The organism is Sulfurihydrogenibium sp. YO3AOP1, assembly GCF_000020325.1.
Classification (GTDB): Bacteria; Aquificota; Aquificia; order Aquificales; family Hydrogenothermaceae; genus Sulfurihydrogenibium.
In genome coordinates this window covers 763,701-821,371 of the sequence record NC_010730.1, presented here as the reverse complement: position 1 = coordinate 821,371, position 57,671 = coordinate 763,701, and the positions used below count along the sequence as shown (strand labels likewise).

Here is a 57,671-nt window from a genome sequence, read left to right as displayed (position 1 = left end):
GATTTTTATCTCTCCATTAACGTAATTTTTTAAAACTTTAAAAACGCTGTAATTAAATAGTAGGCTAAAATGAGATAAATAGTTTACTTCTATGCCCGGTTTTAAAACTATTGTAAAGTACAATCCTAAGCCTTTATGGCTAACCCATTTTCTATTTTTTCTACCTTTTCCGGCTGTTTGTGATTCTGCAAAAATCACCGTTCCATCTTCGTAGTTTTCTCTTTTTGCTTGCAAGTTTGTAGAGTCAATTTCTTCAAAATAAAGATAGTTTTTTCCTATGAATTTTGTTTTTAAGGTTGGAATTATTTCTTGTTGTAAGAGTTTATCAGAAGGCTGAATTATTCTGTATCCATGCTTATCTGATTCTATTTTGTATCCTAAGTCTTTGAGTTTTTTAATCTTTTTCCATACTGCAACACGTGAAACTTTAAAGATTTGTGCTAACTGCTCGCCTGACATCTTTTTTTCTTTTAAAAGTTGTATCAGTTTTGCCTCGTCAATCATTTAATACCTTTAATCTTTCATAAGATTTAAAGCATATTCTAAATCTTTCGTTGGTAAATTACAACTAAAATTTTTACAAACATAGATATCACATTCATCGGATAAAATCATGTTGCTTGTGTACGGAATTAACTCTTTTAGCTGTTTTTCGTTTTCTCTGTTTAAAAAGATAATCGCTTTATTAGGAATGAATTCGGTATTTATTTTATCTAAAACCTTTTCACAGTTTCCGGCTAACACTACTTCAGAAGTTGGATAGAAAACAAGCATTAAAACAATATTAAACATTGAGTGGTAAGATGGAAGTCTTTTAATCTCACCGCCAAATGCTTTTAGTGTTTCTATAGCAAAGTTATAATATTTTTCATTTCCTGAAATTAAATACAATCTATAGAGATTGTAAGCAGAGACCGAGTTTCCGGATGGAATAGCTCCATCAAAAGCTTCTTTTGGTCTAACTATCACATCTTTTGAATTTTTAGGGCTTAGGAAAAATCCGCCATTTTCAAAATCATAAAATTTTTCTATCATTAAATCTGTCAATTTTAACGCTGATTTTAGATATTTAATATCTCCTGTAGCCTCATAAAGCTCGATCAATCCCCAGCTAAAAAATGCATAATCATCTAAAAGCCCTTCAACTTTTACCTCTCCATCTTTGTATAGGTGGTATAGAGTGTCATTTTTAAACATCGTGTTTAAAATAAAATCTGCTGCAGTCTTTGCTTTTTCTATTAAATCTCTATCCTCAAACCCTTTTCCTGCTTTTGCCAATGCAGATATCATAAGTCCGTTCCAGTCTGTTAAAACTTTATCATCTTTTTGTGGGTGGACCCTTTTTTCTCTTGCATCAAAAAGTTTTTTTCTTATCTCTTCCAATTTAGTTTCTAATTGGTCTTGGTTCATGTTTAAATCATTTGCCAGTTCTCTTATAGGTTTCTTTAAATATAAAATATTCCTCCCTGTCAAATGTCCTGTAGCTTCCTCTAAATAGTTTCCTTCCTCTTTAACATTAAAAACTTTGATTACAAGACTCAACTCTTCATCATTTAAAACTTCTTTAAGTTCATCGATAGTCCAAGTATAAAATTTACCCTCTTCACCTTCACTGTCTGCATCCTCAGAAGAGTAGAAAACGCCTTCCTTAGATGTCATATCTCTTAAAACATAAGCTATAGTCTCTTGTGCGGTTTTTTTATAGAAATTGTTTTTTGTAAGTTGATAGGCTTCTGTGTATGCCATTGTTAACATTGCTTGGTCGTATAGCATCTTTTCAAAATGAGGCAGTAACCACTCTCTATCTGTTGAGTATCTATGAAATCCAAACCCTACATGGTCATACATACCACCAAGTCTCATATTAATGAGCGTTTTTTCAGCCATCTTCAAAGCTTCCATTTCTTTTGTATGATAGTAGTATCTAAGTAAAAACAGAATGTTGTGTGGGGTTGGGAATTTTGGCTTGATAGAAAATCCGCCATATTCTTTATCAAATCTTGATTTTAAATCTAAATAACAAGCATCTATAATATCTTTTGAAATCTCGTCAGATTTTCCTTTAAAATCGTTTTTAAGATATTCGATAACTTTTTCTGCTCTTTGGATTAAGTCTTCTTTATTGTTTTTCCAGTATTCAGCTACGCTTGTTAGCAAATCCACAAGTCCTATTCTGCCGGGTCTTGAATATTTTGGGAAATAAGTTCCTGCAAAAAATGGCTTTTTATCCGGAGTCATAATAATGGTCAAAGGCCAGCCACCACTTCCATTAAACATAAGACAAACATTCATATAAATAGAATCTATATCAGGTCTTTCTTCTCTGTCTACTTTTATAGAGACAAAGTTTTCATTTAGAATTTTTGCAACTTCTTCATCTTCAAAAGATTCTTTTTCCATCACATGACACCAATGGCAGGATGAGTATCCAATAGACAAAAAGATTGGTTTGTCTTCTTTTTTTGCTTTTTCAAACGCTTCATCACACCAAGGATACCAATCCACCGGATTATAAGCATGCTGAAGTAAATATGGACTCTTTTCATTTATAAGTCTGTTTGGCTTTTTATTCATGATAACCTCTGTACTTTTATTTTGTTTAAAATCTTAGATAACTGCAAGAAGTTTAACAATAGGATTTATCATAATTAATTTGGGCTTAGAAGATCGTGTCAATAATAAAGCTAAATGATAGCAAAGCAGAAAAGTTGAAAATAGAAACCGTTTTTATGTCTTAATTATTATCATGTACCTCCTCCCAATATTGCTTATTCACTTTCTCGTTTTTCTTCAGATTTGTTAATTTTAGAATTTTTAAATATTTCAAATAATTCCATAGGTAGTGGTAAAACTATAGTATTGGAGTTGTATTGACCAACTGTTGATAATGTTTCTAAATATCTTAACTGCAATGCTATTGGCTGTTTAGCAAGCATTTCTGCAGCTTCTGTAAGCTTTTGCGCTGCTTGATATTCTGCCTCCGCTTGAATGACTTTTGCCCTTCTTTCTCTTTCTGCCTCTGCTTGTCTTGCAATTGCTCTTTTTAGTTCCTCTGGAATGTCTATTCTTTTTAATTCAACAGTTATAACTTTAATTCCCCATTGGTCTGTTTCTTGGTCTATTATTTCCTGAAGTTTTGAATTAATTTTTTCTCTTTGAGATAAAAGCTCATCAAACTCAGCTTGACCGCATATACTTCTTAATGTAGTTTGAGATATTTTAGATACTGCATAAAAATAATTTTCTACATTTATAACGGCTTTGATAGGGTCTACAACTTTAAAATAGACAACTGCGTCCACTTGTACAGATATGTTATCTTTTGTTATTACATCCTGTGGTGGAACATCCATAGTAACAACCCTTAAATCCACTTTAACCATCTTATCAATGAAAGGAATTAAAATAAACATTCCCGGACCTTTTGGTCTTCCTAAAACTCTACCAAGTCTAAAAACAACAGCCCTTTCATACTCATTAATTATTCTGACTGAAGTTGCCAAAAAGATAATGGCTAATACAACTAAAACAGGTATAAATCCAGCCATAGCAAAAACACCTCCCAAACTTTGTATTATTAATACAACTTTATTAATTCCAACGATCGATAGAAACATTACAACAGCAAAAATAATAAAAATAATTAAATCTTTCAAGCTACAGTCTCCTCAATCCATTTTAAATAATCTTCAAAGCCATCAATAATTGGCAGTGCTATAATCTCCGGAACAGTATAACTATGCATCTTTCTTACTTCTTCTATTAGTTTTTTAAATACGCCTTTTTTTGTCTTTATAATCATCAAAGACTCTTCTGCTTTTTCTATGTTTCCTTGCCAAAAGAATACGGAATTTACTTTTTCAACTATATTTACACATGCCACAATATGATTCTCTACTAAATAGTTTGCTATTTTTTCTGCTTCTTCCTTAGATGGAGTGGTTATTAGTATAACTATATACTCCATGCCTTCCTCCTTTAGTCAATAAATCTTTTTGTAATATCTTGATAGCTGTCTATTCTTCTATCTCTAAAAAATGGCCAAGTAGTTCTAACTGAATCTATGATTGATAAATCTACTTCACAAATGATGTTTTCTTCTTTATCTACAGAGCCTTTAACAAGAAGTTCTCCGTAAGGATTTGATACAAAGCTTTGACCCCAAAACTCTATTCCTTCATTTCCGTCAGGGCTTTCTTCATAACCGACTCTATTAATCGCCACTGCATAACAGCCGTTGGCTACTGCATGAGACCTTTGGATTGTTTCCCATGCGTTATACTGAGAATTTCCAAACTCTTCTTTTTCCGATGGAAGCCATCCTATAGCAGTTGGGTAAAATAGAATTTTAGCACCTGATAATGCGGTTAACCTTGCAGCTTCTGGATACCATTGGTCCCAGCAGATCAAAATGCCAATATCCGCATACTTTGTTTTAAAAGTTTTGTATCCAAGGTCTCCGGGAGTAAAATAAAACTTTTCATAAAAATGTGGGTCATCCGGGATATGCATTTTTCTGTATTTTCCAAGATAACTTCCGTCAGCATCAATTACTACCGCTGTATTGTGATAAATTCCTTCTGTTCTTTTCTCAAACAAAGATGCTATTATCACAACTTTTAAATCTTTTGCCATTGTTTGTAAGGTTTTTATAGTCTTAGAATTTTCATTTATTTCTTCTGCAAGCTTAAAATAAGACCAATCTTCAACTTGACAGAAATATTTAGACTTAAAAAGCTCTTGAGTACAGATAATGTTAGCTCCATTTCTTGCAAGGTCTTTAATTTTTTCTAAGGTTTTTTCAAAATTTTCTTCTACATCATCGCTACATTTCATTTGAATCAAGCCTACATTTACTTTATCCATTTCAACCTCTCAATATTTTGATATACACTTTTCTATTTCTTGGTCCGTCAAACTCTGCAAAAAATACACCTTGCCATGTTCCAAGCAGCAGTCTTCCATTTTCTATAATAATATTTATACTGTTGCCTGTGAGAATAGATTTTATGTGTGCAGCAGCGTTGCCTTCAATATGTTTGTAATTATTCATCCATGGAACAAGTTTTTCAAGATGATTTTTTACATCATAAACAACATCAGGGTCAGCATTTTCATTTATAAAAACACCAGCCGTTGTATGTGGCACATATACAGTGCAAATGCCAGAGTCTACTTTACTCTCCGAGATAGCCTGACTTATTAAGTCTGTAATATCAATAAAATCTGTATGACTTTTAGTTCTTAAGTTAATGGTTATTAACATTGCTTTTCAACCTTCATACGAAAATTTGGATATAAAATATATTACACTGATTAATCTCATTTTAAAATATTAGATAGAATTATAATAATAGTAATCATTTTTAATAAAGGAGATATATCATGAAAAAAGTTTTTATTGGGTTAATGCTTGTAGTGGCATCAGCTTTTGCGGCAAATCCAGAAGATTTGATTGGCAAAAAGTTTATTGATGTGTATGGAAAAGATGAAAAGGGTAAAATTGTAAAGCTTTCTGATGTGGCAGGAAAAGGTAAGTCAGTTGTGGTTGTATACTGGGCTATTGGCGATGTAGATACTTATAAGGTATTACCAGAAATAAATAAAATTGGTAAAAAATATAAGGATAAAATCATTCTTATTGCACCGCTACTCAGTGTATCTGATGATAAAGAAGTAAAGGAGGCTAAAAAGTTGCTTCATTTTGATTTTCCAGTATGGCTGGCCGGAAGTGATTCAATTAAAGCATATTCTATAGAAAAAGTAGATGTTCCTTACATTGTATTTATTGATAAAGACGGAACGATAAAAAACATAATGGTAACTGCAAGAGACTTAAAGAAAATAGAGGAAAACATTAAAAACCTAATAAAATGAATCTTTATTTTTATGCATTCTTAGGAAGTTTGTTTGCAGGACTGGCTACTGTTATAGGTGCCTTTCCTGTTTTGATTGGTAGAAAAATAAGTCCAAAAGTTCAAGATGTTCTCCTTGGGTTTAGTGCTGGAATAATGTTAGCAGCTTCAGTTTTCTCTTTGATAATTCCAGCTTTAAGCATCTCAGAAAATGCCTTTCACAAACCCTTTAACGTATTTTTTATTTCTTTTGGAATTTTATGCGGAACTTTTTTATTTTTAATCTTGGACAAATTGATACCGGAAGATTATTTTTTGAAGATTTATGAAAATTCTGATGCAAAAGCTTTAAAGAAAATGTGGCTTTTTGTTTTGGCAATCACAATTCACAACTTTCCTGAAGGTATGTCTTCAGCCTTAGGGTTTTTTAAGGGTGATATATACGGCGGAATATCCTTAGCTTTTGGTATAGGTGTTCAAAATATTCCGGAGGGTATGGCGGTTGCCTTAGCACTTCACTTAAAGGGCTTTTCTATTAAAAAGTCTATTTTTGTATCACTTTTGACAGGATTGGTTGAACCAATAGGCGGACTGGTTGCGATCGCTATATTTACAATTTCAAACTATATACTACCCTTTGGTCTTGCCTTTGCAGGTGGAGCAATGCTCTTTATTGTAAGCAAAGAGATGATACCGGAAACTCATAAAAAAGGCTATGAGACGGAGGCGACCCTTGGTCTAATAGCCCGGGTTTATTTTTATGATGATTTTAGACACAGTTTTATCATAGAAAACAAATATTAACAAAGTAAATTTATATTACAAAAAGGTTAAGGAGAGGAAAATGGATATTTTTAGTTATCTATTTGGAATAGTGTTATTTTTAATAGCTTCTTATTTTTTGTATAAGAAATTTAAAAAAGATATTCAAAAAGGCAAGTGTGCAGCCTGCAACCTTTCAGAAGGCTGTGAAAGCATAAAAAAGATTGAGATAAAATGAGAAAAGCTTTTCTTTTATTGTCCATTTTTTTATATGCAATATTTCTATTAGAAAGCATTACTGGATACTGGATAGAAAAACCAAGAGAGATTTCGGCATTATTTTTTAACCTTTTAGAAAGAGGTGATGTTTACTGGCTTCATGTAAATATACTTCCGATTTTATTATATATTCTGATTTTATTCCATACCACATTTACATTAAAAAGATATTTTGACTATAAACTTGTTCTGACTCTCAATATTCTAATTTTTATCTTTCTTATATTTTTGCATTTTAAATAGGAGATAGCTATGAGCAGAAGAGACTTATTGAAATTAATTGGTCTTGGTTTACTTCCTTTTGAATCCTTTGCAGGAATTTTAGATGCTTTTAAAAAGACTAAGCCGGTGGATTTGATTAAGTATACACCGCAAGATAAGCTTTACATTGTTGATATTAAAGGTATTCCAGATTCTGTTAAAAATTTAGATTTAAAAAATTATAGATTAAAAGTATTTGGTAATGTTCAGCAGAGCTTTGAATATACCTATCAAGATATTTTAAGCATGGATTTTGTAGAAAAAGATATGATCCTTGAATGTGTCTCTAATGCCAAAGGTGATAAAATAGGGAAGATAAAAGTTAAAGGAATTTTGTTATCTAAAATATTAGAAAAATCAAAGCCATCGAAAAACAGTAAAGAAGTTGTTTTTAGGTCTTTTGACGGATATCATACAAGCATAGAAATTGATTATATCAATCAATACAATCCAGTCTTAGTATATCAGATAAACGCAGATGAAGACGGAAGATTATTTAAGCCTTTAAATTTAGACCATGGATATCCATTAAGGGTTGTGTGTCCTGAAAAGTGGGGTTATAAATCTGCTAAATGGATTAAAGAGATAGAAGTCGTTAGTTATGATTATAAAGGATATTGGGAAAAACAAGGTTGGAGCGATAGGGCTATCAGAGGAAAGGACTATTTTGATATAAAATGATTTAATCCGGGAGCTTTAAGCTCCCGGGCAAGGATTGTTATATTTGAGGCTTTGGTGTCTTAGGTGAAGAAGGTGGTAGAACTGGTAATTTTAAAGCATCTTCTGGTATTTTTCCGGTTAAAGAATCTAAGAATGCAACAATTTTATCAACCTCTTCTTCTGTTAGATTAATTCCAAGTTGTGTTTCTCCCATTATTTTAACAGCTTCTCTTATATCCCAAACTTTTCCATCATGGAAGTAAGGATATGTTCTTGTTATGTTTCTTAAAGATGGAACTTTATAAACATATTTGTCTGCTTCATTTTTTGTAACATTGTATCTACCTAAGTCCTTAGGGTCTTGGTATGGATATGGTTTAACAATTCCAAATTTTTGGAACATACCACCACCAACTGCAACACCATTATGACAAGATGCACAACCTTTTTCTATAAATAATTTCAATCCTTCTTTTTCCTTTTCTGTTAATGCCTTTGTATTACCTTTTAGAAATTCATCAAATCTTGATGGTGTAACTAAGGTTCTTTCAAAAGCAGCAATTGCTTTTGCTACGTTGTCATAAGTAACAGGGTCTTTATCTTGTGGGAATGCTTTTTTAAACTCTGCAACATATGCATCAATAGATTTTAATCTTGCTATTACAATTTCTGGGTTTGGCATGGACATTTCAACAGGATTTAAGATTGGTCCTTTTGCTTGTTCTTCTAAATTCTTAGCTCTTCCATCCCAAAATTGTGCAATGTGAAATCCTGCGTTTAATACAGTTGGTGCATTTTTTCCACCTGTTTGGAACTTGTGTCCAAGGGATGTTTCAACACCATCTACTCCATAAGTTGCCAAGTTGTGGCAAGTATTACAGCTAATAACACCACTTAAAGATAATCTTGGGTCATAATAAAGTTTCTTTCCAAGTTCTATTTTTTCTTTTGTTGTTGGATTATCTGATGGTGCTGGTATTTGTTTTGGTAATGGTTGGAAGTAGTTTCTTGCTTGGTTTAATAAATCCTTATCATTAATTTTTTGTCCTGCAATAGAAAAAGAAGCAACACCAACGATAGCAGTAGAAACCAATCCAGCTATGGCTAATTTTTTCATCTAACTCCTCCTTAATAGTAATTATTATTAATAATTATAAATCTTTAACGGAAGAAAGTCAAATTTTTGTAAGACTGTTATAAAAATTTTTGTAAGTTGTAGAATGATATGTAAATATAGCTCTACTTTTACTTGTCATCATGAAGACTTAAGTCCGAAGGATCTCCTCTTTTAAAAGTTAGAAAGGAAGGAGATTCTTCGCTTCGCCCAGAATGACAACTTTGATTTTTGGAACAGTCTCGCTGCAGAATGATAATCAAAAGGTTGATTAATTTTTAGACTTAGTCAAAATTTTAACAGTACTCTCAATTTTTGCCAAAACTATAACGAGAAATCTCATCCTTTTAACTCAAAGCCTCTTTCGCCATGTACTGCCTCATCAAGACCCATAACTTCCGTCTCTTCATCAACTCTTGCACCACGAGATAAAGTTGATGTAATAAAGTATAAAATAGCTGTCATTATTCCAGTAAACAAGATTACAGCCACTAAACCTAAAATTTGTATAAAAAACTGCTTTATATTTCCATACAACAAACCAGCTCCAGCTGGATTAACCTGTGGATTTGCAAAAATACCAGTTGCCAATGTTCCCCATATTCCGTTTAATCCATGAACTCCAAATACATCTAAGGAATCATCATATCTAAATCTATGTTTTAACCAAAAAACGCCTATAAATCCTATAATTCCGGCAACAAAACCTATTATGATACTTCCACCTAAACCTACAAATCCGGCTGCCGGTGTAATTGCTACAAGTCCCGACACTGCTCCAGATGCTGCACCAAGCATTGTTGCCTTTTTTGTAATTATCCACTCTACTAACATCCAAGATAAAGTTCCAAGCGCTCCGGCTGTATTAGTTATCAAAAGTGCAGATGCCGCTATTTCATCTGCTTTAAGCTCGCTGCCTGCATTAAAACCAAGCCAGCTAAACCATAACAAACCTGCTCCGGCAACCGTTAAAACTACAGAAGATGGTAAGATTGCTTTTCTACCAAAATCATTTCTTTTGCCCAATAATAGTGCAAGTACAAGACCTGATATTCCAGAAGCAGTTTCTACAACCGTTCCACCTGCAAAGTCTAATAATCCAAGCTTTGATAAAAATCCACCACCCCATACCCAGTGAGCAACAGGTGAATATACAAGAGTTATCCAAAGAATTACAAATACTAACCAAGCCTCAAATTTCATTCTTTCAATAACTGCACCACTGACTAATGCTACTGTAATTGCAGCAAACGTTAATTGAAATGCTACAAATAATAAAGTTGGAATATTTCCCACTGACCATATATCATTTACAGAAATGCCATTTAAAAGTACATTTTCCAAGCTGCCTATTATTCCTCCAATATCCGTTCCGAAAGCCAGTGAGTATCCCCATAGCACCCACACTACAGAAGTAATACAATAAGCTAAAAAGCTCATTCCGATCGTGTTAAGGATATTTTTTGTTCTTGTCATTCCACCGTAAAATAAAGCAAGACCTGCCGGTGTCATCAGCATGACTAATGCAGTTGCAACAAGAACCCACGCTGTGTTACCAACATCTAACTTTTTAGCTTCTTCTGCATAAGATAACAAAGGTATTAAGCTTGTTGTTAAAATCAATATTTTTTTCATCTTTAACCACCTCTTGAAAATTCTCAAATCATTAGAATATGCAACTTTGATGCCAAATTAAAAATATAAGTTTTTCAGTATCTTAAATAATTATCAAATTTTTTAATTGAACAAAAATTCAGCAATTTTATAAACCTTTTGCACGTTTTTTGTGCAAATTACACTCTACTTCTCACCTCTCATATTTTTATTGCAATAAAGTTAAATAAATACACTGGGCGAGAAATCAGTAATTTTTATAAAATTTAAAAAGGAGATCTTTCGGACTTACGTCCTCAAAATGACAAGGAAAGTATGGGTAATTCATGAATTGCCATTACAGAAGAGGATTGAGAATTTAGAAGCAAAGTATCGCTATTTTGTGAAGCCGGCGAGAAATCTATTGCTTTTACTGAATTTCTTGCCCGACGTATTGTATAATCATATTGTTAAATAAATAACAAAGGAGAGAAAAATAATAAAATGAATATAAAAATGGGCGTTGCTAAAGCTGGAATAAAACCTTCCGGCGATTATGATATTTTAGTTTTAATATTTCCACCATCGGTATATTCGGCAGTTTTTACTAAAAATTCCTTAGCAGCTGCACCTGTGATATATGATAAGTTAGTTTGCTCATTGCAAGATAAAATTTCTGCTATAGTTGTCAACAGTGGAAATGCAAACGCCTGCACAGGACAGCAAGGTTACGAAAATGCAGAAAAGATGGCACAGATAACAGCTGAAAGTCTTGGTATTGATAAAGAAGAAGTGTTAGTATTTTCTACAGGTGTTATAGGCGTTCAGCTTCCTATGGATAAAGTAAAAAATGGTATAGAGACTGCTTCTTCATCATTACAGGAGCTTGATTTAGAATTAGCAGCAAGGGCTATATCAACAACCGATGCATTTTATAAATATTACGAAACAAACGGACTGATAGAGGATAAAGTTTTTACCGTAAAAGGCATTGCAAAAGGTGCTGGAATGATACATCCAAACATGGCTACAATGTTAGCTTACATTTTTACCGATGTAAAAATAGATAAACCTACCCTTGACAAAATTACAAAATTAGTTGTAGACAGAACCTTTAACTCTATCTCTGTTGATGGATGTGAAAGTACAAATGACAGCTTTGTAATAGTAGCAACAGGAGAAAGTGATGTTGAAATAAACGATTCTAACAAACTTTATTTTGCAAAAAAAGTTTATGAAGTTGCTTTAGAGCTTGCAAAAATGATAGTAAAAGATGGAGAAGGTGCTACAAAACTTATAGAAATAAATGTTCATCAAGCATTTTCAAAAGATGAAGCAAGAAAAATTGCAGAAAGTATAGCATTATCTAACTTGTTTAAAACAGCAATGTTTGGAAACGACCCAAATTGGGGAAGAATTTTAGCGGCAGTAGGTCAAACTCATATCGGAATTGATTTTTCTAAAGTAAAACTTTATTTAGGAGATTTCTTATTATACAGCGGACAGCCATTAGAATTTGACAAAAAACAGGCAAGTGAATATCTAAAGAATAACAAGGAGATAAGAATTGATTTATACTTAGGTCGCGGAGAAGAAGAATGGACTTATTACACATGCGACCTTGGATATAAATACGTTGAGATAAATGCAGAGTATACGACTTGACACTAAAGTTTAATCTATATGCATTAGATAAAAGATTAGAAGAATATGGAGGATGTTCCAAAATTTCCTTATGACTAAAAAGTAAACTTTGCTATTCATCCTGGGGCTGTAAAGCAAAGGATCACATTTTTATTAAATCTGTCATTTTTTTTATTATAATGTATGATAAAATTATGCCAAGATAAGATGTATAAACTGAGGCTTTATGTGTATGAATTTTAAAAAGATTTTATTAAGCTTGTTTATATTTAGCTTGTTATTTAATATATTCCATGATTATGTTATTCAAAACATAGAAAAACATGATGTGCAAGTTTTAGTTTTAGAGGAAAAACAAAGTAATCAAAAAGACCAAGTCTCAGACCTTATAAACAAAATTCATCAAGCATTACACATGCCCTACATTCAAATTGAGAATACTCATAATTATAACTATGAAATAACATCTAAATTTTCAGCAGATTTAAAATCTGATTTATTCAAATATCAACTAATCTCAGAAATCTTTAAACCACCCATATTAATTTAACCCTCCTTTTAACCATCTACAAAATCCTAAAATAATAAGCGATTTATAAACTTTCGGAGGCAAACTATGAAAAGAATATTATTAGCATTGTTTACATCTTTTAATTTAGTAAATGCAGAAACTTTTGAAGAGATATTAGAAAAAAGCATTAACAATGACCTTATAAAAAGTAAGTATTACGAAGTAATGTCCTATGAAGGAGATATAATCAAAGCAAAAGCACTCCCAAATCCGGAAGGATACATAAGCTTTGAAAGACTGACAGGAAATAATACATCAGGAAATCTAACAGAATTTCATATACTTCAACCGCTAAGGTTGTATGGACAAAGAAAGTATCAAACAAACCAAGCAGAAAAGGAGTTTCAGCATCAAAAACTAAACTTTGAAGCGTTCAAAAATACATATACAGGGAATCTATACACGTTATTCTACGAAGCATTGTACAACAAATATTTATATGAAATAGCTCAGGAAGAGATGAAAACATCAAAACAAATTTTAGATTTTATAAAAAAGACCTATCAACTTGGAGAGACTACAAAGCTTGACTTACTTAGAGGAGAAAAAGATTATAAATTTACGGAAGTAAAACTTAATTTATCAAAAACTAAGTATGAAGAGTCGGTAAAAAGGTTATCAGGGTTTGTAGGATTTGATATAAAAGACGTTGAAGGGGATATAAATCAGATAAGACAGATAAAAGATAAAGATTTAACGACATTGCCACAAATTACAGCCATAAATAGTAAGATAGAATCCTTAGAAAATTCATACAAATTTCAAAAAGCTTTAGCAAAACCACAAATTAGCGTAGGTTTTATCACAACAGAGCAAGCAACCGGCAAATACTCTGCAGGTTTGATGCTAACTTTTAGCATACCTGTATTTTACAAAAACTTAGGAGAGATTGTTAACATACAAAACCAAAAGGCAAGCTTTGAAAAATTACAAAATTATCAGCTTGAAAATATAAAGCAAACCACAGCAGCCATAAAAGAAAGCTACAACATTTTAAAATCTCAGCTTGAAGAGATAGATAACAAAGTCTTACCGGATATGAAGGCTCAACTAAGTCTTGCAGAAAAAAGCTATAAGTTAAGAGAGTTAACACTTTTTGAGTATCTTACAATAAAATCTCAGTATTATGAATTACTTAGATACAGGGCTGAATTGTTAATGCAAATTCATAAGCTTTATGGTGAATACATTGCAATAGTAGGTGAGTAAGTGGTTGATAGGTTAAAAATCTACTTTTCACGTTTAATTTAAAAAGGAGGTAAACATATGTTAGTTAGAAAAGCTTCAATAATGATTTTACTTTTATCACTATTTACTCTATCAAACGCTCAGGAGATTATACTTAAACCAGAGATTGGAAAAAAGATAAATCTAAAATCCGAAAAAGTGAAAAAAGGTGAGGTGGCAGAGTATCAAACATTTCCAGCAGTGGTAAATGAAGACCCAACATTAAGCTTTGCCGTTTCATCTCCTGTGGAAGGAATAGCTGAAAGGGTTTATGTTAAGCTTGGAGACCATGTAAAAAAAGGTCAGATATTGCTAACTGTTTATTCTCCAACGATTGCAAACTTGCAAGCAAATATCGAAATGGCAAAGGTTAAATTCCAAACAGCCAAGCAGGTATTAGAAAGAGAAGAAAATCTTTATAAAGAAGAAGTTATACCGTTTGCAAGATATCAAACAGCAAAAATTGAATATGAAAAAAGTCTTGGAGAGTATCAAGCATTGAAAAAAGCTCTAAGCTCTTATGGAGAAGTCAAAGGAAATTCTATTCTTTTAAGAAGTAAAGTTAACGGATTTGTTGCTGATATTAAAGTAATAAATGGTAACCCTGTAAATGTTGGTGAAGAACTTATGAGAATCCATTCTCATGAGAGACTTTGGGTAATTGCTCAGGTGCCTTTTGAAATTACAAAAGATTTAAAAATTGGTCAAAAAGTTATTGTAATATCCCCGCTAAATAAAGAAATCATCGGAACGTTAAGTCTTATAAGTCATGAGATTGACCCAAAAACAAGAAGAAATGATATAAGAATAGTTGTCAATAATGTAGAAGATTTTCTTAAACCTAATCTTTTTGTAAATGTAAAATTACCGCTTAAATCAACCAACGGTGTTTTAGTTCCTTTAAAAGCTGTTTTTGAAGAAAAAAGCATATACTACTGCTTTGTAAAATCAGGCAATAAAGCCATTTTAAGAGAGGTTAAGATAGCTGAAAAGGTAGGAGATTTTTATAAAGTTATTTCAGGACTAAAAGAAGGTGAAGAGGTTATCACCGATGGTCTAATCTTTCTTAAAACTCAGGTTTTTGGGGGTGCCGGAGAATGATTGACTTTATCTTAAGATATAAATTTATAGTTATTTTCATTCTGTTCTTGATTGTTGGTATTGGTATTTACTCATTTAAAAGCTTACCAATAGATACTTTTCCAGACCCAACACCAGTTCAAGTAAACATTTACACAGAAGCTCCCGGCTTGTCGGCTGAGGAGGTAGAAAGTCTTATTACAAAAAAAGTAGAAACATCCATGTCTGGAATTAAAGATGTTACAACCGTTAGAAGCGTATCTTTACCCGGTTTATCTTATGTATCGATATTTTTTAAAGACGGAACGGATATATACTTTGCAAGAAGGCTTGTAATGGAGAAATTAACAGCAGTAAAAGGAATGCTGCCATCCCAGTATAATCCGGTGATGGGACCAAACAGCTCAGGGCTTGGAAATGTTCTTTTTTATGTTTTAACATCTAAAACAACTCTTTTAACAGATTTAAGAACTATCCAAGAATGGAAGATTAGACCTTTGATAATGTCGGTTGATGGAGTAGAAGAGATAAGCCAGTGGGGACCAGAAAAAGCTTTTTTAGTAAAGCCAGACCCGGAGAAATTACTTGCCCTTGGATTATCTCTTGATGACATAGCTAATGCAGTAGAAAAAGGCGCTGGAATTGCAGGCGGTGGATTTTCTAAAACTCCGGAAGGAGATTTAATCGTTAGGTCAGTTGGATACTACACAAGCATTGAAGATATCGGAAATATATCGATCCAATCCTTAAATGGAACTATCATAAAACTAAAAGACATAGCCAAGATAGAAGAAGGGGAAGTACCAAACAGAAGAGGAGCTTTTACATTAAACGGTGAAGAAGTGCAAGGAAACATCATCTTAAAAAGAGTAAATACAAGCACCCAAGAATTGGTAGCTAAATTAAAAGAAAGAATTGAAGAAGTTAAAAAAATACTGCCTAAGGATGTGGATTTAAAAGTAATCTATGACCAGTCTTATCTCACCCAAAAGGCGATCTTTACAATAGAAAAAGCTTTATTGGAAGGAATAATTTTAATCTCTATTGCTATGCTTTTCTATCTTGGCAATATCAGAGCTGCTTTTTTAGTTGTTCTATCTATTCCGCTTACTCTTTTAATGGCTTTCATATTCATGAAAAACTTTGATATAAGCGGTAATTTAATGTCTTTAGCAGGTCTTGCTATTGGAATAGGGCTTTTTGCAGATGCGACGGTTGTGGTTGTAGAAAATATTTACAGACATTTACATGAAACCGGTCTATCTCAAATAGGAGAATCTAAAAACAGCATAGTTTCAAAGTCAGTAAAAGAAGTTTTTAAACCGGTTTTATTTGCAATTTTAATAATAACCATCGTCTTTTTGCCTATCTTTAGTTTTGAATCTGTTGAAGGTAAGTATTATAAGCCGTTAGCTTTGACAATAATTTTTGCTTTAATCTCATCTCTTTTAGTTGCATTTGTGTTTATGCCTGTAATGTCTTATTTCATTTTAAAGCCATCTAAAGAAGAAGAGACAAAAATCATGAGATATATAAACGATGTATATCACAAGATTTTATACAAACTATTAAGATATCCAAAGGCGGTTATTTCTATCGTTTTAACGGCATTTATTTTTTCCTTGTTTTTACTTTCAAGAATAGGAACAGAGTTTGCACCTACTCTTGATGAAGGAGCTGTTTTAGTAAAAAGCTTTTTAAATCCAAACGTCTCTTTACAAGAATCAAAAATGGTTGCAAGCTTTGTGGAAGAAATGGCAAAATCCTTTCCAGAAGTTGAAAATGCTTTTTCGAACATAGGAAGAGCAGAAAGAGGTGAGCCAGAAGATGTTAGCTACATAGAGACGTTCATCACTTTAAAGCCATACGACCAATGGAAAAATTTTAAAACTAGACAAGAGTTTGAAAATGCACTTCGGGAAAAACTTAAAGATTTCCCCGGGGTATCATTTAGCTTTACACAACCTATCCAAATGAGAATCGATGAACTTTTATCCGGCGTAAAATCTACCGTGGCTATAAAAGTGTTTGGAGACGATTTAAACAAAGTAAATGAAATAGCTTTCAAAATTAAAGAGATAGTCGAAAATACAAAAGGTGCTGTCGATGTAGAAACAGAAAGCCAATCAGGAAAACTTCAACTTAAGATAACTCCAAAGATAGACCAGCTAAATAGATACAATCTAAAAACAGAAGATATTTTAGCTCTTGTTGGAAAATACTTTGCAGGATACGAAGCAAATCAAGTAAAAGAAGGGCTGATAACATTCCCTGTAATCGTCAGACTTCCGGAGGATTATATAAACGATATAGAAAAGATAAAAAACATTCCTATCCAAACGAAAGATGGCTACTTGCTTACATTGTCACAGGTTGCAGATTTAGAGATAACGCCCGGATTTTTCAAGATAAGACATGAAAATGGAATTAGGTATGCCTTGGTTCTATCTAATCTTGAAGGAAGAGATTTAGGTGGATTTGTCCAAGAGCTAAAAAATAAGATAAGCACACAGATAAAACTTCCGGAAGGTTATTTTATACAATTCTCAGGACAGTTTGAAAACCAAGAAAGAGCAATGAAAAGACTGTCTATCATTGTTCCAATAGCAATTTTCTTAATCTTTGTCTTGCTGTATATAAATTACAACTCAGTAAAAGATGCTTTGATAGTTATGTTAAACGTTCCTTTTGCTACCATTGGCGGAATAGTATCGCTCTACATATCAGGCTATAACCTATCAGTTCCGGCTGCAATTGGATTTATTGCTGTATTTGGCATTGCTACATTAAACGGAGTTGTGCTAATATCTTATATAAGACAGCTTTTACAGGAAGGATTAGATATAGATAAAGCTATAGAAAAAGCAACCCGCTTAAGACTAAGACCAATATTAATTACAGCTACCGCAGCATCCTTAGGACTTATACCAATATTACTAACCTCAGATATTGGTTCAGAAACTCAAAAACCTATTGCTACTGTCGTCATAGGTGGAATATTCACATCTACCATGCTAACACTGTTAATTTTACCTATAGTTTATAAGACGTTTTACAGAGTCGGACTGAAAAATGCTTGAAAATCTTTTACAAATATTTGTGTTTTTTATACTTGGTTATACGGCAATAAAGCTGAAAATAATTCCGCAAGAATACTCAAAAGCATACATAGACTACATAATGAATTTTGGCTTTCCAGCCCTGGTTGTTTACAATATCTACAGACTAAGATTTAGCTTAGACGTTTTGGGTATTATAATCCTTGGCTGGATAGCCATCTTTTTGACTATCTTTGTCTCCCATCTAATCTCAAAAAGCTTAAAATTAGACAAAAAAAGAACGGTTGCATTCATAATGATGTCTACATTTTCTAACACAGGATTTCTTGGATATCCATTTATCCACTCTTTGTATGGAGAGGAGGGTTTGAGATACGCGGTAATTTTTGATAATCTTGCAATGTTTTTACCTATCTTTTTACTTGCACCATTTATAATAAACTATGCAAAGGAAGGAAGCACTAAAATCAACATCAAAAAATTACTTCTTTTCCCGCCGTTTATTGCGTTAGTTATAGGTGTATCTTTAAAACCCTTTGATGTCCCGGAAATTTTTCTAAATCTTCTAAAAACACTTGGTATGACTGTTATTCCTATTATCTTATTTTCTGTTGGCTTAAATCTAAGATTTTCACACATAGGCAAAGATTTAAAGCTTTTAACGGTTAATATGTTGGTAAAACTATTTGCATCACCTTTAATTTTGCTTCTTATCTTACTGATTTTGAAAATAGATTTAACTCTACCTTATAAAGTAGCAATTTTGCAACTTGCTATGCCGCCCATGGTTTTAGCCTCCATTTATCTAATAGATGCTGACCTTGAAAAAGATTTTGCAGTCTCTTCTGTAGCAATTGGCATTATTTTAAGCTTTCTATCAGTGCCAATATGGTATTTTTTATTGAATAGTCTGAGTACGTAAAGATTTACTGTATGTTAAGATTAAATATCTTAGATTAGAAATTAGTGATTTCTATAGAATTTAAAAATGAGAACCTTTGGACCTACCTCCTCAGGATGACAAAGAAGTGAATGTAGAGGCAATTCATGAATTGCCATTACAGAAGTTAAGAGTAAAATATCGTCATTCTGCAGCCGGCGAAGAATTTTCTCTTTCACACCTTATTCTGTCACTCTGAGCGAAGCGAAGAGTCTCCTTTTTTTCTTTTCAAATCAAAGAATTAAAAGAGGAGATCCTTCGGACTAAAGTCCTCAGGATGACGAGGAAAGACAAACTTACAAAAATTTTGGAACAGTCTCTTCTGCAGCCGGCGAAGAATCTCCTACTTTTACCCAATTTTTTACTCTAAGAACTGCCCCCAACATCCAACACTTTTAACTTTTACTTTTTTAAAAGAGGAAAGTAAAAGACGATCCGCATCCAGCGACAGGTGAAGAAGCTAATACTTTTTTAAAAATTTCTCGCCTATAGCTTTGGATAAATTTATTTTGTATGCTTAACTTTTTTTTCTAAACTTTTCTAACATTTTTTCAACAATTTCTTCAGCAGGAACATTGTAATTTTTTTCTCTGATTAATCTTTTTAATTCCTCAATTCTTTCTTTTCTCATCTCTTGCTCCTTAATAATCTCCTCTAACAATTTATTCAACTCCTTGTCGTCTAAAAAATCCTTCAAGGTTTATTTTCCTCTCGCAAGCTTTTAAAATTAGCTACAAATCTCAAATTTAGTATAATAAATATTCGGTAAATAATTAAAAAACTTTATTAATTTTAAAATAAGCGGAATTTAATCTTAAATTAATATAACCTATAGAAGTTGTTGAAAAAATAAATTTTAGATTATAATTATAATTATAGTTTTTAATTTGTTGAGAGGACTTTGAAATGCTTATATCATTAGGAGATTGTTTGCCTGAGATTGACCCGGTTGTTTCGTTTGACTTAACATTGAAAGATGTTATCTCTAAGATGGCAGAGTATAACAGAGGTTTTGTTATATTGGTTAACAATGGCTCTCCAAAAGGTATTTTAACAGAAAGAGATGTAAATAAATTATTTTCTTTGAACGTTTCATTAAATGAACCTGCTATAAATTTTGCGAATAAGAATATTGTAACAGCAAAACCTAATATATCAATTTACTATGGCATTGATTTAATGCTTGAAAATAATATAAGAAGATTGGTATTGGTTTCTGACGACGGAAAATATGTGGGCACTGTAACGGTTGACGATATACTCAGACATCTTGATGATGAGGCTTTAACCAGAAAGATAAAAGTAAGAGATCTAAAATTCAAAAATGTAATAACCATAAATAGCGATGCAACATTATACGAAGCAAGTAGATGCTGAAAATCGGATTAGCTGTCTTCCTGTTGTTGATGATAATAATTTAATTGGTATTATCACAGAAAAAGATATTGTTAAATACATTTCAAAAGGCATAACAGAAGACAAAATTGGAGATTTGGCTTCAAAACCTGTAATAACAGTTTCATTCAATGACACGCTGGACAATGTTTTAAAGTTGATAAAAGAAAAAAATATAAGACATTTGGTAGTACTTAATGAAAACGATAAAATTGCAGGCATCTTAACACAGCGAGATATATTGAGGTCCTTAGAATTTGATTATACAAGATTTCTTGAAAAAAAGCTAAGGTTTACAAAAGAAGCCTTAGGATTATTCCCTGACCCAGTTATTGAACTAGTTGATACAGGTAATGAGCAGATTTTAATTTGGGGAAATCAAAAAGCTGCCGAGATCTTTGGTAATCTTAATTCAAAAAACATAGAAGATATAATACCAGAAAAAGAATGGTCTTATATTTTTTATAAACTTAAAAAAGAAGGAAAAGTTGAAGGTATTAAGTTTAATACAGAAAATAAATATTTTGAGCTTTCTGGCGTATATTTTAATATAGAAGAGAGAGATTATAAAGGCAGAATAAAAATAGTTCTAAAAGATATAACGACAGAATATGAAAAGAGTGAGAAATTTAAGAAAGAATTAGATATCTTAAAAAAAGTAATTAACTCTACGGAAGATATGATGATTATTTATCAGCCTACCACTGGAAAGCTTAAACTTTGGAATAACGCAGTAAGATTAAGATTAGGATTCACTGATGATGAACTTAAGAATAAAACTATTTACGATATTGTGGAAATAGATAGGAATATTCTTAATGAAAATATTCAGAGAATTTTAAGAAAGGGCGAGGTTATTAGAGGACAAAGATTTTATAAAAATGCATACAATAATTTTTTAACGGTTGAAATTATAGCCACAAAAGTTTCTTTTAACGGTGAGGATGATATACTTATCGTGGCGAGAGATATCTCAGATAAATTAAAGATGGAAGAAGAGTTAAGACAAAAGGTAAAAGAGCTTAGCGGAATACATGAATTTATTCTAAATTTAAATAGATGTCATCAGGAAGAGGAAGCTTATAATTTATTATCCCATACTTTAATTCATAAATTAGGAATTGATACAGTTTCTATTTTCAAGATAAATCCATCTCTCAATAGAATACAAGAACATCTTGTTTTTGGCAATGGGAATTATAAAAGCTGTTTAGATAACAATCCCCATTACTGCAAAGTTTTCAATTCTCCACAAAATTTTATAGTAAATTCCCCAGATTCTTATAAATGCAATCAATTTTGTTCTGATTTTTGCTCATATATGTGTTTGTCTGTCGTTTCAAATGGCAAAACGATTGCATTATTGTCATTAATATCAAAAAAAGAAGGATTTTTTACACCAGAAAAAGTTAGCTATATTAATGATTTAATAAATATTTTTTCACCAGTTTTATCAAATTTAAGACTTATAGAGATAAATAAAGAGTTATCTATAAGAGACCCATTAACTGGACTTTACAATAGAAGGTTTGCATTAGAGTTTATGAATAAAGAGATAGAAAAATCAAAGAGAAATGGAAAGCCTTTAAGTATTGTCATGATAGACCTTGATGATTTTAAAAAAATTAATGATATTCACGGTCATTCTGCAGGAGATAATATATTAAAAATTTTTAGTGATGTATTAAAAAAAGAGTTAAGAAAGTCAGATATCTCTTGTAGATGGGGTGGAGAAGAGTTTTTATTAATACTCCCAGAAACATCAAAAGATAAAACTTTAGATGTAATAGAAAGAATTAGGATGACATTTCAATTAAATACAATGGGAATTGTATCATCACGCCCATATTTAACTGCGAGCATGGGAATTGCATCTTACCCCGAGGACAGTGATAATATTGATGAAATTATTAAAATTGCCGATGATAGGCTTTATGTTGCCAAGAGAGAAGGGAAAAATAGAGTAGTGACACATTAAGATTAATATTGTATGTTATATAAATCTGAGGCTGTTCCAAAAATCCGCATCGTTATTCTGAAGCCGGCGAAGAATCTCATTTTAATTTTTAAAAAGCCTTAAAACATGAGATCCTTCGGCCTTCGGCCTCAGGATGACACGGAAAGGTAAGCTTATGGGAATTTTGGAACAGTCTCCCGTTTTATTGAATTTCTTACCTGACGTATATACAATAATAGTTTCAATAAAATTTAATAGGAGTTTAACATCGTGTTTTTGAGTATAGATACATTTTCAGATAACTTTGGAGTAGCGATTATAAAAGATAACAAAGTTTTAGTTATACGTGAATATCTAAAGCCAAAACCGTTTTCAGAAGTATTGATGCCAGAAATTCAAGATATATTTAATAAGCTTAAAATAGAACCTTCACAGTTAAAAGGAGTTATAGTAAATCAAGGACTTGGTTCTAATACCGGTTTACGTGTAGGTTTGATTACTGCTAAAACTCTTGCCTACTCTTTGAATATAAATCTATATTATTTCAGAACCTTAGATGTTATGGTCTATAAATACAGGCATTTTTGTGGCGATGTGATAGCAGTTTTAAACATAGGAAAATCAAACGTTGCTTACAAAATTAATGAAAATGAACCCGTTATCACTTCTTTTGAAGAGTTTAAAAATCAGTTTGAGAAAAAAGAAAATAGCTTAATTATTGAAAAAAATCTTAATTTAGATTGGAATAATTGTATAAGTCTTAAAACTTCTTTATGTGTAGATGGTGGATTTTATGCTCTTGAAAGAGATTTAAAAGCCGACCCATTTTTATTAGAGCCTATATACCATGAATAGATTCTAAATCTAAGAGAATCATTATAAGCCTATCAATTCCTAAGGATGCGCCGCTACACTCAGGAAGGTTTTGAGAAGCTTTTATAAATTCAGTATCTAATGGATAGTCAAAACCTTCTTTCTTTTTCTTTTCAATATCTTGCTTTAGTCTTGATTCAAGTTCTACCGGGTCGTTTAGTTCATGATATCCATTTACAAGCTCAATTCCATTTATATAGGCTTCAAACCTTTTTCCTTTTCCATCTTTTACTTTAGCAAAAGCTGAAAGCTGTGGTGGATAGTCATAAATAAACGTAGGTTTTTCTTTGCCAAGATTTGGCTCTACATAAAAGGCATAAATTCTAAAAAACAACTCCTCCCAATCTTGACTTTCTTTAAAGTAGCTTTCTTTTTCTTTTAAAAATTTGTTCATTTTATCTATATTTTCCGGATATATACCTGTATAAATGTAAAAAGCTTCATCTACTGTGATTTTTTGCCAGTCTAACAGGTTATATTCCCTGCCTTTGTATTTAATCTTAGGTTTTTTGTACAATGATATCGCAGATTCTATAAAAATATTTTGAGTGTCTTCCATTAAATCATCCAAATCATATCCAACTCTGTACCATTCAAGCATCGTAAACTCTATCTTATGCTTACAAGACCCTTCGTAATTTCTAAAAACTTTTGTAATTTGAAATATATCTGTCTTTATTTCAGATAAAATTTTTTTCATTGAAGGTTCTGGCGATGTATGAAGAAATTTCCTAATTGGCTGACTTCTTTCATCGTACACGAAAAGTTCAACCGGATAGATATTATTATCTAAGTTTGAGAAGTCTCGAAGAATATCTGTAAAAACCTCTATTGAACCGGTTCTATAAAAATATTCTCGGATGGATTTGATTATTGTTGATTTATCAGAATAAATTTTTTTCATTAGATAAGAAAGCTCGGGACTTAAATCCCGAGTTTGGTATTTTACGTCTCTACTGGATATACGCTTACTACTTTTTTTCCTTTCGATGTTTCAAATTTGACTTTTCCATCGATTAACGCAAAGAGAGTATAATCCTTACCCATTCCTACGTTTTTACCCGGATATATTTTTGTACCTCTTTGTCTAACTAAAATGTTTCCGGCTCTAACAACTTGACCGTCGTATCTCTTTACTCCAAGGCGTTTGGATATACTATCGCGACCGTTACGTGTTGAACCACCACTTGCTTTTGATGCCATCTTTTATTCCTCCTTAAACAATTTCTTCAACTTTAATTAATGTGTAAGGTTGTCTATGACCTTTTAATCTTTTATAGTTTTTCTTTCTTTTATACTTAAAAACTAATATTTTTTTATGTTTATCATGTTTAACAACAGTTGCCTTAACTTTTCCTTCTGTTTTTAACTCGCCGTTGTCTAATCTTACACAGATTGCTGGCAATTCTACTGTTTCACCTTCATTTGCACATAATTTTTCTACTTTTAATAATCTTCCCGGTTCAGCTTTATACTGCTTTCCACCTGTTTTTACTATTGCATACATATATCAAAACCTCCTTTTTCTCAAAATAGACCAAATATTATATCATAAAAAAATTTAGTCTAAAAGCATCAAAAAAGCAGATTCTAAATCATACAGATTGCTTTCTATCTTGTCAAGGTTTTTAAAGTCTGTTTTTTCAAAAAGCTCAATATACATATTTTTAGCTTGTTCCTTTAAGAAATCATAAGCCTTTTGGTTTTCTGTCAAAAGTGGAATATCAATTTTGTTTTCTTTTATTATATGGAAAATCTGGATTTTAGTTGGGTCAAAATCTAAAAAGCTGTAATAAGAATAATCTGCAATAATTATACCCTCAAAATTTTTCCAAATTTTGTAAAATTCTCTATAAATAACAGGAGAGAGATTATCTATATTTTTAAAATAAACTATGTCAAAGTCTGCTAAGTTCTCTATCAAAAGACTGTCAGGATTTTGAATTTCTTCCGAAGGAATTATTATAAAAGACTTATCATGTAATCCGATTTCTGGGTCATTTATCAGATAGTTTAATAAAAGTCCTGCAAATTTAGAATCCTGATGTCTTAAAGCTAATCTTTTAAATTTCCCACTGCCAAGCTTTTTAAATGTCTCTATTAAATCTATAAAATCTCCACTTTCTGGAAAATTTTTTTTACAAGATATGGTGTAGTTTACGGGCGATGGAGTTCTTAAGTAAGGTTTTATTTTTAAAGCTGTTAGAATTTTATTCACATAGAAAACAATTTCATTAAGAAAATCTGTCGATTCGTTTACAGACATTCCAAATCTTTTTAACCTGTTGTATAAAATAAATCCGCTTTTTTTGTCATTGTAGACCAAAAAATTAACTGCTAAAAAAACCAAATAGTAAAGGTAGGCTCTTTTTAGATTTCTATTAGAAAGGTTTAAAGGCTCCTGTTTTAGAGACAACATTGGATTTAATAAAAGATGTGCCAACTTATAGCTATCGTTTACTTCCAATAGTATTTTAAATTTTCTTTCTAAAAATCTTCCATTTAAAGATAAATAGTCCTCTCCAAATAGATATTTTTCATATATTCTTAAAGGGTAAGAATAAAATTTAAGAGCATTTTTTAATATACTTTTGTAATTAGAATCTTTTTCTACAAATAAATTTGCTATAGATGAAACGTTCTCTAAAAGTAGTAATAATAATCCCAATTTTCTTTTTGGTTGAAAAGGTATATAAGGAGCAAATTTTTTAAAAGCTTGAACTTTAGTTATATTAAACTGATTAAAACTTTCAAAATTTTCCATTGGATTTTTATAAGTTGCTACAAATAGGTCAAAATACTGATAGCTTAACTTTTTTATTTTATCCATACCAAGTCTTGCTATGGCTGTAGGCAAATCTTTTATTTCTTCTATAACATTTTCAGAAGCTTTGTTTGCTTCTTCTATAATTTTGTTTTTTAAAGGCGGAATTTGATTTATTATAAAAGACAAGCTTTCTGCATCTGCATCTGGGTCATCTACTTCAGAAAGCAGGTTTATAGCATTAATAAAATCTTGAGATATTTTAATGCCTTCAATCTCTTTGTCTGTAATTGTATACTTTTTTGATGTTTTATAACTTTCTATAAATCTTGTATTTTCTTTTATAAATTCAATATCTTCAAACTCTTCTTTGAATGCCAAATCTATTTTTCCTTCTGCTATTTCTAAAACTAAGCATTTATATTCTTTTCCGTTTATCTTAACAGGAATAGTTAATCCTTCTTGAATGAGATCAGTTTTTTTATCTGTTTTTAATCTTAGTAAAGACTTGGAGATAAATTCTATCTCGCCCAGATCATCTATCTTTATACTTTTATTTATATAGTATTTGTCCCATCTTAGGTCTAAACCTAAAGCTTCTTCTTTTGGTTTCGTGCTCTTCTTTTGTTTTTTGTCTCCAAATAATCCCATACTCAACCCCTTTTTAAATTTTATTTTAGCATATATTTATTGTATCATTTTAAACAAAAGAAGGAGTAAACATGAAAGCTTTAGCTTGGATGTCTGAAAAAAGAAAAGAAAATAAAGTTTTATGTAAAGCATGTAATCAAAGATGTGTTCTTGATGTTGGAGAGTATGGAAAATGTGGGATAAGAAAAAATGAAAATGGAGATTTATATCTCACTGTGTATGGTCTTGCTGCTGCTTTTAATATAGACCCAATAGAGAAAAAGCCGTTATTCCACTTTTTGCCGGGAACAGAAATTTTATCTGTAGGAACAGTAGGATGTAATTTTAGCTGTAAGTTTTGCCAAAATTTTGAGATATCACAGTATCCTCAAGAACATAACTATGAAGTTTTCGGAACTACATTAATCCCGGAAACAATCGTAAATATTGCAAAAACAAGAAAAATACCATCAATTGCATTTACTTACAACGAGCCGGTCGTAGTTTTTGAATATGCTTATGATACATTTAAATTAGCAAAGCAAAATGGTATAAAAACTGTATTTGTAAGCTCTGGGTATGAAACTAAGGAAGCTATCGATACGATTAAGCCGTACTTAGATGCAGCAAATATAGATTTGAAGGCATTCACAGATAGATTTTACAGAGAAATTTGCGGAGCAAGATTAAAACCTGTTTTAGACTCAATTGAATACACTTATAAACAAGGAATTTGGATAGAGATAACTACTCTCATAATTCCGGGAGAAAATGATAGCAAAGAAGAGTTAAGGAATATTGCAAGATTTATTGCATCTATAGATAAAAATATACCATGGCATGTATCAAGATTTTATCCAATGTATAAAATGTTAGATAGACCACCTACACCAATAGAAAAATTAAAAGAAGCTTATGAAATAGGCAAGGAAGAAGGCTTGAATTATGTTTATGTTGGTAATGTTTTGGATGAAGACAGAGAATCAACATACTGTCCAAACTGTGGCTTTAAAGTTATTGATAGAACAGGTTATGTTGGACAATATGTTACTAATCATTTAGTAGATGGAAAATGTCCTAAATGCAATACTCCAATAGCCGGAGTTTGGAAGTAATAGAAAAAGCGAGATGGAGTGGAAGACACTCCCTTTACCAAGCCATTCTAAAGGCGGTAAAGAATCTTCCTTTTGCTTTTAAAAAAATTAAAGAAAGAATTTCTTTAGACTTACGTCCTCAGGGCAACAAAGAAAGCGGAATAGTGATAGCTTTGTTAACACTTAGTGTAGTAGAAATCTCCCGTTATGTTGAATTTCTCAAAGATGGTGCTTTAAAATTTTTGTAAGTTTGCTTTTTTGTCATCGTATCTTATGAGTGTTCCAAAATTCTTATAAGTTTTCCCTTGACCCGTCATCCTGAGGGCTTTAGTCTGAAAAATATCTTCTCTTTTAAAGAAGGCGAGAAAGTGAGTAGAGGCAATTCATGAATTACCCTTACAATGAGTAAGTGAGAGTTAAAAGGACGGAGATTATTTATCGGCTACAGAATGACGATGTTGATTTTTAGAGCAGTCTTATTTCTCAAAAATTTTACTTAACAACAATGTTTAAAATCTTCCCTTGAATAAAGATAGTTTTAACAATCTCTTTTCCTTCAATCCATTTTTTAACAGATTCATCTTTTAAAGCGATGTTTAAAACTTCATCCTGAGAAGCATCTACAGGAGCTTTGATTGTTGCCCTTAATTTGCCATTTATCTGGACCGGAATTTCTTTTTCTTTTTCTACTAATAAACTTTCATCATAGTTTGGGAACGGTTGCTGTATAGTATATCCTTTATTTCCAAGCTGTCTCCATAGATAATCAGCCATAAATGGAGTAAATGGAGAGATTAAAAGAATAAATTTCTCAAAGACTTCTCTTAATACTTTTGGATTTTTTTCTTTATAATCATAAAGGGTATTTAAGAGCTCCATCATGGAAGCAATGGCTGTGTTAAACTGAAACCTTTCTATATCGCTTCTTACTTTTTTAATGGTTTGATGAAGTTTTTTTCTTATATTTAGACTTTCTTGTGAAAGATTTTTAAAATCTTCTTCACTGTAAGATATATTTTTAACAAGGTCTAAATTTTCTGAAATGTAATAAAATAGCCTTTTTACAAATCTATGAGCCCCTTCTATTCCGCTTTCTGTCCAATCAAAATTGTTTTCTGGCGGTGCAGCAAATAGTGTGTAAAGTCTAACAGTGTCAGCACCATACTTTTTTACCATTTCATCCGGGTCGACTGTATTGTGTTTAGATTTAGACATTTTATCTGATTTTCCATAAGCATCTTCAAGCTTGGTTAAAACCGATTTATCTAATCCTAATTTATCAAAAAGTAAAACTGCATTATCATTAAGATTTAAATGATTTTCTTCTAGTATTTCTTTAATCGTTTTTCTTTCCATCTTTTACCTCAAATGTTAATATTTAAAGCTTAAAGCCTCACAAGTTTAAAATTTCAAATTTATACGTCGGGTGAGAAATTCAATAAAATTATAAGATTCTTCGCCGGCTGCAGAATGACAAATAAGGTTAACCTTTCTCTAATGTCTATCAATCTACCTTTTTCCGCCATCCTAAGGATGTAAGTCCGAAGAATCTTCCATCTTTTAATTTTTTTTAAAAATCACTTGTTTCTCACTCAAGGCATTAAATATATTTTATCATGCATAAAGATTTATACGTCGGATAAAAAAGTGGGGAGAAGTAAGGGATTTTTCGTACGACTACAGAACGATGATGTAGTTTTTGCAAGTAATCTCAGATTCTTTATAGTAGCTTGAAATTTCCTGCCTGGATAAAGCATAATATTTAATCTTTCTAAAACTCAAAACATTTAAAAGGAGAAAAATGGAGATATTATTACCTATTGCCCATACAGAAATTAATGTAATAGAAGTTTTAATTCTTGGGATTATTGTTGGAGTTTTGTCCGGAATGCTCGGAATTGGTGGTGGCATTATTTTAAATCCAATATTGATAAAAATGGGTATACCTTCCGTAGTGGTAGTTGGAACATCCATTAGTCAGATGATAGGAGCGTCTTTGTCCGGGTTTTTAAACTATCTTAAAGCTGGAAAAGTTGACACAAAAATGGGAAAGTATGTTGTAATATACGGAGTAATAGGTGGTTTTATAGGTGTTTTACTTATAAACTATCTAAAACAATCCGGTGATGTAAAAAGATTTATTCTTCTTGTTTACACTGTATACCTGTTTTTACTTGGTAGTTTTATTTTTTATGAATCTTTTAAAAACAAAGAAAAACACGAACATAAAGCTCCAGAATTTATTAAAAATCTTCCGTTAAAAAAAGATTTTAACGTTGGTCAAGTCTCTTTGATAGTACCGGCAGGTATAGGATTATTATCAGGGTTTCTTGCGGCTGTTATGGGAATCGGCGGTGGGAATTTGGTCGTGCCGGCTTTAATGTATCTTGCAGGCTATGACGTTGTTTCTGCAATTGCTATTAGTGTTTTTCAAATGGTCTTTATCACAAGCTTTTTATCCTTTTTACATTCATACTTTAATCACGGCGTTGATATAATCCTTGGGTTGATTTTGTTGATAGGATCTTCTTTTGGTGCTGTTTTTGGCTCCATTCTTGGTCAGAAAATAAATAGATTTTATCTAAAAGTGTTTTTAGCTGTTTTAATGTTGATAGTTGCTGCATACAGTCTAAAACAATTCTTATCTACAAAACAAAAAGAGATTTTTAACCTTGTTTCAGACAACTTTTTTGCTAATCTCCTTACAAATTACCCGCTTGTATACTCAATTTTGGTAATTGTAATTAGCTTGGTAGTTGGATATATTATCAGTATCATTACGATGAGAATAAAAGATTATTTTATGAAAAAGTTTTTAAACAAATCATGAAAATTGGCTGGATAGATTATCTTAATACTTTGCCATTTCAAATAGAAAGGTTTAGAGATTTCCAAATAGCAAGAGATGTTCCATCAAATCTAAACAAACTTTTGTTTGAAGGCAAAATAGACGTTGGAATAATATCAGCAGCTGAATATTTAGAACATTACTATAAATATTTTATCCTTCCAGACCTTTCTATAAGTTCTTGTAAAGATGTAAAATCTGTCATTCTTGCATCACATATTCCATTAGAAAATATTGAAAAAGTTTATATTACAAAAGAATCTAAAACTTCTGTAAACCTCCTTAGAGTGATTTTTGAAATTTTTTTAAACAAGAAGCCAGAATACAAACCTTTTGAAAGTCTAAAAAATAAACCTTCTGTTCTACTCATTGGAGATAAAGCCTTAAAACATAAGTTTGACTATACATACGTTTACGACCTTTCAAAAATTTGGTTTGATTATACAAACCTCCCTTTTACCTTTGCACTGTGGTGTGTAAATAAAGACTACTTTTTAAACAACAGAGAAAAGATTTATAATTTCCAACGCAAGCTTAAAGAGAATGTTAAAGAATTTTTTGAAAAAATTGATAACAATCCATTAGAAGCAGAAAAAAAAGAGTATCTAAAAAACCTTTCCTACGATTTAACCGACAAACAAATACAATCTTTAAGACTTTTTTCTCAGTATCTAAAACAGCTTAATCTGATTAAAAAACTTCCAGATTTTAGATTTACAGATGGAAAGGTTATAACTGTTGATAACACGATTACACTTTATAACTTTGACTATAACGAAGCATATCATTCAAGTAGTGCAGGAGCATATACAGAAAGCATGCATAAATTTATCATACCTTGCAATATTCAAGAAATCTGTGAAAAAAATAGCAGTATAAACATATTAGATGTTGGCTTTGGACTTGGCTATAATGCATCCACCGCCATAAAATCCTGCTTAGAAAAAAATCCAAACGCAAAAATACAGATAATTTCCATAGAAAAAGATAAAAAATTTTTAGAAAACATAAAGAAAATTAAAATTCCAGAAAACCTAAAACCTGTGTATGAAATATTTTTTAAGATGGTTTTGGACAAACTTACAATAGGAAATAAAATGTTTGATGTTTATAAATACGAAGACAACAATTTAAAAATATCAATTGTTTTAGCTGATGGTAGAAAAGTAATCCAAGCATTAACGTACGAAAATATCAAATTTGATGCTGTTTTTTGGGACCCATTTTCTCCAAAAGTTAATCCAGAAATGTGGGAGCTTGAGCTTTTTAAAAATTTAAGGAAAATCATGAATGATGAAGCAATTTTTGCCACATACTCATCAGCAAAAGAAGTAAAGAAAAATCTATTAGAAGCAGGCTTTAAAATCGGCATGGTAGAGCCGGTTGGAAGAAAATCCTATTCATTGGTAGCAAGCATCAGTGGAGATATTCCGCCTTTACCAGAAAAAGAGATGGAAAAGTTAAGAAAGCATCAGACATAAAACATTAAAGGATGTTTCAAAAATAAACATCGTCATTCTGAAGCCGGCGAAGAATCTCCGTTCTTTTACCTCTCACTTATTCACTCACTTTCTCATCTTCTTTAAAAAAGGAAATCCTTCGGACTAAAGTCCTCAGGATGTCAGTCAAAGGTAAAGTTATATCTGTATATACATTACACAACTCATAGGAATTTTTTAGCACCTTCATAGAGGCAAAACCTGTGTGTTTTGTTTCTATTCACTTACTCACTTATTCACTATATTAACTACCCATTATCTGGAACATCATGAACAACAACATTTTTGCCAGCCATTATAGCTTGTATATTGCAAGCAACTTGAACACCGCTTCCAGCTGCTGCTGCAAACATTGTACTAACTCCGGCAATCAATCCTGCAGCATACATACCCTCTTTTATTTTATAGTCTTGGTCTACTTTTAATTGAACTTTACCCGGTCTTGGAGATTTTTTATTCTCAATAACTTCCACGCCTTCACATTCAATATTAAACTCATGAAAACCGGTAGCAAAAACTACAAAATCAGAATAAAATTCTTTACCATCTTCTGTAATTACTTTAAAGTTTTTATATTCACCCTCAACCTTAACTACTCTTCCATCTATAATTTCAACGTTTCCATACATCTTAGCATGTTCTTTTAACTGGTTAATTGCGTCTTTCCCCAAACTTCCTGGTTTAACTCCTGGGACGTTATTAAGCTTTGCTTTTAATAGGTCAGAAGAATTATTATCAATTACCAAATACTTTCTATTTTCTCCCCAATCAAAGCGCCCTTTTGCTGAAGCAAGCGTTAAAGCACAACCAAGCCCAGCAGGACCACCGCCTACAATAATCACATCATATTTTTCCATTTCTTACCTCCTGTTATGAAATTTTTTACACTACAATAGTTTACAATAGATATCTATACACAGACTATGAGTAATATTATTTCCGTAGCTTTAATCTATTACTTATGGTAGAAAAGGGTATTCCAAATTTTAACTGAGTCTATAAATTAATTAACCTTTTGAACGTCATTCTATATCCGGTAAAGAATCTTCGTTTTGTTTCTCTTCTTTTCAAAGGACATTAAAATAGGAGATCCTTCACTTCGTTCAGGGTGATAAAGGAACCGACGACGTCATTCTGAGCGATAGCGAAGAATCTCCTCTTCTCATTTTTCACTTTCTTTAAATGAGGAGATCCTTCGGCCTTCGGCCTCAGGATAACGAAAAACCACCAATAACGTCATTCTAAAAGCCGTGCGAAGAATTTCTGTCTTTTGTCTTCTTCGCTATTTTTTTTAATATCCAAAAACTCTTAAACCCCATACTTTTCTTTTAATCTGCTTAACAATCTTTCATACAACTCTTTATCTGTATCAAGAAGATTTTTTACTGATTGAACGTCTTTATCTCCTCTTCCTGATAGATTTATAACAACGGATTTAGATTTGTCTAAGCTTTTTGCAATTTCTACCGCTTTTATAATAGCATGGGAGCTTTCTAATGCAGGTATTATTCCTTCTGTTCTTGATAGTAATAAAAATCCTTCTAATGCTTCTTCATCTGTTGCGGTAATATACTCAGCTCTTTTAATTTCTTTCAAAAATGCATGTTCCGGACCAACGCCCGGATAGTCTAATCCGGCAGAAATTGAATGGGTTGATTCTATTTGTCCCCACTCATCTTGAATAAAGTAAGATTTCATTCCATGAAGTACTCCAATGGTACCACCGTTTATACTTGCTGCATGCATGCCAGTTTCTATTCCATAACCGCCCGCCTCTACTCCAACAAGTCTAACCTGTGTATCTTCGATAAAAGGATAAAAAATACCTATTGCATTACTTCCTCCACCAACGCATGCAACTATAACATCAGGCAATTTTCCTTCTATTTCAAGTATTTGCTGTTTTACTTCTTCGCCTATCACAGATTGGAAATCTCTAACAATCATCGGAAAAGGATGGGGTCCAAGTGCTGAACCGATAATGTAATGGGTTGTCTTAACATTAGTAACCCAGTCTCTCAATGCTTCATTAACAGCATCTTTTAAAGTTCTGCTACCAGCTTTTACTATTTTAACTTCTGCTCCAAGCAGCTTCATTCTAAAAACGTTTAACGCCTGCCTTTCTGCGTCTTCTTCACCCATATAAATAGTGCATTCTAAACCAAACAAAGATGCAGCCGTTGCTGTTGAAACGCCGTGCTGTCCTGCCCCAGTTTCTGCTATAATTCTTTTTTTCCCAATTTTTTTTGTAAGCAGGACCTGTCCAAGTGTATTATTTATCTTATGGGCTCCTGTATGTAATAAGTCTTCTCTTTTTAAATAAATTTTTGCTCCACCAACAACATCAGTTAGTCTTGATGCAAAATATAAAGGCGTTGGTCTACCTGCATACTCTGTAAGATAGTATAAAAGCTGTCTTTTAAAGTCCCCATCGTTTTTGATTTTTAAATACTGCTGTTCTAATTCTTCTAAAGCTGGCATGAGTGTTTCTGGTAAGTATTTACCGCCAAATACTCCAAAGTATCCTTTTTCATTCGGATATGTATATTTCATTTCAAAAACTCCTTTTTATTGATTTTTTCTTATTATATTTATTATACCTTGGGTGAGGAACTGATGATTTTCATAGAATTTAAAAAGGAGATCCTTCGGACTAAAGTCCTCAGAATGACAAAGAACGATCCAATGGTGTCATTCTGAGCATTAGCGAAGAATCTCTTATTTTTCAAAAAAAATCAAAAGAGGAGATCCTTCACTTCGTTCAGGATGACAACTTCATACTTTGTCATTCTGCAGCCGACGAAGAATCTCCTACTTTTATTGAATTTCTCATCCAACGTATTTATTTTTTCTTTATTATATTTATTATTTCTTCATTATCAACCTTATTCTTATCAGAAGGAGATGGGCTTTTATCCTTTGGTGTTTCTGGATTTATAGCATCTGGTAGTGGAGTATTTTCTTGTGGTGCTTGCTGAGGTTGTGTTTCGGTAGGATTTTCTAATGGTGCTTCTTGTGGTGGAGGTGGATAAATTTTACTTAAATCAACAGGGTTTCCATCGCAATCAACTTGAGGATATGTTCCATCGACAAAAAGGAAGAATCTTCCAGGACAATTTTCATTAGATACTTTTAACGTAATTGGGTCAATTGGTATGTATATAGTTCCTTCCACTTTCGGAAATTCTTTGTAAGACATACCTCTATTTGCATACAGCATAACATCCATCCAAAGTGGTAAAGCTCCTTCTGCTCCTGCTATACCTTTTCCTATCTGCTTTCTTCTATCATAACCAATCCAGACTAAGGTGGTTAAATCTGGGTCAAATCCTACAAACCATGCGTCTGCATAATCGTTTGTTGTTCCAGTTTTTCCGGCTGTTTGGAATGGTAAAGATGCTGCTCTTGCTGCTGTTCCTTCAGTTGTTACAGCTCTAAGTAAGTCTACCATAACAGCGTTTTCTGGTTTTGGATATACATCTTCACATCTTGGCTCTTGCTGATAAAGTATATTTCCGTTTCTATCTACTACCTTCCTAATAAAGTAAGGTTCACATCTTGTCCCTTGATTTCCAAAGGTTGCATAAACAGTTGCAAGCTCTATTGGTGTTAATTCTGTAGAACCAAGGGCAAGAGAATAATATTTTGGTAATTTTTGTTTTATCCCTAACCTATAAGCTGTAGCAATTACAGGGTCAAAATCTAACTGAGATAGTAAATAAACAGTTGCAGCGTTTAGACTTTTAGCTAATGCGGTTCTTAATATTACATTTCCTCTGTATATTCCATCATAATTCTTAGGTACCCATTCTTTATTTTGACTATAATCCCAGAACGAGATAGGTTCATCTTTTAAAATGGAGATTTGGGTATATCCGTTTTGTATTGCGGTTGCGTATATAATCGGCTTTATAGCAGAGCCTGGCTGTCTTTTACTTTGCAGTGCTCTGTTAAACTGAGACTTTCTAAATTCATATCCACCAACTATTACCCTTATGCCTCCTGTTTTAGAATCTATACTTAACACTACTCCTTCCAAGAATGGCAAGACTTTAAACTTTCTATCTTCTGTATATTTTACATATACATAGCCGTCTTCTTGTAAATTTGCGGTGCTACCTTTAACAAATGCTTCACCTTCTACTTCATCTATCGTGAAAGTTATTTTATTTTTTGAAACAGATTTTATTTTAGCTACATAGATACTATTTGCTATTATTGTCTCCGGACTGACATTTTGAGATTCGTATTTTTGTTTTAAACTTTCAATTTCATCTTTAAAAAGCTTTGGAAATCCAACACGTGCCTGCATCTCTTCAAGCCAATTTTGAAGTCTTTTTTGTGCATAATAATGTAAATCTTTATCTATGGTTGTATAAATTTTTAAACCACCTTGAGAAATAGCATCTTCGCCGTATCTTTCAACAACCCACTGTCTAATAAGCTCTACAAAATAATCGTTAAATGTATCTGTCTTTATAACTCCGGCGAGTTTTATAGGTTTTTCAACGCATCTTTGATATTGATGCTCATCTATATAGCCTTCTTCTAACATTCGCGTTAGAACAACTTTTTTTCTTTTTTCAGCAAGGTCTAAATTTTGGTATGGATTGTATTTTGTAGGTGCTTTTGGAAGTCCGGCTAATACAGCAGCATCACAAACACCCAACTGCCATACATGTTTTCCAAAATATGTTTGGGCTGCCGCTTCTACTCCATAGCTTCCTTGTCCTAAATAAATTTGATTAAGATACATTTCAAGAATTTTTTCTTTTGAATAAACTTTGTTTAATCTAAGCGCCAAGATTATTTCTTTAATTTTTCTGTTTATACTTCTTTCCGGTGTTAAGAATAAGTTTTTAGCAAGCTGTTGAGAAATTGTACTTCCACCTTCTACAACGCCGCCGCTGAAAATATTTCTAATAAAAGCTCTTAGTATTCCAAAAAAATCTATTCCAGGATTTTCGTAGAATGTTTTATCTTCTACAGCTATAAATGCTTTTTTTACATGGTCTGGAATTTTATCAATAGAGACATAGTATCTTTTTTGAACGTAAAGCTCTGAAAATACTCTATCTTTATAATCGTAGATTACGGATGCTTCCGGTGGTTTCCAATTTTCAAGCTCTTTTACATCTGGTAGGTCTCTTGTGATGATAAAAACGTACAAGCCAAGAATAAGTGTAAGTATCGAGGTAAAGCCTATCAGTCCTAAAATAATTTTTTTCTTCAAAATCTGTCCTTTTAGCTGAAAGTTAATAGATTATAATATTATACAATTTTGCCAAAGAGGTGTAAGAATTTGAGCGAGAGAATGGAAAAAATCAGAAACTTTTCTATAATAGCCCATGTAGACCATGGAAAATCAACCTTAGCAGATAGACTTATTGAGTTTACAGGTGGGTTAGAAAAAAGAGAAATGAAAGAACAGCTTTTAGACACTCTTGACATAGAAAGAGAAAGAGGAATTACTATAAAACTCCAAGCAGTTAGATTAAAGTATAAAGATTATACACTACATTTAATAGATACACCCGGACACGTAGACTTTGGATATGAAGTGTCAAGGTCATTAGCAGCATGCGAAGGGGCATTATTACTCATAGATGCAACGCAAGGAATAGAAGCTCAAACCATAGCTACATTTTGGCAAGCATTAAACCTAAACCTTGAAATAATACCGGTCATAAACAAAATAGACCTTCCATCTGCCGATGTAGAAAGGATAAAAACGCAGATTGCAGAAGTTTTAGGACTTGACCCAGAAGGAGCAATTTTAGCATCAGGGAAAGCAGGCATAGGAATAGAAGATATATTAGAAGCAATAGTAAAAAGAATCCCGCCACCAAAAGGCGATGAAAACAAACCATTAAAAGCTTTAATCTTTGATTCTTACTACGACCCATACAGAGGAGCTGTAGCATTCATAAGAGTTATTGATGGAGAAGTTAAAGTAGGAACAAGAATTAGATTAATGTCAACAGGAAAAGAGTTTGAAGTTACAGAGGTTGGAGCACAAACACCAAAGATGACAAAGCTTGATAGCCTAAAAGCCGGAGATGTTGGCTACGTTGCAGCAGCTATCAAGGACGTTAGAGATATCAGAGTTGGAGATACTATAACAGATGCAAAAAGACCAACAGATAAACCAGTCGAGGGATTTAGACCGGCAAAACCTATGGTATACGCTGGATTGTACCCAACCGGAAACACAACCTTTGAAGATATGAGAGATGCGCTGGAAAGATACTCTATAAATGACTCAGCATTAACCTACGAAGTAGAATCATCTCCAGCCCTTGGAATGGGGTTTAGATGTGGATTTTTAGGTCTGCTTCATCTTGAAATAGTTCAAGAAAGGCTTGAAAGAGAGTATGGTATAGAGCTAATCACAACTGCACCAAACGTTATTTATAAAGTAATCACAACAAAAGGAGAGGAGGTAGAAGTAAGAAATCCATCTCAACTTCCAAATCCAAATGAAATAGACAAAATTTTAGAGCCATACATAGAAGCAAGCATCATTACACCAAATGAGTATGTTGGTTCAATCATGCAACTTGTACAAGAAAAAAGAGGAATTCAAAAAGGTTTTGAATACATAGACCAAAAAACCGTTTTACTTAGATATGAAATTCCACTTGGAGAGGTTTTATTTGATTTCCACGATAAACTAAAAACAGTTTCAAGAGGCTATGCATCTTTTGACTATGAATTTATAGGCTACAGAGAAGGTGATTTAGTCAAAATGGACATTCTCATCAACGGTGAGCCGGTAGATGCTTTGTCATTCATAGTTCATAGAGATAAGGCATATAGGGTAGGAAGAAATTTAGTTGATAAAATGAAAGAAGTTATCCCAAGACAACTTTTTGAAGTAAAAATACAGGCAGCAATAGGATCAAAAATCATCGCATCAAATAGAGTAGCACCACTTAGAAGTGATGTATTGGCAAAATGCTATGGTGGAGACATTACAAGAAAGAGAAAGCTTCTTGAAAAACAAAAAGAGGGTAAAAAAAGAATGAAACAGTTTGGCAAAGTAGAACTTCCACAAGAGGCATTTTTAAGCATACTAAAAGCAGATTGAAATTAGAGTTTTTTATGGTGGTAGTATTTCTTATTTGATATAAAACAAGGCACTTATCTAATAGAACTTTTGCCAGATCATTTGAGAGATATATATAAGGAGCATATACCTTGGGTGAGAAATTAGTGATTTTTATAGAATTTAAAAAGGAGATCCTTCGGACTTACGTCCTCAGGATGACAAGGAAAGTGGAAAAGTGGAAGAGTGTAAGGGCGATTCATGAATCGCCCTTACAAAAGTAAAGTTGTCATTCTGAAGCCGTGCGAAGAATCTCCTACTTTTATTGAATTTCTCACCCGACGGATTTAAAAGATATATATAAGGAGCATATATTAGGTGAGAGATTTAAAAAAAATACGAGACTCTTCTCGAGCTTTGGAATGCCAAAAATACCATTCACATAAATCTTATGAAGGGTTGAGATGGACTTAAAAGAGAAAAACGCTTTAATCACAGGTGGTTCTAAAAGGATTGGCAGGGATATTGTTTTAGGTCTTGCCGAGCATGGCTGTAATGTTCTGATTCATTATAACTCCTCCAAAGAAGAAGCTGAAAAAGTCTTACAGCAAGCAAAAAGCTTTGGAGTAAAAGCAGAGATTATAAGGGCAGATTTGCTTGATGAAAACCAGCTTGTAAATTTAGTAAATCAATCACTTAGTATTTTTGGGCACGTAGACATTCTTATAAACAACGCATCAATCTACTACAAAAAACCCTTAGAAGAAGCTACCTTTGAAGATTTAGAAATTTTTTACAAGATACATATAAAAGCACCATTTTATCTATCAAAAGAATTTGGAAAAATTATGTATCAAAGGAAAGAAGGAAGGATTATAAACATAATAGATTATTCAGCTATTCTTCCTTACAAAGATTTTACATCTTACAGCATATCAAAAGGTGGAATGATTACCATGACAAGAGCCTTTGCAAAAGAGTTTGCACCATATGTGCTTGTAAATGGAATATTACCAGGTCCGATCATACCAGCAGAAGGTTTAGATGATATAGAAAAGCCGCTTCAAAAGACATTACTTAAAAAATGGGCGGGTGGTAAAGAAGTCTTTAAAGCTGTAAAATATTTAATAGAAACTGATTTTACAACAGGAGCTTTAATTCCTGTAGAAGGAGGAAGGTTAATATTTTAGATTACATAATTTTTCTTGGCACTGGTGGTGGTAGAACTGTAGTATTTAGACAATTAAGACATTCGGGAGGAATGTGGCTTCATTTTGCTGGTAAAAACATCCTGATAGACCCAGGACCTGGAAGCTTAATTAGAATTTTTGAGAGAGGATTAGAACCAAAAGATTTAAACGCAATAGTTTTATCCCATAGACATTTAGACCATGTAGCAGATATAGCATCTGTCGTAGAGTCTGCCACAGATAGCAATAAAAATAAGTTAGATTTATTACTTGCTCCAATAGATGCAGTAGATGGAGATGACCCGGTTGTTTTAAAATACACTAAAAAAGGCTTTAAAAAAATTGAGATTACAGAGCTTGGAAAAATCATTGAATACGAAAATATAAAAATAAAACCCTCAATCAAGCACATACACCAAGGCGCAGATACCTATAGCTTACAGTTTGAATATAACAACAAAGTTTTTATATATGTAGCTTGTGGAAGATTTTATGAAGATATGTTATATGCCTACCCAGAAAATCCCGATGTTATGGTTTTTAACACTACATTTGTAAAGTCTAATTTAAATTATTATCATCTTTCTGCCGAAGATGTAGAAAGGATAATCAAAAAAGTAAAGCCTAAGCTAACTATTTTGACACATTTCAGTATACAGATGTTAAAGCATACACCTTCTAAGGTTGCAAAAGAAATGTCAGACAGAACAGGCTTAAAAGTAATAGCTGCTTATGATGGCTTAAAAGTAGATTTTTAGGAGTGTATAGTTGAAAGGTATAATCATTGGTGGTGGAATTATAGGACTTTCGATAGCAAGAGAATTGAACAAATTAGGTTATGAAATTACGATTTTAGAAAAAAAAGTGCTTGGAAGAGGAGCATCTTGGGCAGCAGGTGGTATGCTTGCCCCTCAAGCAGAAGGTTTAACTGGAGTTTTTCTAAATTTTTCCGTTGAATCCAGAGAGATGTACAAAGATTTTGTGCAGCAGATTGAAAAAGAAACAGGACATGAAGTTTCATACTATGAATGTGGAATTGTTTGTCCTGCTTTTTCAGAAAAAGAAATGGAAAATTTATCTAAAAGAGTAGATTATTACAATAGATTAGGCTTGGAATCAAAAATTCTTACTCGTCAAGAAATTTTAGATATGGGAATTAAAATCTCAAATTTTGTTATCGGTGGAGCTTTTTTTCCACATGATAAACAGGTTGATAATAGAAAGCTTGTTGTGTCGTTGGTTAAATATGCAAAAAATTCTAATATGACTGTGAAAGAGTTTACAGAAGTTAAATTTATAGAGGCTGATAATGGAATATTTCAAAGAGTGATCACAAACAATGGGACTTTTGAAGCGGATTTTTGTATTTTAGCTGCTGGAGCTTGGTCGGGCGAAATAGAACCTATTAAAGTTTTCCCAATTAAAGGACAGATGTTGTCATTCAAAACAAAAGAAAAAGGTGAAATTTCAAAAATCTTATATAGCAATAGAGCTTATATAATTCCAAGAAAAGATAGTAATTTAGTTGTTGTTGGTGCTACACAAGAAAATGTTTTTTTTAAAGAAGGAAATACGGTATCTGGGATATTTTTACTACTTAAAGGTTTGTTAGAAACTTTACCATCTACGAAAGACTATGAAATAACGGAAACTTGGTATGGATTTAGACCAGCAACCCCTGATGGTCTTCCTATTCTTGGAAAATCTGAGATAAAAAATTTATACTATGCTACAGGACATTATAGAAACGGAATATTGCTTGCTCCAATTACAGCAAAATTAATAACCCAATTAATTCACAAAGAAGAAGAATCACCTTATTTAAAAATGTTTGATTTTAGCAGATTTTATATAAAGGAGGAATAAAATTATGAAGATAAAGAATTATATTGAAAGTGGATTGAAAAATTTTATAGAAGATGCTCCTTCAGATTACAAAGAAATTGGGAAATGTAAAAGCGGTTGTCATGTGGTTAGTTTTTATATCAAAGAGGAAAATGGCAAAATTGCTGATGTTAAATTCAACTCATCAAAAAGATGTAAAAAATTACTTGCAGTTGCTGACTATGTTGCAGAGATTATAAAACAAAAAGGGAAAGTTGAGTTTAAAGATGAAGAAGTCTTAGAATTCTTCAAAGATGAAAAAGAAATAGAGAAAGTTAAAGATAGATTAGAGATTGTCAAAAAGGCATTAAACAAGTGAGTAAATGATCAAGTGAGTTAGGCGAGAAAACAGCATAGAAGTTAAGCATTAAGGAAAGTAGAAAAGAAAATAGAACAATGAAAATATAATATCCTCGATTTATAATGCTATAAAAGAAGCAATAGAAAGTATAAATCAGTACATAGGGATTTAATTCAAGAATGTTAAGAAAAAGAAATTACTCTAAAGGCTGTTCTAAATTTTAGCTAAGTTTAAAAATTAATTAGCCTTTTAATCGTCATTCTGAAGCCGTGCGAAGAATCTCTGCCTTTTCCCCTCTATAGTGTCATCCTGAGGACTTTGGTCCGAAGGATCTCCTCTTTTGATTTTTGATTTAAAAAGAAAAAACAGGAGATTCTTCGCTTCGCTCAGAATGACAGATTAAGGGTATAAAAGGACGGAGATTCTTACCTGTCGCTCAATAACTTAATCAATGAAAATTTAGACTCCCGAGACCTTTTTAAAGCCTCGGGATATTTTAAAGATATTATGGACAAGCATCTGTATGAGGAACTTTTCCAAGACCAATTAAGAAAGATTTGAAAGGTTCCATGAATTTCATTGCTTCAACTTTAGAACCTTGGAATGTCATCTTTTTCATAATACCCATTCCCATAAATCCAAATTCACCTTTTGCTAAAGACTTCCAGTTTTCGTCTGTTGCGTACATAACAAACTCTGGATTTGGGTCCTTAGCTTCGCCGCCATATATACATACCGCTTTTCCGTTTTCATACTTAATTCTAACCTCAACCTTTTTAGGTGGATTGCAATTCTCTCTGTAAAATTGGATTGTTTTATAGCCTTTTTGTTTATTTACGTTGTATTCTGCCCATTCTGCCATGACCGTTTGCATGTTTTTGTTCCAATACTCACAAAACTGCTCTGTCCACTTTGGACTCATCCACGGTTCTGCTGCAAAACTTGAAAAAGAAAGGGACAAAACCGTCCCTAAAACTGCTAATTTATTCATAACATCCCTACCTCCAATACCTTAGAACGACCATCTTAAAGCTATACCAACTTCATTTTGTGAGTTTTTAGCTCCAACTGTTGCGTTTTCAAGTGTATACCTTGTTGGAGGATTACCTGATGTTGCATCAACCGTATAAGACTGTCCACTTGATTCAACTTTTTTCTCAAATGCATGTACATATGCTAAATCGATAGCAAAATGTTTGCTAACTTGATAACTTCCACCAAGGGTAATATGGTGTTCTGTAATCGCCGGAAAACCAATTAGATTGAACCATTGAACGTTAAAGTCTGGGAAAGGTTGTGCTAAACTTGGTATATTATTTGTTGGCATCATTCCGTTCAATCCAGAATAGCTTCTGATTGGAGATTTACCATAGTTATAACCAGCTCTTAATTTTAATGCTGGAGTTACTTGATATTCACCACCAACTGCTATAACAGTTTGGTCTTTCCATTTAAATTGTTTATAACCATCTGCATCAGACCAGTTAATCCATCTTAAATCTAAACCAACTTTTAAGTTTGGTAATACTTTATAACCAATACCAGCTGCAACTTCTTGAGGTTGTTGTAATTTTAGGTCTTCATATGAACCATCGCCATTAGTATCAAATACATGCTTGTATTTCATAGATACAGGGGATTGATAGTTAAAACCTACTGTTAAATCTCCAACTTTATAACCTATACCTAATTGTGCGCCTACACCATAAGAAGATGACTGACCTCCGCCTGCATTAAAGCATTCATTTGGATCAATTAACCCATTTTGATTTAAATCTACACACATATTAGCACCCATATCAAGAGAACCCCATGCTAAATCAAGTCCTACACCAACAGATAAATTAGGGTTTACTTGATAAGAAACAGCTGGAATAATTCTCATAAACTGTAAAGTCGTATGCATATTTGCTAATCTCGGGTCTTTATCCCTATAATCTACACCCATACCAGAAACACCGTATGCAGCAATACCAACAACCACTTGATCATTTATTCTGTTTGTAATTCCTATCTCTGGAACAGTAAAGAAGTTTGCTCTTGAGGAAACATATCCAGTATCACCCGAGTTTTGACCATTGTATCTTCCCTTAACATCTGGCATAAATAAAATACCACCAAAGCTGACAGTAAAGCCTTTTTCTGAGTTCATCCATGCTGGGTTTCTAAAGATTGAATCAACAGAGCCAATTGGCATACCAACACCAAGACCACCCATCGCTTCAGATGCTGGAGTAACACCTATCATGTTATCTCCGTTTGTTGCCATTGCAGACCCTGCTACTGCAAGAATTGCAGCTGACGCTAAAACTTTTCTCATAATACTAACCTCCTTCTAAAAAATATATTTGCATATATTCAATACAAAAAATACAAAGTTGTCAAACACTAACTTAATGGGGGTTTTTGTAATTATTAAGATATTTGAATGTTTTAATAAATAAGAAGTATACTTAGGATGAGAAATCCAGGAAAAACAGGAGATCCTTCGCTTCAATCAGAATGACTCACTAGTGGTTTCCTGTCATCCTGCGGACTTTAATCCGAAGGATCACGTTTTTGGTATTTTAATATAAAATTTACTTCCTTTTCCTACTTGACTTTCTACCCATACTTTGCCTTTATGGGCTTCTGTGATGTGTTTAACGATAGATAGCCCTAAACCTGTTCCGCCGATGTTCCTACTTCTTGATTTATCAACTCTGTAAAATCTTTCAAACACAAGAGGAATTGATTCTGGTGGTATTCCTATGCCTGTATCTATAACGCTTATAATGTCATACTTTCCATCAGTTTTTGCATTTACTTCTACTGTGCCGTTTTGAACGTTATATTTTATTGCATTTTCAATTAAATTTTTTAGTGCTATGCTTAATTTTTGTTCGTCTGCATAAACTTCAAAATCTTTGGGAACATTATTTTTAAGTTTTATGTTCTTATCTTTTGTTAAATGTTGCAAATCTTCAAAGATGTCTTCAACTTGTTTGTATAATAAATATTTTTTCTTGTTTACCAAATCTTCTTGAGATTCGAGTCTTGCAAGTATAAGAAGGTCGTTTATGAGAGAGTCCATTTGATTTATTCTTTTTTTTGCCATGTCTACAAATTTCAGGATGTTAGAGTCTTTTATTTCCTCTTCTATTGTTTCCATAGCAGACTTTAAAACAGAGATTGGAGTTTTTAATTCATGAGATACGTTAGATACAAAGTCTTTCTTTGCTTGTTTGTAGATCTCAAATGGCGTTATATCTTGCAGATGAATTATTTTTTTGCCTTTAATGTGATATACATTTACCAAGTATTTACTACTATCTATATTTACTTCTAACTTTGTGTCTTTATCGTATTCATGGGAAATTATAGAATAAAGATAATTATCATTTATAACTTCTTTAAAATGTTTACCTTCGTAATCTGGAGTATTTAAAAATCTCTGTGCAAATCTATTTACAAATAAGATATTTTTATTTTCATCAACGACAATGACGCCTTCTTTTAAATAGTCAAGAAAACTTATTAGTATTTCATAATCTAAATGCTGGTCTTTTAGGGTATTACTTTCCATTTTCGTCTAATTCCTGATGTCTTAGCATTTTTCCTTCTTTCATGTAAATAACTTCTTCTGCTAAGTTTGTTGCTATGTCTGCAACTCTTTCTATGTTTTTAACAACGTCTATAAGTCTTAATCCAACTTTTATTGTTGATGGGTCTTCTACCATGTAAGTGTATAACTCTCTTATTATCTGGTCTTCTAATGCATCTATTATGTCGTCTCTCTTTATTACATCTCTTGCAAGATTTGTATCATTTTCTGCAAAAGCTTTTATTGCATCTTTAAGCATTTGTATTGTTAACTCAGTCATTTTTGGTAAATCTACATATTCTTTTAACTTTGGTTTTGTTAATATAGACTGGGCATGTTCTTTTATATTTTCTGCATGGTCTCCTATTCTTTCAAGGTCTCTGTTTACAAACAAGTCCATTGCGAGCATTCTTAAATACTTTGCCTCCGGCTGATATCTTGCCATGGTTGTTATTATCAATGATTCATTTTCTACTTCCATCTGGTCAACTATGTTTTCATTTTCTTCAACATATTTTAAATACCTCGGGTTATGCTCTATGATAGCTTTTATTGAGTTATCTATCATGTTTTCTACAATTTCAGCCATTTTTAAAAGCCTTTCTTTGATTTCATTTAATCTTGGTTCTATTAACATTTAACATCCTCCTTCATAGAGTTTTCGATTTTTTTATTAACCAAATTTACCTGAAACATAATCTTCTGTGAGTTTTTTGCTTGGTTTAGTGAATATAATATCTGTTAAATCAAATTCAATAAGCTCTCCAAGATACATAAATGCAGTGTAGTCTGAAACCCTTGCTGCCTGTTGCATGTTGTGGGTAACAATAATTATTGTATGATTTTTCTTTAATTCAACTATAAGCTCTTCTATCTTTGATGTTGATATTGGGTCAAGTGCTGATGTTGGCTCGTCAAATAGTATGACTTCTGGTTTTACTGCTATTGCTCTTGCTATACATAATCTTTGTTGCTGACCACCTGACAAAGAAAAAGCTGATGCATTAAGTCTATCTTTTACTTCGTCCCAGATTGCAGCATCTTTTAAAGCTTTTTCAACTCTGTCTTGCAGCTCTGTTTTGTTTTTAATTCCTTGAAGCCTAAGTCCATATGCGACGTTGTCAAATATAGACATTGGAAACGGTGTTGGTTTTTGGAATACCATACCGATTTTACTTCTTAAAATCATTAAATCTACATCCTTTGCAAGAATGTTTTTACCTTCAAATATTATTTCTCCTTCGTATCTGTTACCCGGGTATAAGTCATGCATTCTGTTAAAACATCTAAGCAGTGTAGTTTTACCACATCCGGATGGTCCAATTAGTGCTGTAACTTTTTTTTCATAAACCGGCATGTTTATATTTTTTAAAGCCTGTTTATTGCCAGCATAATAAAAATTTAGATTTTTGACTTGTAATTTTACATTTTCAGACATTTATGTTTGCCTCCTAAGAGTGTTTTTTCCTTTGGATTAAGTATCTTGCTGTGATTGATGCAATCAATACGAAGAACGTAAGAATGAAAGATGCTGCCCATGCTTGTCTGTGCCATTCGTCGTATGGTCCCATGGCGTATTGAAAGACTGTAACTGTTAAAGATGCCGTCGGTTGCGTGATATCGTAAGTTGTAAAGTTGTTATTAAAAGATGTAAATAATAATGGTGCAGTTTCTCCGGATATTCTTGCTACTCCAAGAATTACACCTGTTAAAACTCCTACTTTTGCAGCTTTTAAAACTACTTGAAAGCTAACCTGCCATGGCTGAGCTCCAAGGGCATATGCTGCTTCTCTTGTTTCCCTTGGAACTAATTTCATCATCTCATCAGTTGTGATTACTATAACCGGTATCATAAGCAATGCAAGCGCTACAGAACCAGCTATTCCCATAAAATGACCAACCGGATAAACAAGTATCGCATAAACTACTGCACCTATAACGATAGATGGATTACTTACCATTATATCAACTATATTTCTTGCAATTTTGAACACTTTTGAGTTTTGACCATACTCAGCAAAGAATATACCGGCTAATATTCCAATAGGCGTTCCTATCATAGTTCCAAGAACAGTAATGATTAAATGACCTATAAAAGCATGTTTTAATCCACCGCCTTCCATACCGGGTGGAACCGGGTCTTTTGTAAATAAATCTAAATTTATGTATTTAAAACCGTTAATAAGCAAATCTCCAAGTATCCAAAACAAGAAAAATAATCCAAGCAATGCAGAAAAACCTGACAATGTAAGGAATATGTAATTTTCTAATTTTCTTTTAACCATAGCTTACACCTTCCATTTCTTTTCTAATTTCAAAAGCATAATTTTAGAAAGATATAAAACAATAAACGACATTATAAAAAGTATTAATGCAAGATAATATAAAGAAGAAAGATAAATAGCTGTGTCTGCTTCTGTAAATTGGTTTGCCAAAGCAACGGTGATGGTTGTAAATGGGTCTAAAAGCGATTTTGGTATTTGATTTACGTTTCCTGCTAAAAATGTAACAGCCATCGTTTCCCCAAGTGCTCTACCGGTAGATAAGATTAATCCACCTGCAATACTTGACGCTGTGATAGGTATCATCACTTGTTTTATAACTTCCCATTTTGTAGCCCCAAGGGCATAAGCTGATTCTTTCATTATGGATGGAACCATATTAAACGCATCTTTAACAACAGAACTCATAAATGGAATTATCATTATTCCAAGAACGAGAGATGTTGTTAAGACATCAATTCCTGTCGGAGAACCTTCAAAAAGCTTTCCTATTAATGGAATTCCGCCAAGCTTTGCTTGAAGCCATGGCTCTATTTTTTCACCAAATAATGGAGCAATTACGAACAATCCCCACATACCATAAATGATGCTTGGAATTCCAGCCAAAAGCTCTATTGCAGTTGAAAAGATTGGTTTTAGTTTGTTTGGTGAAAGTTCAACCAAAAAAATAGCAATACCAATTGAGATTGGAGCAGCGAATAATGTTGATAAAAATGTTGCTATCAATGTTCCGACTATAGGAGCCAACCCGCCAAATTTAAGTGCGACCGGGTCCCAGTCGGTAGATGTTAAAAAGTTTAAAACTCCAAAGGTTTGGATAGCAAGATATGCTTCTTTATACAGTACAATGAATATAACTACCGGGAGTATAAAGCCTATAAAGATTGCTGCAAATCCAAGTATTATTTTTAAAAGTTTTTCTACAAGAAGCGCCCTTTTTAGTGCTGTATTTTCCATCCTTTAAGCTCCTTACTTTACTGTTTGTCATATAAATTTTTGTATAAAAATTTTTGTATAAAATTATAAATTAAATACACGTCGGGGTGAGAAATTAAAAAGTATACATTCTCACCTTTCTTATCATACTCCTACAGCGTGCAAAGAATCTCGTATTTTTATATTAAAAAACCCAAAAAGAAGATCCTTCGGACTAAAGTCCTCATGATGACAGGAAGCTGCCAATAGTGTCATTCTGAGCGACAGCGAAGAATCTCCTGTTTTCTATTAAAAAAATCAAAAGAAGAGATTCCTTCTAAAATCCTAAGGTTGGGCAAAGGTAAGGTCATATTTACATATACATTCTACAACTTAAAAAATAGAACGCTTTTATGTATAAAGAAAACAATAGGATTACTTATTCTTAAAAACAAAATTCTTAAAAACAAAAAGCCCCACCTTTTTAGAGGTAGGGCAAAATTGGAGGTTAGACATGAGAAAAGTATTACATCAATCCATTTTCTTTCCAGTATGATCTGATTAAATCTTTCACGTTTTGTGGTAATGGGATATAGTTTAATCTTGCAGCTTCTTGATCTCCTTTTGTAAATGCCCAGTCAAAGAACATAACTGCTTTTTTTGAGTTTTCTGGTCTATCTTTTGCCAGTAAAATAAATGTAGCTCCAGATATTGGGTATGAATTTTTACCCGGTTGGTCTGTTAATACTTCGTAGAAATGTTTCTTTTTGTCCCATTTAGCGTTAGCAGCTGCTGCTTGGAAGCTTTCCATAGATGGAGCAACAAAGTTTCCTTCTCTGTTTTTAACTTTTCCAGCAGGCATATTGTTTTGTTTTGCATAGATATATTCTACGTATCCTATTGCTCCTCTCATTCTCTTAGTGTAGTTAGCTACACCTTCGTTTCCTTTTCCGCCTACACCAGTTGGCCAGTTAACAGATGTTCCGTATCCAACCTTTTCTTTCCACTCTGGACAAACTTTTGATAAGTAGTTAGTCCAGATCCAAGTTGTACCAGAACCATCAGACCTGTGAACTACTGTAATTGGTCTATCTGGTAAATTTACGCCAGGGTTTAATTGTTGTAAGTATGGGTCATTCCATTTAGTGATTTTACCCATATATATATAACAGAGAGCTTTCCCGTCAAAGTTAAGAGGCTGTTTTACTTCTGGTAGGTTGTAAGTTGGAACTACTCCACCGATTACTGCCGGGAATTGGAGTAATTTCTTTTGGTTTAATTCTTCTGGTGTTAATGGAGCGTCTGATGCACCAAAGTCTACTGTTCTGTTTTCGATCTGTCTGATACCACCACCAGAACCAATTGATTGATAGTTAACTTTGTTTCCTGTTGCTTTTTCATATGCATAAGCCCAAGCAGAGTAAATTGGATATGGGAATGTTGCACCTGCACCTGTAATTGTAATTCCCGCTAATGCTGCGGTAGATGTTGCTAAAATTCCAGCTATTGCAAGCTTTTTCAAGCCTTTAACTTTCATCTTTTTACCTCCGTTAAATTTTTAAGATTATGATACTATGAAAATGTTTATTTTTTATTAATTTTTTGTTAAGAAATTTTAACAATTTCCCCTCTCCCTCCCACAAACATACAAAAAGCAGTAGGATTACCAGCTAAGCTCAGCTGTTATCATATATTTTGTTTTATCTTTGTTGTCTGGGTTAGTTCCTTTGTAATCATAATTGATAACGTTTGCAATCCATTTTACATATTTGTTCATAGTGTAAGCTACACCAAAATAGTAAGCATCTCTTTTGTTTGCTTTGACATCGTTATTTTGTGCATCTTTTCCGAGTGTTAACTCTTTCTTAAACTTCCAATGGTCATATCTACCGAATATGGACCAATCTTGAACTGGTCTTACTTCTGCGTTTATTGAGTATCCATCGCCTGCTTGTTGAGAAGATGAGTTATAATCTGTTTTTGCATATTGTGCTGCGATTAAGAACATTGGGTGGTTATAAACTGCATGGATGTGATAGAGGTTAAGATTTGTATGATTTGTGTATGTACCGTTATTATTATCATTATATCCAATGTTGCTTGCTAAGTGTAAAGAAATGTTTGCATACTGATCTTTTGTTGGATTAACTTTTTTATCTCCGTTTCCAAATACGTGATAAGTTACTCTACCTTCAAAAGAGTTGTGGAAGCTGGATGAGTTTTTAGAGCTTGTGTTAATCTTGTCGTAACCTTCTCCGTTAAACATTCCTACTTCAGAAGTTACATACGGAGTTTTTGTCTTGAAGTTAATTCCAAGGTCTGCCGATGGCCATAATCCCATACCATCTGAAGATTCCATAAATGTTTTATCTATAGACCTGTACCACCATCCAGAATGCTCTTCATAATCAATCCAAGGTGTATGAACTATACCAAACTCAAAGCCAGTGTGAGGAATCAAGTCTGAAATGTCTTTGTAGAGATAACCGTATTTAATTTTGAGTTTTAATGATTTGTCTGTGCTACCAACGTTATTTTCTTGAGCTAAATCAGTTGTAAATCTGATATAGTCTTTGTCTGAGATGTAAGCCTTTGTATCAAAGTAAAATCTTCTTGCTTCAAAATCGCCTGAGTCGTTAATTCCTGTGTATTTTTTCTTAGTAGTTTGGTAAGTATAACCCAAGTAAGCCTTTCCGCCAATTTCAAACTTCTTAAACTTACCTGTTAAAAGAGATGACATGCTACCTTGTTTCTCAAGTTTTGCCAACTTTTCTTTTGCTTCCATTGCTGTTTTGTCAATTTCAGCTTGGTATTTAGCCTTTTCTGCCTCTTCTTGTGCAAGCTGTTCGTCAATTGCTGCAGCTTCATCTTCTTTTAAGATACCCTTCTCAACAAGTTTTTTGAGAATGGGGTTCTCGATAGTTTGTGCGTTTGCAAGCCCTACAGCTCCTAAGAGAGCCATCACTGCTAAAGTTCTCTTCATTTAAATAACCTCCTCTGAAAATATTATTCGTAAATCACTATACCAAATGAATTTTAAGATTTAATGAAAGAATGGTTAAAATTTGTTAATAATTTTTTTAAAATTTCATACTTTGGTGAAGACTATTCCAAAAATCAACATTGTCGCTCCAAAGCCAGCGAAGAATCTTTTACTTTTACTGAATTTCTTGCCCAACGTATGGTTAGAATTTGTTAACAACTGTTTAAAATTTTATTAATCCCTTTCCAGGAATATATTGATAAGTTGCTGCTATTTCTTTATTTGAGTCTTTTTTATATTTGTCAACGCTTACTATTTGACACCTAGCAGATGATTTATCCATATCTAAAATAGAATATCCCCATACTCTATGGCTTAAATACTTTGTCCATGGGTTTTGTTTTATTTCTAACTGGGCATATTCATCGGCATCTTTAACTCCGTAATCTTACCACCAGTTGGCTTCTGCTGCAGAGATCGAGGATATTGCAGGAGTCATAAACTCTACTCCCACGATTTTCTCATAGTTTTCTTTAAATTCTGTAGGTATTTCTGCAATCAAGCCGGCGTGTCTATCTCCTGTAAGGGCTACAAATTTGTTTATATTATTTTTGTTTAAAAATTCTATTATCTCTTGTCTTTCTTTTATATATCCATCCCAAGCATCTAAGGAGCCATAAAGTCCGTTTATTTTTCCTTGTACAAATTGGACTTCATTAGCTACTATTTTCCAACTATTTCCTTGTTTTAGCTTTTCATAAAACCAGAATTTTTGATTTTCTCCAAGCATTGAGGTTTTATACTGGTCTTCACAACCTGCGGATGCGTATCTTTTATCGCAAGGTTGCGATGTTCTGTAAGACCTTTCATCTAAGCAAATCAAATGTGCTAATTCTCCAATTTTGAAATCTCTATAAATGATGATCCATTCTAAAGGATTTTGAGCGTTAAGATTTAATTTAGCCCTTGAAGGTGTATAAAAATACCATGCTAATATTGCAGCTTTTCTTAGGTTAAGAACTTTTTCTCTGTCATTTTCAAAAGGATGTTTTGGAAGTTTATAAAATCCTTTTTCGTAGTCAAATGAGTAATCGTTTGCATATTCATGGTCATCCCAGATATAGATAAATGGATGCATTGCTCTTGCAAGCTGATAATCTTTGTCTGACAAATATGTTGTATACAGATATTTATAATCTTCTAAATCAAGTGCAATACTATGACCTGATGGAAAAGCTAAATTTCTGCCGGGTACTCTTGGTTTGCCATAGATTCTCTCATAAATTTGGTCTCCAAGATGTAAGATAAATCCTATATCTTCATTGGCTAAATGTCTGTATGCTGTATAATATCCATCGGCGTAGTTTTGACAGGTAACAAATCCTATTCTGTAGTTTTCAACATCTCCAACCGGCAGAGTTTTAAACCTACCTACCATTGACGGAACGTCTGCGTATGTAAATCTGTAGTAGTAAGTCTGTCCTGGTTTTAGATTGTCTATTGTTAGCCTGATTGTGCAGTCTCTTTCTTTTATAATCTCATATCCGGGTATTTTTATGACTGATGATTCTTTCATCTCTGGACTTTGTGATATCTCTAAGATAAGGTCTTTTTTTAATTGGTTGTGGATATTTGGATTAATTCTCGTCCATAATATAATGCCATCCTGCGTTGGGTCTCCGCTTGCAATTCCAAGGTCAAAAATTTCTACTGCATCACTTGCCAATACTTCAAGGTTATGTGTAAGTAAATATAAGGTTGATAATGATAAGCTTATAAACTCTCTTCTGCTTAAAAGCATTTTGCTTCTCCTTAGTTTAGTTTGTATTCTATCTCTAAATTTAGTGTCATAGGTTTTCCTTCCGGTGGTGGCGGAAATTTTAAGCTCTTTAAAAGCTTTAAAGTTTCTTTATCTAAGATGTTACTGTCGCTTGACCTAACAAGTGATACATCTTTAACATTACCATCTTCGTCTATGGTAAATCTAACTAAAACAGCTCCCTCTTCTTCCCTTCTTTTTGCTTCTTCTGGGTATCGTTTTTTGGATTCTATGATTTTTCTAACGGTTGCGTAATATTGATTAAGTGCTGATTTATCAGGCTCTTTTGGTAGTGGAGGGGGTGAAGGTGACTCTTCATGCTTTGGTGGGGGTGGTGGTTGAGGTTTTTTTATTTCTGGTGGTTTTTCTACAATTTCTTGTTTTTTAAAATTGTGTTTTGACTCTTCTTTTATTGGTTCTACCGGTTTATCCTCTGTCTTAACTTCTTGCTTCACTTCAATTTTTTGTTTCTCTATCGGTTTTTTATGTTCAATAATCTGTTGTTTTGGCTGTTGTTTTGGCTTATGAGTTTCTTTTTTAACTTCTTTTATAATCTGTTTTTTGGGTTGCTCCAGTTTCTTAATTTCCTGTTTTTCTTCCGGAAGTTCAACTATTTCTATAAAGGTAGTTGGTTTTGGTGGCTCATGAAGCTTAATATTAAAAATTAGATAAGTTCCATAGGCTGATAATGAAGAAAAAAGCAAAGAAAAAATAAATGAAGCCGATTTTTTATCATCAGAAAATTTCATTTCTTTTCACCGGCGATAGATATTTTTGTTATTTTGTTTTCTTTAAGAGTGTCTATTGCTATCATCAGAGATTGAGCTGTTGCGTCTTTGTCTGGAATTAGAATAACTATAGCTTCTTCCGGAGATTTAACTGTTTTAAGATACTGCTTTAATGCTTCTAATCCCGTTCCGAATTTTTCTGTTTTAATATTTCCTTCTTTGTCTATATACACTTTCAAAGGCTCGTTAATTTGGTTTTGTTCTACCGTAGATGATGTAGGGAGTTTAATATTTTGATACAACATAGGCAGTACATTAAGAGTATAAAGAATGAAAAAGGTGAGTAGAAATAGCATAACGTCTATCATAGGAATTATTTGAATTTCTTCCTTTTCGTTTTCCTGCTCTTCAAGAAGGTAAAGCAATGAAAGCTTTTTATGCTTGTTCATTCAAAACCTCCATCAATATCCTGCTTTTAATCTCTTCTTTCTTTTCTTGGATTTTGGAATTAAAGAATTTGAACCATAGATAAAACCATAATGATAATGCTATACCTATTGCAGTAGCAACAAGGGCTAATCCAATTGCGGCGCTTATTTCTCCGGCTCCCGATACACCTTTTTTACCAAGCTCTTGGAAAGCTATGATAAGACCTATTACAGTTCCTAAGAGTCCAAGTAGCGGTGATGTAGTAGCTGCAAAATCTAAAAACCATAATCCTTTTTTAAAATCTTTAGCCCAGTGGAGGGCATCCACCGGGTTAGTATTTCCGTTTGACTTTTTCATCATGAAAAATTTCTGAAATATGATAAAGTTCCCATACACAAAAACAATAAACATTAGCACGAAGATTGCTGATTTAATCTCAACCATTTAAAACCTCCCGTTGATTCCAAAAGATATAGTGAACGGTGTTCCTGCGTAGTAAGTACCTGACGCTGTCCCTGGACTTATTCTACCTACGTATTTTTGATTTGTTAAGTTGACTACGTCCATGTAAAGGTCAAAGTATTTATAAATCTTTCTTGTAGCCGATAGGTTTACAATTGCGTAGTTATCAACTTTTTCTGTATTTGTGAAATTACCATATCTTGAACCTATAAACTGGATGCTTGGAGAGACTTTAAAATCGTATAGATTAAAACGAGAACCTAATTTGACCATATACCTTGGAGTGTCTGGAACGCTGTTGTCTTTAATGTCATATTTAGTGTTTCCATCATAAAACACATCGTCTTTAAATTTGGCTTCGTTGTATGAGAAGGATGCGTAAATGTTAGTTTTTGGCATAGGATTTGCTCCCACTTCTAACTCAAACCCTTTAGCATCAACTTTTCCGGCGTTTCTAATGTATAGTAAATTTGGGTCAGTTGGGTCAGCAACTCTGATTAATCTGTTTTTGTATCTTACAATATAAGCAGTTGGAGCAATGTAAAATTTATCGTAAGTTAATCTTGCACCTAAATCATAGCTATCAGACTCTTCAGGCTTTAGTTGGTCAGCTACAAATTGCGCTGATCTGCTTGTCGGTATAGTTCCCAAAAAATTCTGAGGTACTCTAAAGTTCTTAGCATAAGAAGCATAAAGATATAGATTGTCTAAAACGCTAAATCCTAATCCAATGTTAGGTAAAGTTTTTTTGTATGTTTTTTCGTATGATGTAGTTTGATTTTTGGTTAATCTTGGGTCGTCGTAAACACCATCCTCTGGATAATAAGGCAGTCCAGTCGTACTATAATCGTTAAACTTTCTTTTAATGCTTGCAAATCTAAAACCGAGGTTAAAATCTAATTTACCTAAAAGCTCTTTTGATTCAAATGAAATGTAAGGAGTATTTGTTGTTGTCTTTGTTCTTTGAATATAGTTGTATCTAAAAGATGTAGAATTATTCAATGTATAAGTACCATCTGAATTTATATTTACCAATCTTGATGGTTGCCATTGTTTTAAGTCTGCGTATTCATACCAGTATCCTAAAAAAAATTTAGAATTATACGGTAAATCCACCTTTAACTCGGTTGTAAATCCTGGTCTATCTGTATAGTTAAAAGATTCTCTAAAGAAAACATTAGATCCAGAAGATGTTGCACTCGTTCCGCTTCCTCTACCAATCCACATGTAAGGCTTAAAATTAAGGGATATCTTATCTGTAAAGTTAAGATTAAAGATGGCTCTATATTGCTGGTTTGTATAAGGGTTTTGGTAGAATTCATAGTACTGTGTGTTATTGGCAGTATTACCCGGGATTAATTTATTAGTATAATCTCTACTTCTAAAAATATTTCCGTCTTTGGTTTCTGCGTATGTAAACGGTCTGTAGAAATAGTTTAATTGAACGTTTCTGTCATAGTAAAATTCATAATCAAGAATTCCGATTGTTTCTGCTATTCCTAAGGTATAGTGGTCTCTGTACTGAGGTGCACCACCAGGCCCTTTCCATTTATCAACTTCTGTATGAGAATAAGAGAAGAATATTTTTGGAAGGCTTTTATTTCCAAATAAATATCCTGTGTCTAATCTGTAAAATGCTCTTTTAAAGTTATAAGAACCAAATTTTAGACCAAATGAGTTTGTAAATTTACTTCTTGGTGGAGCAGTTCTAACCTTCAAAGCACCGCCAATTTCTGTATAGAAAGGAGACCTTTTGTTCACAGAACCTCTTGTAATAGTTATAGTCTCAAGATTTTCCACATCTGCATACTCATGAGGATAAAGGGCAAAGTTTCCTGAGTCGTTTAGTGGCATGTCATCAATAGTTACTCCAATTTGAGTATTGTCAAAACCTCTTATTCTTACACTACCACCACTAAGTCCATATGCATCATCGGTTTGA

At 32.7% G+C, this 57,671-nt stretch carries 54 protein-coding genes (2 of these 54 cut by a window edge); 23 read left to right on the top strand and 31 right to left on the bottom strand.

Annotation, left to right across the window (positions count from 1 at the left end; translation table 11 throughout):
• The 6 genes from SYO3AOP1_RS04065 to SYO3AOP1_RS04040 all read right to left on the bottom strand — a co-directional run.
• Positions 1-504: the 5' portion of a biotin--[acetyl-CoA-carboxylase] ligase gene (locus SYO3AOP1_RS04065; protein ID WP_012459498.1), read on the bottom strand. Its footprint begins 453 nt before the window's first position; 504 of the gene's 957 nt are visible here — the first part of the coding sequence; it begins with the start codon at positions 502-504; its stop codon lies beyond the left edge, outside the window.
• Between the two features lie 9 nt (positions 505-513).
• Positions 514-2,574 carry a thioredoxin domain-containing protein gene (locus SYO3AOP1_RS04060; protein ID WP_012459497.1) on the bottom strand — a complete coding sequence of 687 codons (2,061 nt, stop codon included), beginning with the start codon at positions 2,572-2,574 and terminating at the stop codon, positions 514-516.
• Positions 2,575-2,768: 194 nt separating this feature from the next.
• Positions 2,769-3,656 (bottom strand): slipin family protein, encoded by an 888-nt coding sequence (locus SYO3AOP1_RS04055; RefSeq protein WP_012459496.1) that lies wholly within the window; start codon positions 3,654-3,656, stop codon positions 2,769-2,771.
• A complete protein-coding gene (gene cutA, locus SYO3AOP1_RS04050) occupies positions 3,653-3,967 on the bottom strand; it encodes a divalent-cation tolerance protein CutA (protein ID WP_012459495.1) in 315 nt (104 codons plus the stop codon). Before cutA ends, SYO3AOP1_RS04055 begins: the two co-directional genes overlap by 4 nt.
• 11 nt (positions 3,968-3,978) lie before the next feature.
• The gene (locus tag SYO3AOP1_RS04045) at positions 3,979-4,866 is read right to left on the bottom strand and encodes a carbon-nitrogen hydrolase (RefSeq protein ID WP_012459494.1); all 888 of its coding nucleotides are present in this window, start codon (positions 4,864-4,866) and stop codon (positions 3,979-3,981) included.
• A 1-nt stretch (position 4,867) separates the two neighbouring features.
• Positions 4,868-5,266, bottom strand: coding sequence for a secondary thiamine-phosphate synthase enzyme YjbQ (locus SYO3AOP1_RS04040; protein ID WP_012459493.1), 399 nt, complete (start codon positions 5,264-5,266; stop codon positions 4,868-4,870).
• A gap of 119 nt (positions 5,267-5,385) precedes the next feature.
• Here SYO3AOP1_RS04040 and SYO3AOP1_RS04035 point away from each other — a divergent pair, with 119 nt between their 5' ends.
• The 5 genes from SYO3AOP1_RS04035 to SYO3AOP1_RS04020 are packed head-to-tail and all read left to right on the top strand — an operon-like array spanning position 5,386 to position 7,838.
• Complete coding sequence (locus tag SYO3AOP1_RS04035; RefSeq protein ID WP_012459492.1) at positions 5,386-5,877, top strand: redoxin domain-containing protein; 492 nt, start codon at positions 5,386-5,388, stop codon at positions 5,875-5,877.
• A complete protein-coding gene (locus SYO3AOP1_RS04030) occupies positions 5,874-6,659 on the top strand; it encodes a ZIP family metal transporter (RefSeq protein WP_012459491.1) in 786 nt (261 codons plus the stop codon). The genes SYO3AOP1_RS04035 and SYO3AOP1_RS04030 overlap by 4 nt, the downstream gene beginning before the upstream one ends.
• Before the next feature lie 40 nt (positions 6,660-6,699).
• Positions 6,700-6,855, top strand: coding sequence for a hypothetical protein (locus SYO3AOP1_RS09410; protein WP_012459490.1), 156 nt, complete (start codon positions 6,700-6,702; stop codon positions 6,853-6,855).
• The gene (locus SYO3AOP1_RS04025) at positions 6,852-7,139 is read left to right on the top strand and encodes a hypothetical protein (RefSeq protein ID WP_012459489.1); all 288 of its coding nucleotides are present in this window, start codon (positions 6,852-6,854) and stop codon (positions 7,137-7,139) included. Before SYO3AOP1_RS09410 ends, SYO3AOP1_RS04025 begins: the two co-directional genes overlap by 4 nt.
• A gap of 9 nt (positions 7,140-7,148) precedes the next feature.
• Complete coding sequence (locus tag SYO3AOP1_RS04020) at positions 7,149-7,838, top strand: molybdopterin-dependent oxidoreductase (RefSeq protein ID WP_012459488.1); 690 nt, start codon at positions 7,149-7,151, stop codon at positions 7,836-7,838.
• A gap of 37 nt (positions 7,839-7,875) precedes the next feature.
• Here SYO3AOP1_RS04020 and SYO3AOP1_RS04015 read toward each other — a convergent pair whose 3' ends face one another.
• Positions 7,876-8,934, bottom strand: coding sequence for a cytochrome-c peroxidase (locus SYO3AOP1_RS04015; RefSeq protein WP_012459487.1), 1,059 nt, complete (start codon positions 8,932-8,934; stop codon positions 7,876-7,878).
• 336 nt (positions 8,935-9,270) lie between these two features.
• Positions 9,271-10,566 (bottom strand): ammonium transporter, encoded by a 1,296-nt coding sequence (locus tag SYO3AOP1_RS04010; RefSeq protein ID WP_012459486.1) that lies wholly within the window; start codon positions 10,564-10,566, stop codon positions 9,271-9,273.
• A gap of 462 nt (positions 10,567-11,028) precedes the next feature.
• Here SYO3AOP1_RS04010 and argJ point away from each other — a divergent pair, with 462 nt between their 5' ends.
• The 6 genes from argJ (at position 11,029) to SYO3AOP1_RS03980 (ending at position 19,027) form a co-directional block, all read left to right on the top strand.
• Entirely contained in the window at positions 11,029-12,189 is a 1,161-nt protein-coding gene (gene argJ / locus SYO3AOP1_RS04005) for a bifunctional glutamate N-acetyltransferase/amino-acid acetyltransferase ArgJ (protein ID WP_012459485.1), read from the top strand.
• 211 nt (positions 12,190-12,400) lie between these two features.
• Positions 12,401-12,718, top strand: a complete 318-nt coding sequence (locus SYO3AOP1_RS04000) for a hypothetical protein (protein WP_012459484.1) — start codon at positions 12,401-12,403, stop codon at positions 12,716-12,718.
• Between the two features lie 66 nt (positions 12,719-12,784).
• The gene (locus SYO3AOP1_RS03995; RefSeq protein ID WP_012459483.1) at positions 12,785-13,948 is read left to right on the top strand and encodes a TolC family protein; all 1,164 of its coding nucleotides are present in this window, start codon (positions 12,785-12,787) and stop codon (positions 13,946-13,948) included.
• 57 nt (positions 13,949-14,005) lie between these two features.
• Positions 14,006-15,067 carry an efflux RND transporter periplasmic adaptor subunit gene (locus SYO3AOP1_RS03990; RefSeq protein ID WP_012459482.1) on the top strand — a complete coding sequence of 354 codons (1,062 nt, stop codon included), beginning with the start codon at positions 14,006-14,008 and terminating at the stop codon, positions 15,065-15,067.
• On the top strand, positions 15,064-18,126 hold the full coding sequence (locus SYO3AOP1_RS03985; protein WP_012459481.1) for a CusA/CzcA family heavy metal efflux RND transporter: 3,063 nt from the start codon (positions 15,064-15,066) through the stop codon (positions 18,124-18,126). Before SYO3AOP1_RS03990 ends, SYO3AOP1_RS03985 begins: the two co-directional genes overlap by 4 nt.
• Positions 18,119-19,027, top strand: coding sequence for an AEC family transporter (locus SYO3AOP1_RS03980; protein ID WP_012459480.1), 909 nt, complete (start codon positions 18,119-18,121; stop codon positions 19,025-19,027). The genes SYO3AOP1_RS03985 and SYO3AOP1_RS03980 overlap by 8 nt, the downstream gene beginning before the upstream one ends.
• Positions 19,028-19,562: 535 nt before the next feature.
• On the opposite strand, the gene SYO3AOP1_RS09335 is transcribed toward SYO3AOP1_RS03980, so the two are convergent.
• Entirely contained in the window at positions 19,563-19,715 is a 153-nt protein-coding gene (locus SYO3AOP1_RS09335) for a flagellar biosynthesis anti-sigma factor FlgM (protein WP_281340815.1), read from the bottom strand.
• 236 nt (positions 19,716-19,951) lie between these two features.
• On the opposite strand from SYO3AOP1_RS09335, the gene SYO3AOP1_RS03970 reads away from it, so the two are divergent.
• From SYO3AOP1_RS03970 to tsaB, 3 genes are all read left to right on the top strand, one after another.
• Entirely contained in the window at positions 19,952-20,422 is a 471-nt protein-coding gene (locus SYO3AOP1_RS03970) for a CBS domain-containing protein (protein ID WP_012459478.1), read from the top strand.
• Positions 20,391-22,418 (top strand): diguanylate cyclase, encoded by a 2,028-nt coding sequence (locus SYO3AOP1_RS03965; protein WP_012459477.1) that lies wholly within the window; start codon positions 20,391-20,393, stop codon positions 22,416-22,418. Before SYO3AOP1_RS03970 ends, SYO3AOP1_RS03965 begins: the two co-directional genes overlap by 32 nt.
• Positions 22,419-22,667: 249 nt before the next feature.
• Positions 22,668-23,252, top strand: a complete 585-nt coding sequence (gene tsaB, locus SYO3AOP1_RS03960; protein WP_012459476.1) for a tRNA (adenosine(37)-N6)-threonylcarbamoyltransferase complex dimerization subunit type 1 TsaB — start codon at positions 22,668-22,670, stop codon at positions 23,250-23,252.
• On the opposite strand, the gene epmA is transcribed toward tsaB, so the two are convergent.
• From epmA to SYO3AOP1_RS03940, 4 genes are read right to left on the bottom strand one after another with little or no spacing between them, the layout of a single operon-like run.
• A complete protein-coding gene (gene epmA / locus SYO3AOP1_RS03955) occupies positions 23,236-24,174 on the bottom strand; it encodes an elongation factor P--(R)-beta-lysine ligase (RefSeq protein ID WP_012459475.1) in 939 nt (312 codons plus the stop codon). The genes tsaB and epmA overlap by 17 nt on opposite strands.
• A gap of 41 nt (positions 24,175-24,215) precedes the next feature.
• Complete coding sequence (gene rpmA / locus SYO3AOP1_RS03950) at positions 24,216-24,473, bottom strand: 50S ribosomal protein L27 (protein ID WP_012459474.1); 258 nt, start codon at positions 24,471-24,473, stop codon at positions 24,216-24,218.
• A 13-nt stretch (positions 24,474-24,486) separates the two neighbouring features.
• Complete coding sequence (gene rplU / locus SYO3AOP1_RS03945) at positions 24,487-24,777, bottom strand: 50S ribosomal protein L21 (RefSeq protein ID WP_012459473.1); 291 nt, start codon at positions 24,775-24,777, stop codon at positions 24,487-24,489.
• A gap of 54 nt (positions 24,778-24,831) precedes the next feature.
• Positions 24,832-26,685: an HDOD domain-containing protein gene (locus tag SYO3AOP1_RS03940; protein ID WP_012459472.1), complete on the bottom strand. Its 1,854-nt coding sequence runs from the start codon at positions 26,683-26,685 to the stop codon at positions 24,832-24,834.
• Positions 26,686-26,756: 71 nt separating this feature from the next.
• Here SYO3AOP1_RS03940 and amrS point away from each other — a divergent pair, with 71 nt between their 5' ends.
• Positions 26,757-27,779 carry an AmmeMemoRadiSam system radical SAM enzyme gene (amrS, locus tag SYO3AOP1_RS03935; protein WP_012459471.1) on the top strand — a complete coding sequence of 341 codons (1,023 nt, stop codon included), beginning with the start codon at positions 26,757-26,759 and terminating at the stop codon, positions 27,777-27,779.
• Entirely contained in the window at positions 27,770-28,006 is a 237-nt protein-coding gene (locus SYO3AOP1_RS03930) for a hypothetical protein (RefSeq protein WP_041674538.1), read from the top strand. The genes amrS and SYO3AOP1_RS03930 overlap by 10 nt, the downstream gene beginning before the upstream one ends.
• A 244-nt stretch (positions 28,007-28,250) precedes the next feature.
• Here the strand turns inward: SYO3AOP1_RS03930 and SYO3AOP1_RS03925 are convergent, their stop codons facing one another.
• The gene (locus tag SYO3AOP1_RS03925; RefSeq protein ID WP_012459469.1) at positions 28,251-29,114 is read right to left on the bottom strand and encodes a class I tRNA ligase family protein; all 864 of its coding nucleotides are present in this window, start codon (positions 29,112-29,114) and stop codon (positions 28,251-28,253) included.
• Positions 29,115-29,559: 445 nt separating this feature from the next.
• Here SYO3AOP1_RS03925 and SYO3AOP1_RS03920 point away from each other — a divergent pair, with 445 nt between their 5' ends.
• Entirely contained in the window at positions 29,560-30,588 is a 1,029-nt protein-coding gene (locus SYO3AOP1_RS03920) for a sulfite exporter TauE/SafE family protein (protein WP_012459468.1), read from the top strand.
• Positions 30,585-32,087, top strand: coding sequence for an MqnA/MqnD/SBP family protein (locus SYO3AOP1_RS03915; protein WP_012459467.1), 1,503 nt, complete (start codon positions 30,585-30,587; stop codon positions 32,085-32,087). Before SYO3AOP1_RS03920 ends, SYO3AOP1_RS03915 begins: the two co-directional genes overlap by 4 nt.
• A 266-nt stretch (positions 32,088-32,353) precedes the next feature.
• On the opposite strand, the gene SYO3AOP1_RS03910 is transcribed toward SYO3AOP1_RS03915, so the two are convergent.
• The 3 genes from SYO3AOP1_RS03910 to SYO3AOP1_RS03900 all read right to left on the bottom strand — a co-directional run bounded on the left by SYO3AOP1_RS03910 (position 32,354) and on the right by SYO3AOP1_RS03900 (position 37,338).
• Positions 32,354-32,962, bottom strand: a complete 609-nt coding sequence (locus SYO3AOP1_RS03910; RefSeq protein WP_012459466.1) for an NAD(P)/FAD-dependent oxidoreductase — start codon at positions 32,960-32,962, stop codon at positions 32,354-32,356.
• Positions 32,963-33,413: 451 nt separating this feature from the next.
• Positions 33,414-34,658 (bottom strand): tryptophan synthase subunit beta, encoded by a 1,245-nt coding sequence (gene trpB, locus SYO3AOP1_RS03905; protein ID WP_012459465.1) that lies wholly within the window; start codon positions 34,656-34,658, stop codon positions 33,414-33,416.
• Between the two features lie 289 nt (positions 34,659-34,947).
• Positions 34,948-37,338, bottom strand: coding sequence for a PBP1A family penicillin-binding protein (locus SYO3AOP1_RS03900; protein WP_012459464.1), 2,391 nt, complete (start codon positions 37,336-37,338; stop codon positions 34,948-34,950).
• An 81-nt stretch (positions 37,339-37,419) separates the two neighbouring features.
• On the opposite strand from SYO3AOP1_RS03900, the gene lepA reads away from it, so the two are divergent.
• From lepA to SYO3AOP1_RS03875, 5 genes are all read left to right on the top strand, one after another.
• On the top strand, positions 37,420-39,195 hold the full coding sequence (gene lepA, locus SYO3AOP1_RS03895) for a translation elongation factor 4 (RefSeq protein WP_198001838.1): 1,776 nt from the start codon (positions 37,420-37,422) through the stop codon (positions 39,193-39,195).
• A gap of 422 nt (positions 39,196-39,617) precedes the next feature.
• Complete coding sequence (locus SYO3AOP1_RS03890; RefSeq protein ID WP_012459462.1) at positions 39,618-40,343, top strand: SDR family NAD(P)-dependent oxidoreductase; 726 nt, start codon at positions 39,618-39,620, stop codon at positions 40,341-40,343.
• 71 nt (positions 40,344-40,414) lie between these two features.
• Positions 40,415-41,101, top strand: a complete 687-nt coding sequence (locus tag SYO3AOP1_RS03885) for an MBL fold metallo-hydrolase (protein ID WP_049751895.1) — start codon at positions 40,415-40,417, stop codon at positions 41,099-41,101.
• Between the two features lie 10 nt (positions 41,102-41,111).
• Positions 41,112-42,209 carry a glycine oxidase ThiO gene (gene thiO, locus SYO3AOP1_RS03880; protein WP_012459460.1) on the top strand — a complete coding sequence of 366 codons (1,098 nt, stop codon included), beginning with the start codon at positions 41,112-41,114 and terminating at the stop codon, positions 42,207-42,209.
• Between the two features lie 4 nt (positions 42,210-42,213).
• Positions 42,214-42,546, top strand: coding sequence for a nicotinate phosphoribosyltransferase (locus SYO3AOP1_RS03875; RefSeq protein WP_012459459.1), 333 nt, complete (start codon positions 42,214-42,216; stop codon positions 42,544-42,546).
• Positions 42,547-43,033: 487 nt separating this feature from the next.
• Here the strand turns inward: SYO3AOP1_RS03875 and SYO3AOP1_RS03870 are convergent, their stop codons facing one another.
• The 14 genes from SYO3AOP1_RS03870 to SYO3AOP1_RS03805 all read right to left on the bottom strand — a co-directional run.
• Complete coding sequence (locus tag SYO3AOP1_RS03870; protein ID WP_012459458.1) at positions 43,034-43,519, bottom strand: SCP2 sterol-binding domain-containing protein; 486 nt, start codon at positions 43,517-43,519, stop codon at positions 43,034-43,036.
• A 21-nt stretch (positions 43,520-43,540) separates the two neighbouring features.
• A complete protein-coding gene (locus SYO3AOP1_RS03865) occupies positions 43,541-44,848 on the bottom strand; it encodes an outer membrane protein transport protein (RefSeq protein WP_012459457.1) in 1,308 nt (435 codons plus the stop codon).
• A 231-nt stretch (positions 44,849-45,079) separates the two neighbouring features.
• Entirely contained in the window at positions 45,080-46,093 is a 1,014-nt protein-coding gene (locus tag SYO3AOP1_RS03860) for an ATP-binding protein (protein WP_012459456.1), read from the bottom strand.
• Entirely contained in the window at positions 46,083-46,748 is a 666-nt protein-coding gene (gene phoU / locus SYO3AOP1_RS03855) for a phosphate signaling complex protein PhoU (RefSeq protein ID WP_012459455.1), read from the bottom strand. Before phoU ends, SYO3AOP1_RS03860 begins: the two co-directional genes overlap by 11 nt.
• A 36-nt stretch (positions 46,749-46,784) precedes the next feature.
• Positions 46,785-47,549: a phosphate ABC transporter ATP-binding protein PstB gene (gene pstB / locus SYO3AOP1_RS03850; RefSeq protein WP_012459454.1), complete on the bottom strand. Its 765-nt coding sequence runs from the start codon at positions 47,547-47,549 to the stop codon at positions 46,785-46,787.
• Between the two features lie 13 nt (positions 47,550-47,562).
• The gene (pstA, locus tag SYO3AOP1_RS03845; RefSeq protein ID WP_012459453.1) at positions 47,563-48,396 is read right to left on the bottom strand and encodes a phosphate ABC transporter permease PstA; all 834 of its coding nucleotides are present in this window, start codon (positions 48,394-48,396) and stop codon (positions 47,563-47,565) included.
• Positions 48,397-48,399: 3 nt separating this feature from the next.
• Complete coding sequence (gene pstC, locus SYO3AOP1_RS03840; protein ID WP_012459452.1) at positions 48,400-49,350, bottom strand: phosphate ABC transporter permease subunit PstC; 951 nt, start codon at positions 49,348-49,350, stop codon at positions 48,400-48,402.
• Between the two features lie 484 nt (positions 49,351-49,834).
• Entirely contained in the window at positions 49,835-50,845 is a 1,011-nt protein-coding gene (gene pstS, locus SYO3AOP1_RS03835) for a phosphate ABC transporter substrate-binding protein PstS (RefSeq protein WP_012459451.1), read from the bottom strand.
• A gap of 126 nt (positions 50,846-50,971) precedes the next feature.
• The gene (locus tag SYO3AOP1_RS03830; RefSeq protein ID WP_012459450.1) at positions 50,972-52,291 is read right to left on the bottom strand and encodes a hypothetical protein; all 1,320 of its coding nucleotides are present in this window, start codon (positions 52,289-52,291) and stop codon (positions 50,972-50,974) included.
• A 448-nt stretch (positions 52,292-52,739) separates the two neighbouring features.
• Positions 52,740-54,092 (bottom strand): alkaline phosphatase D family protein, encoded by a 1,353-nt coding sequence (locus SYO3AOP1_RS03825; RefSeq protein WP_012459448.1) that lies wholly within the window; start codon positions 54,090-54,092, stop codon positions 52,740-52,742.
• An 11-nt stretch (positions 54,093-54,103) separates the two neighbouring features.
• The gene (locus SYO3AOP1_RS03820) at positions 54,104-54,859 is read right to left on the bottom strand and encodes an energy transducer TonB (protein ID WP_012459447.1); all 756 of its coding nucleotides are present in this window, start codon (positions 54,857-54,859) and stop codon (positions 54,104-54,106) included.
• A complete protein-coding gene (locus tag SYO3AOP1_RS03815) occupies positions 54,856-55,287 on the bottom strand; it encodes a biopolymer transporter ExbD (RefSeq protein WP_012459446.1) in 432 nt (143 codons plus the stop codon). Before SYO3AOP1_RS03815 ends, SYO3AOP1_RS03820 begins: the two co-directional genes overlap by 4 nt.
• On the bottom strand, positions 55,274-55,711 hold the full coding sequence (locus SYO3AOP1_RS03810; RefSeq protein ID WP_012459445.1) for a MotA/TolQ/ExbB proton channel family protein: 438 nt from the start codon (positions 55,709-55,711) through the stop codon (positions 55,274-55,276). The genes SYO3AOP1_RS03815 and SYO3AOP1_RS03810 overlap by 14 nt, the downstream gene beginning before the upstream one ends.
• Positions 55,712-57,671 carry the 3' portion of a TonB-dependent receptor gene (locus tag SYO3AOP1_RS03805; protein ID WP_012459444.1) on the bottom strand. It continues 251 nt past the right edge of the window, so 1,960 of the gene's 2,211 nt are visible here — the last part of the coding sequence; its start codon lies off the right edge, out of view — the gene reads right to left on this strand; it ends in the stop codon at positions 55,712-55,714. It abuts the gene before it with no gap.

Excerpts from the sequence above, each read along its gene's own strand:
- SYO3AOP1_RS03870 (WP_012459458.1), bottom strand. The coding sequence starts at position 43,519 with ATGAATAAATTAGCAGTTTTAGGGACGGTTTTGTCCCTTTCTTTTTCA.
- SYO3AOP1_RS03995 (WP_012459483.1), top strand. The coding sequence starts at position 12,785 with ATGAAAAGAATATTATTAGCATTGTTTACATCTTTTAATTTAGTAAAT.
- SYO3AOP1_RS03910 (WP_012459466.1), bottom strand. The coding sequence starts at position 32,962 with ATGGAAAAATATGATGTGATTATTGTAGGCGGTGGTCCTGCTGGGCTT.
- SYO3AOP1_RS09410 (WP_012459490.1), top strand. The coding sequence starts at position 6,700 with ATGGATATTTTTAGTTATCTATTTGGAATAGTGTTATTTTTAATAGCT.
- SYO3AOP1_RS03940 (WP_012459472.1), bottom strand. The coding sequence starts at position 26,685 with ATGGGATTATTTGGAGACAAAAAACAAAAGAAGAGCACGAAACCAAAA.
- SYO3AOP1_RS03915 (WP_012459467.1), top strand. The coding sequence starts at position 30,585 with ATGAAAATTGGCTGGATAGATTATCTTAATACTTTGCCATTTCAAATA.
- SYO3AOP1_RS03815 (WP_012459446.1), bottom strand. The coding sequence starts at position 55,287 with ATGAACAAGCATAAAAAGCTTTCATTGCTTTACCTTCTTGAAGAGCAG.
- trpB (WP_012459465.1), bottom strand. The coding sequence starts at position 34,658 with ATGAAATATACATATCCGAATGAAAAAGGATACTTTGGAGTATTTGGC.
- SYO3AOP1_RS04040 (WP_012459493.1), bottom strand. The coding sequence starts at position 5,266 with ATGTTAATAACCATTAACTTAAGAACTAAAAGTCATACAGATTTTATT.
- pstA (WP_012459453.1), bottom strand. The coding sequence starts at position 48,396 with ATGGTTAAAAGAAAATTAGAAAATTACATATTCCTTACATTGTCAGGT.
- SYO3AOP1_RS03830 (WP_012459450.1), bottom strand. The coding sequence starts at position 52,291 with ATGAAGAGAACTTTAGCAGTGATGGCTCTCTTAGGAGCTGTAGGGCTT.
- argJ (WP_012459485.1), top strand. The coding sequence starts at position 11,029 with ATGAATATAAAAATGGGCGTTGCTAAAGCTGGAATAAAACCTTCCGGC.
- SYO3AOP1_RS03920 (WP_012459468.1), top strand. The coding sequence starts at position 29,560 with ATGGAGATATTATTACCTATTGCCCATACAGAAATTAATGTAATAGAA.
- SYO3AOP1_RS03875 (WP_012459459.1), top strand. The coding sequence starts at position 42,214 with ATGAAGATAAAGAATTATATTGAAAGTGGATTGAAAAATTTTATAGAA.
- rplU (WP_012459473.1), bottom strand. The coding sequence starts at position 24,777 with ATGTATGCAATAGTAAAAACAGGTGGAAAGCAGTATAAAGCTGAACCG.
- SYO3AOP1_RS03965 (WP_012459477.1), top strand. The coding sequence starts at position 20,391 with ATGCAACATTATACGAAGCAAGTAGATGCTGAAAATCGGATTAGCTGT.
- SYO3AOP1_RS04025 (WP_012459489.1), top strand. The coding sequence starts at position 6,852 with ATGAGAAAAGCTTTTCTTTTATTGTCCATTTTTTTATATGCAATATTT.
- SYO3AOP1_RS04060 (WP_012459497.1), bottom strand. The coding sequence starts at position 2,574 with ATGAATAAAAAGCCAAACAGACTTATAAATGAAAAGAGTCCATATTTA.
- SYO3AOP1_RS04045 (WP_012459494.1), bottom strand. The coding sequence starts at position 4,866 with ATGGATAAAGTAAATGTAGGCTTGATTCAAATGAAATGTAGCGATGAT.
- SYO3AOP1_RS04030 (WP_012459491.1), top strand. The coding sequence starts at position 5,874 with ATGAATCTTTATTTTTATGCATTCTTAGGAAGTTTGTTTGCAGGACTG.
- SYO3AOP1_RS03820 (WP_012459447.1), bottom strand. The coding sequence starts at position 54,859 with ATGAAATTTTCTGATGATAAAAAATCGGCTTCATTTATTTTTTCTTTG.
- SYO3AOP1_RS03865 (WP_012459457.1), bottom strand. The coding sequence starts at position 44,848 with ATGAGAAAAGTTTTAGCGTCAGCTGCAATTCTTGCAGTAGCAGGGTCT.
- pstB (WP_012459454.1), bottom strand. The coding sequence starts at position 47,549 with ATGTCTGAAAATGTAAAATTACAAGTCAAAAATCTAAATTTTTATTAT.
- SYO3AOP1_RS03810 (WP_012459445.1), bottom strand. The coding sequence starts at position 55,711 with ATGGTTGAGATTAAATCAGCAATCTTCGTGCTAATGTTTATTGTTTTT.
- SYO3AOP1_RS04010 (WP_012459486.1), bottom strand. The coding sequence starts at position 10,566 with ATGAAAAAAATATTGATTTTAACAACAAGCTTAATACCTTTGTTATCT.
- SYO3AOP1_RS03825 (WP_012459448.1), bottom strand. The coding sequence starts at position 54,092 with ATGCTTTTAAGCAGAAGAGAGTTTATAAGCTTATCATTATCAACCTTA.
- pstC (WP_012459452.1), bottom strand. The coding sequence starts at position 49,350 with ATGGAAAATACAGCACTAAAAAGGGCGCTTCTTGTAGAAAAACTTTTA.
- SYO3AOP1_RS03890 (WP_012459462.1), top strand. The coding sequence starts at position 39,618 with ATGGACTTAAAAGAGAAAAACGCTTTAATCACAGGTGGTTCTAAAAGG.
- SYO3AOP1_RS03885 (WP_049751895.1), top strand. The coding sequence starts at position 40,415 with ATGTGGCTTCATTTTGCTGGTAAAAACATCCTGATAGACCCAGGACCT.
- SYO3AOP1_RS04035 (WP_012459492.1), top strand. The coding sequence starts at position 5,386 with ATGAAAAAAGTTTTTATTGGGTTAATGCTTGTAGTGGCATCAGCTTTT.
- SYO3AOP1_RS03925 (WP_012459469.1), bottom strand. The coding sequence starts at position 29,114 with ATGGAAAGAAAAACGATTAAAGAAATACTAGAAGAAAATCATTTAAAT.
- SYO3AOP1_RS03860 (WP_012459456.1), bottom strand. The coding sequence starts at position 46,093 with ATGGAAAGTAATACCCTAAAAGACCAGCATTTAGATTATGAAATACTA.
- cutA (WP_012459495.1), bottom strand. The coding sequence starts at position 3,967 with ATGGAGTATATAGTTATACTAATAACCACTCCATCTAAGGAAGAAGCA.
- epmA (WP_012459475.1), bottom strand. The coding sequence starts at position 24,174 with ATGAAAAAAATTTATTCTGATAAATCAACAATAATCAAATCCATCCGA.
- SYO3AOP1_RS03970 (WP_012459478.1), top strand. The coding sequence starts at position 19,952 with ATGCTTATATCATTAGGAGATTGTTTGCCTGAGATTGACCCGGTTGTT.
- SYO3AOP1_RS04015 (WP_012459487.1), bottom strand. The coding sequence starts at position 8,934 with ATGAAAAAATTAGCCATAGCTGGATTGGTTTCTACTGCTATCGTTGGT.
- SYO3AOP1_RS04020 (WP_012459488.1), top strand. The coding sequence starts at position 7,149 with ATGAGCAGAAGAGACTTATTGAAATTAATTGGTCTTGGTTTACTTCCT.
- SYO3AOP1_RS03990 (WP_012459482.1), top strand. The coding sequence starts at position 14,006 with ATGTTAGTTAGAAAAGCTTCAATAATGATTTTACTTTTATCACTATTT.
- phoU (WP_012459455.1), bottom strand. The coding sequence starts at position 46,748 with ATGTTAATAGAACCAAGATTAAATGAAATCAAAGAAAGGCTTTTAAAA.
- rpmA (WP_012459474.1), bottom strand. The coding sequence starts at position 24,473 with ATGGCATCAAAAGCAAGTGGTGGTTCAACACGTAACGGTCGCGATAGT.
- amrS (WP_012459471.1), top strand. The coding sequence starts at position 26,757 with ATGAAAGCTTTAGCTTGGATGTCTGAAAAAAGAAAAGAAAATAAAGTT.
- pstS (WP_012459451.1), bottom strand. The coding sequence starts at position 50,845 with ATGAAAGTTAAAGGCTTGAAAAAGCTTGCAATAGCTGGAATTTTAGCA.
- SYO3AOP1_RS03980 (WP_012459480.1), top strand. The coding sequence starts at position 18,119 with ATGCTTGAAAATCTTTTACAAATATTTGTGTTTTTTATACTTGGTTAT.
- SYO3AOP1_RS03985 (WP_012459481.1), top strand. The coding sequence starts at position 15,064 with ATGATTGACTTTATCTTAAGATATAAATTTATAGTTATTTTCATTCTG.
- SYO3AOP1_RS04000 (WP_012459484.1), top strand. The coding sequence starts at position 12,401 with ATGAATTTTAAAAAGATTTTATTAAGCTTGTTTATATTTAGCTTGTTA.
- lepA (WP_198001838.1), top strand. The coding sequence starts at position 37,420 with ATGGAAAAAATCAGAAACTTTTCTATAATAGCCCATGTAGACCATGGA.